The sequence below is a fragment of the Cryptosporangium sp. NPDC051539 genome, assembly GCF_044454545.1.
Classification (GTDB): domain Bacteria; phylum Actinomycetota; class Actinomycetes; order Mycobacteriales; family Cryptosporangiaceae; genus Cryptosporangium.
Genome location: NZ_JBITDV010000002.1, coordinates 880,704 through 933,852 on the forward strand (window position 1 = coordinate 880,704; position 53,149 = coordinate 933,852).

At 71.1% G+C, this 53,149-nt stretch carries 48 protein-coding genes, 2 pseudogenes and 1 riboswitch (1 of these 51 running past the window's edge); of the genes and pseudogenes, 45 read left to right on the forward strand and 5 right to left on the reverse strand.

Annotation, left to right across the window (positions count from 1 at the left end; translation table 11 throughout):
- From ACIBZJ_RS10080 to ACIBZJ_RS10175, 20 genes and pseudogenes are all read left to right on the forward strand, one after another.
- Positions 1-167: pseudogene (locus tag ACIBZJ_RS10080) on the forward strand (quinone-dependent dihydroorotate dehydrogenase); its annotated part reaches 880 nt to the left of the window's first position; the annotation flags it as partial.
- A 166-nt stretch (positions 168-333) separates the two neighbouring features.
- Positions 334-1,197 carry an orotidine-5'-phosphate decarboxylase gene (pyrF, locus tag ACIBZJ_RS10085; protein WP_395927628.1) on the forward strand — a complete coding sequence of 288 codons (864 nt, stop codon included), beginning with the start codon at positions 334-336 and terminating at the stop codon, positions 1,195-1,197.
- Between the two features lie 309 nt (positions 1,198-1,506).
- Positions 1,507-1,836, forward strand: coding sequence for an integration host factor, actinobacterial type (mihF, locus tag ACIBZJ_RS10090; protein WP_395927630.1), 330 nt, complete (start codon positions 1,507-1,509; stop codon positions 1,834-1,836).
- Positions 1,826-2,422 carry a guanylate kinase gene (gmk, locus tag ACIBZJ_RS10095; protein ID WP_395927632.1) on the forward strand — a complete coding sequence of 199 codons (597 nt, stop codon included), beginning with the start codon at positions 1,826-1,828 and terminating at the stop codon, positions 2,420-2,422. Before mihF ends, gmk begins: the two co-directional genes overlap by 11 nt.
- A gap of 79 nt (positions 2,423-2,501) precedes the next feature.
- Positions 2,502-2,792 (forward strand): DNA-directed RNA polymerase subunit omega, encoded by a 291-nt coding sequence (rpoZ, locus tag ACIBZJ_RS10100; protein WP_395927634.1) that lies wholly within the window; start codon positions 2,502-2,504, stop codon positions 2,790-2,792.
- 150 nt (positions 2,793-2,942) lie between these two features.
- Positions 2,943-4,154 carry a bifunctional phosphopantothenoylcysteine decarboxylase/phosphopantothenate--cysteine ligase CoaBC gene (coaBC, locus tag ACIBZJ_RS10105; protein WP_395927636.1) on the forward strand — a complete coding sequence of 404 codons (1,212 nt, stop codon included), beginning with the start codon at positions 2,943-2,945 and terminating at the stop codon, positions 4,152-4,154.
- Positions 4,155-4,268: 114 nt separating this feature from the next.
- A complete protein-coding gene (gene metK / locus ACIBZJ_RS10110; RefSeq protein WP_395927638.1) occupies positions 4,269-5,462 on the forward strand; it encodes a methionine adenosyltransferase in 1,194 nt (397 codons plus the stop codon).
- Between the two features lie 41 nt (positions 5,463-5,503).
- Positions 5,504-7,969 (forward strand): primosomal protein N', encoded by a 2,466-nt coding sequence (locus tag ACIBZJ_RS10115; RefSeq protein ID WP_395927640.1) that lies wholly within the window; start codon positions 5,504-5,506, stop codon positions 7,967-7,969.
- 171 nt (positions 7,970-8,140) lie between these two features.
- Positions 8,141-8,689, forward strand: a complete 549-nt coding sequence (def, locus tag ACIBZJ_RS10120) for a peptide deformylase (protein WP_395927642.1) — start codon at positions 8,141-8,143, stop codon at positions 8,687-8,689.
- The gene (fmt, locus tag ACIBZJ_RS10125) at positions 8,686-9,612 is read left to right on the forward strand and encodes a methionyl-tRNA formyltransferase (protein WP_395927644.1); all 927 of its coding nucleotides are present in this window, start codon (positions 8,686-8,688) and stop codon (positions 9,610-9,612) included. Before def ends, fmt begins: the two co-directional genes overlap by 4 nt.
- 161 nt (positions 9,613-9,773) lie before the next feature.
- A complete protein-coding gene (locus tag ACIBZJ_RS10130; RefSeq protein WP_395927646.1) occupies positions 9,774-10,940 on the forward strand; it encodes a hypothetical protein in 1,167 nt (388 codons plus the stop codon).
- Positions 10,877-13,042: a transcription antitermination factor NusB gene (locus tag ACIBZJ_RS10135; protein ID WP_395927648.1), complete on the forward strand. Its 2,166-nt coding sequence runs from the start codon at positions 10,877-10,879 to the stop codon at positions 13,040-13,042. Before ACIBZJ_RS10130 ends, ACIBZJ_RS10135 begins: the two co-directional genes overlap by 64 nt.
- 11 nt (positions 13,043-13,053) lie before the next feature.
- Positions 13,054-13,728, forward strand: a complete 675-nt coding sequence (gene rpe / locus ACIBZJ_RS10140; protein ID WP_395927650.1) for a ribulose-phosphate 3-epimerase — start codon at positions 13,054-13,056, stop codon at positions 13,726-13,728.
- On the forward strand, positions 13,725-14,762 hold the full coding sequence (locus tag ACIBZJ_RS10145) for a response regulator (RefSeq protein WP_395927652.1): 1,038 nt from the start codon (positions 13,725-13,727) through the stop codon (positions 14,760-14,762). The genes rpe and ACIBZJ_RS10145 overlap by 4 nt, the downstream gene beginning before the upstream one ends.
- 100 nt (positions 14,763-14,862) lie before the next feature.
- A riboswitch (FMN riboswitch) is annotated at positions 14,863-14,994 on the forward strand.
- 132 nt (positions 14,995-15,126) lie between these two features.
- Entirely contained in the window at positions 15,127-15,714 is a 588-nt protein-coding gene (locus tag ACIBZJ_RS10150) for a riboflavin synthase (protein WP_395927789.1), read from the forward strand.
- Positions 15,711-16,934, forward strand: coding sequence for a bifunctional 3,4-dihydroxy-2-butanone-4-phosphate synthase/GTP cyclohydrolase II (locus tag ACIBZJ_RS10155; RefSeq protein ID WP_395927654.1), 1,224 nt, complete (start codon positions 15,711-15,713; stop codon positions 16,932-16,934). The genes ACIBZJ_RS10150 and ACIBZJ_RS10155 overlap by 4 nt, the downstream gene beginning before the upstream one ends.
- On the forward strand, positions 16,931-17,437 hold the full coding sequence (ribH, locus tag ACIBZJ_RS10160; protein WP_395927656.1) for a 6,7-dimethyl-8-ribityllumazine synthase: 507 nt from the start codon (positions 16,931-16,933) through the stop codon (positions 17,435-17,437). Before ACIBZJ_RS10155 ends, ribH begins: the two co-directional genes overlap by 4 nt.
- A 47-nt stretch (positions 17,438-17,484) precedes the next feature.
- Positions 17,485-17,748, forward strand: a complete 264-nt coding sequence (locus ACIBZJ_RS10165) for a phosphoribosyl-ATP diphosphatase (protein WP_395927658.1) — start codon at positions 17,485-17,487, stop codon at positions 17,746-17,748.
- Between the two features lie 15 nt (positions 17,749-17,763).
- On the forward strand, positions 17,764-18,618 hold the full coding sequence (hisG, locus tag ACIBZJ_RS10170) for an ATP phosphoribosyltransferase (protein WP_395927660.1): 855 nt from the start codon (positions 17,764-17,766) through the stop codon (positions 18,616-18,618).
- Positions 18,606-19,097 carry a PH domain-containing protein gene (locus ACIBZJ_RS10175; protein ID WP_395927662.1) on the forward strand — a complete coding sequence of 164 codons (492 nt, stop codon included), beginning with the start codon at positions 18,606-18,608 and terminating at the stop codon, positions 19,095-19,097. Before hisG ends, ACIBZJ_RS10175 begins: the two co-directional genes overlap by 13 nt.
- An 82-nt stretch (positions 19,098-19,179) precedes the next feature.
- Here the strand turns inward: ACIBZJ_RS10175 and ACIBZJ_RS10180 are convergent, their stop codons facing one another.
- Together ACIBZJ_RS10180 and ACIBZJ_RS10185 are read right to left on the reverse strand one after the other, a co-directional pair.
- Positions 19,180-19,332, reverse strand: coding sequence for a hypothetical protein (locus ACIBZJ_RS10180; RefSeq protein WP_395927664.1), 153 nt, complete (start codon positions 19,330-19,332; stop codon positions 19,180-19,182).
- A 172-nt stretch (positions 19,333-19,504) separates the two neighbouring features.
- Entirely contained in the window at positions 19,505-20,698 is a 1,194-nt protein-coding gene (locus tag ACIBZJ_RS10185; protein WP_395927666.1) for a hypothetical protein, read from the reverse strand.
- Between the two features lie 494 nt (positions 20,699-21,192).
- Between ACIBZJ_RS10185 and ACIBZJ_RS10190 the strand changes: the two genes are divergently transcribed.
- Both ACIBZJ_RS10190 and ACIBZJ_RS10195 read left to right on the forward strand, forming a co-directional pair.
- Entirely contained in the window at positions 21,193-21,489 is a 297-nt protein-coding gene (locus ACIBZJ_RS10190) for a hypothetical protein (protein ID WP_142707973.1), read from the forward strand.
- A gap of 5 nt (positions 21,490-21,494) precedes the next feature.
- Positions 21,495-21,848, forward strand: coding sequence for a hypothetical protein (locus tag ACIBZJ_RS10195; RefSeq protein WP_395927668.1), 354 nt, complete (start codon positions 21,495-21,497; stop codon positions 21,846-21,848).
- A gap of 1,003 nt (positions 21,849-22,851) precedes the next feature.
- Here ACIBZJ_RS10195 and ACIBZJ_RS10200 read toward each other — a convergent pair.
- Complete coding sequence (locus tag ACIBZJ_RS10200) at positions 22,852-23,001, reverse strand: hypothetical protein (protein WP_395927670.1); 150 nt, start codon at positions 22,999-23,001, stop codon at positions 22,852-22,854.
- A 1,462-nt stretch (positions 23,002-24,463) separates the two neighbouring features.
- Between ACIBZJ_RS10200 and ACIBZJ_RS10205 the strand changes: the two genes are divergently transcribed.
- The 8 genes and pseudogenes from ACIBZJ_RS10205 to ACIBZJ_RS10240 all read left to right on the forward strand — a co-directional run bounded on the left by ACIBZJ_RS10205 (position 24,464) and on the right by ACIBZJ_RS10240 (position 35,014).
- On the forward strand, positions 24,464-27,499 hold the full coding sequence (locus ACIBZJ_RS10205) for an ATP-binding protein (protein ID WP_395927672.1): 3,036 nt from the start codon (positions 24,464-24,466) through the stop codon (positions 27,497-27,499).
- Positions 27,496-29,670, forward strand: coding sequence for an MFS transporter (locus tag ACIBZJ_RS10210; protein ID WP_395927674.1), 2,175 nt, complete (start codon positions 27,496-27,498; stop codon positions 29,668-29,670). The genes ACIBZJ_RS10205 and ACIBZJ_RS10210 overlap by 4 nt, the downstream gene beginning before the upstream one ends.
- Positions 29,671-29,693: 23 nt before the next feature.
- Complete coding sequence (locus tag ACIBZJ_RS10215; protein ID WP_395927676.1) at positions 29,694-30,224, forward strand: hypothetical protein; 531 nt, start codon at positions 29,694-29,696, stop codon at positions 30,222-30,224.
- 10 nt (positions 30,225-30,234) lie between these two features.
- Positions 30,235-31,395, forward strand: a complete 1,161-nt coding sequence (locus ACIBZJ_RS10220; RefSeq protein WP_395927678.1) for a M23 family metallopeptidase — start codon at positions 30,235-30,237, stop codon at positions 31,393-31,395.
- 617 nt (positions 31,396-32,012) lie between these two features.
- Positions 32,013-32,363, forward strand: a pseudogene (locus ACIBZJ_RS10225) (tyrosine-type recombinase/integrase); the annotation flags it as partial.
- Between the two features lie 100 nt (positions 32,364-32,463).
- A complete protein-coding gene (locus tag ACIBZJ_RS10230; RefSeq protein ID WP_395927680.1) occupies positions 32,464-32,874 on the forward strand; it encodes a DUF6262 family protein in 411 nt (136 codons plus the stop codon).
- Positions 32,875-32,944: 70 nt separating this feature from the next.
- Complete coding sequence (locus tag ACIBZJ_RS10235; RefSeq protein ID WP_395927682.1) at positions 32,945-33,805, forward strand: hypothetical protein; 861 nt, start codon at positions 32,945-32,947, stop codon at positions 33,803-33,805.
- Between the two features lie 708 nt (positions 33,806-34,513).
- Positions 34,514-35,014, forward strand: a complete 501-nt coding sequence (locus ACIBZJ_RS10240; protein WP_395927684.1) for a GNAT family N-acetyltransferase — start codon at positions 34,514-34,516, stop codon at positions 35,012-35,014.
- Between the two features lie 53 nt (positions 35,015-35,067).
- On the opposite strand, the gene ACIBZJ_RS10245 is transcribed toward ACIBZJ_RS10240, so the two are convergent.
- Positions 35,068-35,433 (reverse strand): DUF1844 domain-containing protein, encoded by a 366-nt coding sequence (locus ACIBZJ_RS10245; RefSeq protein WP_395927686.1) that lies wholly within the window; start codon positions 35,431-35,433, stop codon positions 35,068-35,070.
- 228 nt (positions 35,434-35,661) lie between these two features.
- Between ACIBZJ_RS10245 and infC the strand changes: the two genes are divergently transcribed.
- From infC to pheT, 6 genes are all read left to right on the forward strand, one after another.
- On the forward strand, positions 35,662-36,237 hold the full coding sequence (gene infC, locus ACIBZJ_RS10250; protein ID WP_395927792.1) for a translation initiation factor IF-3: 576 nt from the start codon (positions 35,662-35,664) through the stop codon (positions 36,235-36,237).
- An 80-nt stretch (positions 36,238-36,317) separates the two neighbouring features.
- Positions 36,318-36,512: a 50S ribosomal protein L35 gene (gene rpmI, locus ACIBZJ_RS10255; RefSeq protein WP_035850665.1), complete on the forward strand. Its 195-nt coding sequence runs from the start codon at positions 36,318-36,320 to the stop codon at positions 36,510-36,512.
- An 80-nt stretch (positions 36,513-36,592) separates the two neighbouring features.
- Positions 36,593-36,982, forward strand: a complete 390-nt coding sequence (rplT, locus tag ACIBZJ_RS10260) for a 50S ribosomal protein L20 (RefSeq protein ID WP_395927689.1) — start codon at positions 36,593-36,595, stop codon at positions 36,980-36,982.
- Entirely contained in the window at positions 36,979-37,824 is an 846-nt protein-coding gene (locus ACIBZJ_RS10265) for a TrmH family RNA methyltransferase (protein ID WP_395927794.1), read from the forward strand. The genes rplT and ACIBZJ_RS10265 overlap by 4 nt, the downstream gene beginning before the upstream one ends.
- A gap of 294 nt (positions 37,825-38,118) precedes the next feature.
- The gene (gene pheS / locus ACIBZJ_RS10270; protein WP_395927690.1) at positions 38,119-39,186 is read left to right on the forward strand and encodes a phenylalanine--tRNA ligase subunit alpha; all 1,068 of its coding nucleotides are present in this window, start codon (positions 38,119-38,121) and stop codon (positions 39,184-39,186) included.
- Positions 39,186-41,675, forward strand: a complete 2,490-nt coding sequence (gene pheT, locus ACIBZJ_RS10275; protein WP_395927692.1) for a phenylalanine--tRNA ligase subunit beta — start codon at positions 39,186-39,188, stop codon at positions 41,673-41,675. The genes pheS and pheT overlap by 1 nt, the downstream gene beginning before the upstream one ends.
- A gap of 67 nt (positions 41,676-41,742) precedes the next feature.
- Here pheT and ACIBZJ_RS10280 read toward each other — a convergent pair whose 3' ends face one another.
- The gene (locus ACIBZJ_RS10280; RefSeq protein WP_395927694.1) at positions 41,743-42,162 is read right to left on the reverse strand and encodes a hypothetical protein; all 420 of its coding nucleotides are present in this window, start codon (positions 42,160-42,162) and stop codon (positions 41,743-41,745) included.
- Between the two features lie 190 nt (positions 42,163-42,352).
- On the opposite strand from ACIBZJ_RS10280, the gene argC reads away from it, so the two are divergent.
- From argC to tyrS, 9 genes are read left to right on the forward strand one after another with little or no spacing between them, the layout of a single operon-like run.
- Entirely contained in the window at positions 42,353-43,381 is a 1,029-nt protein-coding gene (gene argC, locus ACIBZJ_RS10285) for an N-acetyl-gamma-glutamyl-phosphate reductase (protein ID WP_395927796.1), read from the forward strand.
- On the forward strand, positions 43,378-44,529 hold the full coding sequence (argJ, locus tag ACIBZJ_RS10290; RefSeq protein ID WP_395927696.1) for a bifunctional glutamate N-acetyltransferase/amino-acid acetyltransferase ArgJ: 1,152 nt from the start codon (positions 43,378-43,380) through the stop codon (positions 44,527-44,529). The genes argC and argJ overlap by 4 nt, the downstream gene beginning before the upstream one ends.
- An 11-nt stretch (positions 44,530-44,540) precedes the next feature.
- Entirely contained in the window at positions 44,541-45,443 is a 903-nt protein-coding gene (gene argB / locus ACIBZJ_RS10295; RefSeq protein WP_395927798.1) for an acetylglutamate kinase, read from the forward strand.
- Complete coding sequence (locus ACIBZJ_RS10300) at positions 45,440-46,591, forward strand: acetylornithine transaminase (RefSeq protein ID WP_395927698.1); 1,152 nt, start codon at positions 45,440-45,442, stop codon at positions 46,589-46,591. The genes argB and ACIBZJ_RS10300 overlap by 4 nt, the downstream gene beginning before the upstream one ends.
- Positions 46,588-47,508 carry an ornithine carbamoyltransferase gene (argF, locus tag ACIBZJ_RS10305; protein WP_395927700.1) on the forward strand — a complete coding sequence of 307 codons (921 nt, stop codon included), beginning with the start codon at positions 46,588-46,590 and terminating at the stop codon, positions 47,506-47,508. The genes ACIBZJ_RS10300 and argF overlap by 4 nt, the downstream gene beginning before the upstream one ends.
- Positions 47,501-48,007 (forward strand): arginine repressor, encoded by a 507-nt coding sequence (locus ACIBZJ_RS10310; RefSeq protein ID WP_395927702.1) that lies wholly within the window; start codon positions 47,501-47,503, stop codon positions 48,005-48,007. Before argF ends, ACIBZJ_RS10310 begins: the two co-directional genes overlap by 8 nt.
- Positions 48,004-49,428, forward strand: a complete 1,425-nt coding sequence (argH, locus tag ACIBZJ_RS10315) for an argininosuccinate lyase (protein ID WP_395927704.1) — start codon at positions 48,004-48,006, stop codon at positions 49,426-49,428. Before ACIBZJ_RS10310 ends, argH begins: the two co-directional genes overlap by 4 nt.
- Complete coding sequence (locus ACIBZJ_RS10320) at positions 49,415-50,026, forward strand: DNA-3-methyladenine glycosylase (RefSeq protein ID WP_395927706.1); 612 nt, start codon at positions 49,415-49,417, stop codon at positions 50,024-50,026. Before argH ends, ACIBZJ_RS10320 begins: the two co-directional genes overlap by 14 nt.
- The gene (tyrS, locus tag ACIBZJ_RS10325) at positions 50,010-51,287 is read left to right on the forward strand and encodes a tyrosine--tRNA ligase (protein WP_395927800.1); all 1,278 of its coding nucleotides are present in this window, start codon (positions 50,010-50,012) and stop codon (positions 51,285-51,287) included. The genes ACIBZJ_RS10320 and tyrS overlap by 17 nt, the downstream gene beginning before the upstream one ends.
- Positions 51,288-53,149: the final 1,862 nt, after the last annotated feature.

A 53,149-nucleotide genomic window follows, 5' to 3' on the forward strand; every position in this document is an offset into this window, starting at 1 on the left:
GGGATCTCGTCGGATTCGTCGTCCACGAAACGTCGGGACGCCTGCCGGTGATCGGCGTCGGCGGGATCCTGACGCCCGCCGACGCGACCGCGATGTTCGACCGCGGCGCCGCGGTGATCCAGCTCTACACCGGGCTCGTCTACCGGGGTCCGGGACTGGTCAGGTCGATCAACAAATCCGTCACTCAGCGTGGCGTCGGACGCTCGGCCCCCGGCGAGGCCGTTTCCGGCCCTCTGAGAGGCCCGCAGAGCGCCTCGGAGGGGTCGGCGGAGGGTCTCGGCACCAAAGCCGGGTCTGCGGGGCTCAGCGGCGGCGTTGCGGGGAAGGCGTCAAGTGAGCGTTAACACATCCCAGGTCGAGACCGGCGGCGACCACTTCGGGGCCCGGCTGGCGAAGGCCGTCGCCGAGCGCGGTCCACTCTGCGTAGGCATCGACCCGCACCCCGGACTGCTCGACGCCTGGGGCCTGACCAGGGACGCCGCCGGGGTGGAACGGTTCGCCCGCACGGTCGTCGACGCGCTCGCCGACCGGGTCGCGGTGCTCAAGCCGCAATCGGCCTTCTTCGAGCGGTACGGGGCTCGTGGTGTCGCGGTGCTCGAGCGGGTGATTGCCGACGCCCGCTCGGCCGGTGCCTTGGTGCTCAACGACGTCAAGCGGGGCGACATCGGCAGCACGATGGACGCCTACGCCGCCGCGTACCTGGACCCGTCGTCGCCGTTGTGCGGCGACGCGATGACCGCGAGCCCGTACCTGGGCTTCGGCTCGCTGGCGCCGCTGCTGGCCACCGCGGCCGCGCACGGCAACGGCGTCTTCGTGCTCGGCCTGACGTCCAACCCCGAAGGACCCCAGGTGCAGCACGCGGTCGCCGCCGACGGACGGACCGTCGCGCAGACCGTACTGGACGCGGTCGCGGACGCGAACGCGGGTTACGCCCCCTACGGACCGGTCGGGGTCGTGGTAGGCGCGACCGTGGGGGAGACCGGGCACGACCTGAGCCGGGTCGGCGGACCGTTCCTCGCGCCGGGCCTGGGGGCCCAGGGAGCGACCGCGGACGACCTCCGCGCGGTCTTCGGGGACGCCCGCCGGGCGGTGCTTCCGTCGGTCTCCCGGGAGGTGCTGCGGGCGGGCCCGGACGAGGCGTCGTTGCGCTCGGTGGCGGCCCGGGCGGCGGACGATTTCCGGGCTGTGCTTGCCTAGAAGAGGGCCGGGTTCGGTGCCCAAAACTGGCGCAGGTGTTGCCTACGCCACGATGGGTACTCTCCGACCTGCATGAACCCCTCGCGGCGAACCCTCGTTGCTGTCAGTGTGGAGTGTGTCATCGATCACTGTGACGTTCCGGTGCGGCCCGGCAAATTCGGGCATAGGTCTGCAAATCGCAGCTTTCTGCGGTTTCATGCCACGATTGGGCGGGAGCCAACACCGGGCCGCATTGCTTCCTGTCGCACTTCCTCGCTAGGTTCACGCGCTGGAATCGTCCGCTTCCCCAACGAACACCCGAGGTGACCTGTGGCTCTTCCGTCGTTGAGCCCCGAGCAGCGTGCCGCTGCTCTGCAGAAGGCTGCCGAGGCGCGCAAGCAGCGTGCCGCGGTCAAGGACAAGCTCAAGCACGGTGGCCTGTCCCTGTCCGAGGTCCTCGACTCGGCCGTAGAGGACGACGTCATCGGCAAGATGAAGGTCTCGGCTGTGCTCGAGGCGCTCCCCGGCATCGGCAAGGTCCGTGCCGTCCAGATCATGGAGAAGTTCAAGATCGCCGAGAGTCGGCGGGTGCGTGGCCTGGGTGACAACCAGAAGCGCGCGCTGCTCCAGGAGTTCGGCTCCACCTCCGGTGGACGCTGAATTTCCCGGCCTCCCGTCCCGCGCCGCTGATGCGGCGCGGCTGACGGTGCTCTCCGGTCCCTCCGGAGTAGGCAAGGGCAGCGTCGTGGCCGAGATCCGGCGTCACCACCCCTCGGTGTGGCTGTCGGTGTCGGTGACGACGCGCCCACCCCGGCCCGGCGAAGAGCACGGCAAGCAGTACTACTTCGTCAGCCGGGACGAGTACGACCAGATGGTGGCCGCCGGCGATCTCCTGGAACATGCGGAGTTCGCCGGCAACGGCTACGGCACCCCTCGGCGCGCCGTCGAGGAGCGCCTGGCCTCGGGGCTCCCCGCGCTGCTCGAGATCGAACTGCAGGGCGCCCGGCAGGTGCGGGAGGCGATGCCTTCCGCGCAATTCGTCTTCTTGGCGCCTCCGTCCTGGGACGAGCTGGTGCGCCGGCTCGTCGGGCGGGGCACCGAAGACGAGACCACGATCCGGCGCCGTCTGGATGCCGCCGTGGTCGAGCTCGCCGCGGAAAAAGAGTTCGACGTCACGATCGTCAACGTCAATGTCAGCCAGGCTGCCATCGAGTTGGTAGAGTTGCTGACCGTGCCTGTCCGCTGAGGGACGGTCGGGTGCTGAGGTGGGATTCTTCCCACGAGAAATCACAAATCTCCCGAATCCTTTTTGAGGCTGATCCGTTTTGTCCGGAACCGTCGCTGCTCCTGAGGGCATCACCAACCCGCCGATCGACGAGCTGCTCGAGAAGACCTCTTCCAAGTACGCGCTCGTGATCTACGCGGCCAAGCGCGCCCGCCAGATCAACGCGTACTACTCCCAGCTCGGCGAAGGCCTGCTGGAGTACGTGGGCCCGCTGGTGGAGACCAGCCCCCAGGAGAAGCCGCTGTCGATCGCGCTCCGCGAAATCAACACCGACATGCTCAGCCACGAGCAGACGATCGAAACCGATCCCATGGCAAAACATCACGGCTGATCCGCAGGCGGGCTCCGAGCCGGAGCGCGCGCCTGGCGGCGCTTCAACTGTTCGAGCATTTCGCGGACGATCGGCGGCTGCTGATCGTCCGCTTTGCTGTCGTGGGGGCATCAGGGTGGTCGACCGACCGCGCGTGGTTAAGTTCCTGGCGTGACCGAAGTCGTGCTGGGCGTGGCGGGCGGAATCGCCGCCTACAAGGCGTGCGAATTGCTCCGGCGGCTCAAGGAGTCGGGCCTGAACGTCACCGTGGTACCCACCGAGAGCGCGCTCGAGTTCGTCGGGGCACCCACCTGGGCGGCGCTCTCCGGGCGGCCGGTCGCCACCGACGTGTGGTCGAACGTGCACGAGGTGCCGCACGTCGCGCTGGGCCGCCGCGCCGACCTCGTCGTCGTGGCTCCGGCCACCGCCGACCTGCTGGCCCGCGCCGCCCACGGGCTCGCCGACGACCTGCTGACGAACACGCTGCTCACCGCCCGGTGCCCGATCCTGTTCGCGCCCGCGATGCACACCGAGATGTGGGACCACCCGGCCACGCGGGCGAACGTCGCGACGCTCCGGTCGCGCGGAATCGTCGTCCTCGAGCCGGCCGTGGGGCGGCTCACCGGCGCCGACACCGGCAAGGGCCGCCTGCCCGAGCCGGCCGAGATCGCCGACGTGGCCTTCTCGCTGATGAGGCGGGGGAGCGCAGCCCCCGACCTCACGGGCGTCCGGGTGGTCGTCTCGGCCGGTGGTACCCGGGAGTTCCTCGACCCGGTCCGTTACCTCGGCAACCGCTCGTCCGGACGGCAGGGCTACGCGCTGGCCAGAACCGCCGCCGCTCGCGGTGCCGAGGTCACGCTCGTCGCCGCGAACACCGCGTTGCCCGATCCCGCCGGCGTGGACGTCGTCCGCGTCGTCAGTACCGAGGATCTGAGGGAAGCGGTCTTCGCGGCGGCCACCGGCGCGGACGTGGTGGTGATGGCCGCCGCACCGGCGGACTTCCGGCCGGCCGACTACGTCGGCACCAAGATCAAGAAGACCGACGACACCAGCGCACCGACCGTCACCCTGGTGCAGAACCCCGACGTCCTGGCCGGACTCGTCCGGCGCCGGACCGGCCCCGGGCCGGTGATCGTGGGTTTCGCGGCCGAGACCGGCGACGCCACCGGATCGGTGCTCGACCACGGCCGGGCCAAGCTGGCCCGCAAGGGTTGCGATCTACTGGTCGTGAACGACGTCTCGGACGGGAAGGCGTTCGAGTCGGCGGAGAACGCGGCCGTGATCCTCGCCGCGGACGGAACCGACACCGAGTTCCCTCACGGTCCGAAGGAGGCGCTGGCGGACACCATCTGGGATCTCGTGGTGCCGCGGCTCACGCGCTGAGCAGCAGTGTTTCGATACCTCGACAACATGGCGTGAAGTCCACCGTACTTTCCGGGGCGTCCCCAGCGGATCGGTAGACTCGCGCCGATATACACCCTCAACCCTGGGAGCACCGTGGCCCGCCGTTTGTTCACCTCCGAAAGCGTGACCGAGGGTCACCCCGACAAGATCGCGGACGCGATCAGCGACGGCATCCTCGACGCGCTGCTGGCCCAGGACCCGCGTAGCCGGGTCGCGGTGGAGACGCTGATCACCACCGGCCAGGTCCACGTCGCCGGTGAGGTGACCACCGACGCGTACGCCGACATCCCCAGCATCGTCCGCGAGACGATCCTCGGCATCGGCTACGACTCGTCCAAGAAGGGTTTCGACGGGGCGTCCTGCGGGGTCAGCGTCTCGATCGGGTCGCAGTCCCCCGACATCGCCCAGGGCGTCGACGAGGCCTACGAGGCCCGGGTCGAGTCCGAGGAGGACGCGCTCGACCGCCAGGGTGCCGGTGACCAGGGCCTGATGTTCGGGTACGCGAACAACGACACCCCCGAGCTGCTGCCGCTGCCGATCGCGCTCGCGCACCGGCTGGCCCGGCGCCTCGCGCAGGTCCGCAAGGACGGGCTGATCCCGTACCTGCGCCCCGACGGCAAGACCCAGGTCACGATCGAGTACGACGGCCCGAAGGCGGTCCGCCTCGACACCGTCGTCGTCTCGTCGCAGCACGCCTCCGACATCTCGCTCGAGACGCTGCTCTCGCCCGACATCGCCGAGTACGTCGTCGCCCCGGAGCTGGCCGAACTGGGCCTGGAGACCGAGGGCTACCGCCTGCTCGTCAACCCGACCGGCCGCTTCGAGATCGGTGGCCCGATGGGCGACGCCGGCCTCACCGGCCGCAAGATCATCGTCGACACCTACGGCGGTTTCGCCCGCCACGGTGGTGGAGCGTTCTCCGGTAAGGACCCGTCCAAGGTCGACCGGTCCGCCGCCTACGCGATGCGCTGGGTCGCGAAGAACATCGTCGCGGCCGGGCTCGCCGACCGGGCCGAGGTGCAGGTCGCGTACGCGATCGGCAAGGCGCACCCGGTGGGCCTGTTCCTCGAGACGTTCGGCACCGAGACCGTCGACCCCGACCGGATCACGAAGGCCGTCAACGAGGTCTTCGACCTCCGTCCGGCCGCGATCATCCGCGACCTCGACCTGCTGCGCCCGATCTACCGCCAGACCTCGGCCTACGGCCACTTCGGTCGCGAGCTGCCCGACTTCACCTGGGAGAAGACCGATCGCGCGGCCGCATTGAAGGACGCTGCCGGCGCCTGAGGGTTCGGCGCCCTGTCAGGGGGTGCTGATAGACCAGAGGGATGACGTTGCCGGACAGGGAGCCCGCCGAGCCACCCGGCTCCGCGGGCTTCCCGCGTCCCGCGCCGGCCGCGCTCCCGCTCGACCTCGGCCCGGGTGGTGCTGCGGGGCCCTCGGCCGGGAAACCGTCCTCGCGCGCGTCGTCCCGCGCCAAGCCACCCCGCCTCCCGGAGGCGGCGCTCCCGCTCGACCTCGGCCCGCCCAGCCCCGGCCCCGGCCCCGGCGTCCGCACACCGTCCCGTGCGCAGGCGGCGCCGTCGGCGTCCGCGCCGACCGCTCCGGCGGAGGCGATCGCTTCCGCGCCGCTGCCGGACGCCGACCCGTCGGCGGGGCCGGCCGTTGCTTCGGCGGACGCCAATGCTTCGGCGGACGCCAATGCTTCGGCGGACGCCAATGCTTCGGCGGACGCCAAGCCCGCCGCGAAAAAGAAGCGCGCGGCGAAGCCGAAGGGGGCCCGGGAGCCCGCGGCCGAGTTGCCGGTCGCCCGGGTGTGCGTCGACCTGCCGCTCCCTCACCTCGACCGGCCGTTCGACTATCTGGTGCCGTCCGATCTCGCCGACACCGCGGTCGTCGGCGGCCGGGTCCGGGTGCGGTTCGCCGGCCAGCTGGTCGACGGCTTCGTGCTCGACCGGGTCGAGACCAGCGACCACACCGGCCGCCTGGCATACCTGGAACGCGCGCTCTCGGCCGAGCCGGTCCTCAGCCCGGAGATCGCGCGGCTCGCCCGCGCGGTGGCCGACCGCTCCGCCGGAACGCTCGCCGACGTGCTGCGTCTGGCGATCCCGCCGCGGCACGCGCGGGCCGAATCCGGTGCCCGCCGCGGTGGTGGCGTCCTTCCGGTCGACGCCGAGGGCCGCTCCCGTCCGCAGACCGACGGTTTCGGCCGGTACCGCGCCGGCCCGGGGTACCTGCGGGCGCTCGCCGACGGCGGGTCACCCCGGGCGGTGCTCGCGGCGCTGCCGGGCGAAGACTGGCCCCGTCGCCTCGCCGAAGCCGTGGCCGCGACGCTGGCCTCCGGGCGCGGTGCGGTCACCGTCGTGCCCGACGCACGCGATCTCGAACGGCTCGACACCGCGCTGGCCGACGTCCTCGGCCCCGGCCGGCACACGACGCTGGCCGCGTCGCTCGGGCCGGAGGAGCGCTACCGGCGCTGGCTGGCCGTGCGCCGGGGCGAGGTCCTGGCGGTGGCCGGCACCCGGGCGACGGCGTTCGCGCCGGTGCACGACCTGGGCCTCGCGGTGATCTGGGACGACGGCGACGACCTGCACGCCGAGCCGCGCGCTCCGTACTGCCACGCGCGTGAAGTCCTGCTGGTGCGGTCGCAACTCGCGGGCGCCGGTCTCCTGGTCGGCGGGTTCGCCCGCACCGCCGAGGCCCAGCTCCTGCTCGAAACCGGCTGGGCCAAGCCCCTCGAAGCCGACCGGGAGGTCGTCCGCGCGGCCGCGCCCCGGGTGGTGCCGGTGGGCGACGACCGCGATCTGGCCGCTGATCCCTCGGCGTCGGCGGCCCGGCTGCCGACGGTGGCCTGGCGGGCCGCCCGCGAGGCGCTGGCCGCCGAGTCCCCGGTGCTGGTCCAGGTGCCGCGGCGCGGATACGTCCCGTCGGTGGCCTGTGGCCGCTGCCGGCAGCCGGCCCGGTGCACGGTGTGCGCGGGCCCGCTGGAGCTGCGCGGCCGCCACGACGGCCCGGGTGCCGGCCGCGGCGACGGGGAAGTGCCGGCGTGCCGCTGGTGCGGGCACCTCGCGGGTGGCTGGACGTGCCCGGAGTGCGGGAACCGGGGGCTGCGCGCCTCGGTACTCGGGGCCAGGCGCACGGCCGAGGAACTGGGCCGGGCGTTCCCCGGCATCACCGTCCGCACGTCCGGGCGCGACGGTGTGCTCACGACGGTCGGGCCGGGGCCCGCGCTGGTGATCGCGACGCCCGGCGCCGAGCCGGTAGCCGAGGGTGGCTACGGCGCGCTGCTGCTGCTCGACACCTGGGCGATGCTCACCCGGGCCGACCTACGCGCCTCGGAGGAGGCGCTGCGCCGCTGGTCGAACGCGGTGGCGCTGGTGCGGCCCGCGCGGGCGGGCGGGCGGGTGGTGATCACCGCCGACGGCGCGATCCCCACCGTCCAGGCGCTGCTGCGGTGGGATCCGGGCTGGCACGCCGGCCGTGAGCTCGCCGACCGGGCCGAGCTGGGGTTCCCGCCGGTGACCCGCATCGCGAGCGTCACCGGGACGCCCGACGCGGTGGCCGACCTGCTGCGGCTGGCCGACCTGCCCGACGAGGCGGAGATCCTCGGCCCGGTGCCGGTCGAGTCCCGCACCGGCGCGGGCGACGAGGAACTCGAGCGGGCGCTGGTGCGGTGCCCCCGCTCGCTGGGCGGCGCGCTGGCCGCGGCCCTGCGCGCCGCCGCGTCGGTCCGCAGCGCCCACAAGGCCCCGAACCCCGTCCGGATCGAAGTGGACCCACTCGAGCTCCTCTGACGAACCGGCGCCCGACGCGGCCGAGCCCGAGAACCGCGGGCCCCTCGAGGACGACGAGCTCATCCGACGGCTGGCGGACCGGGCGTGCCGGCGGCAGCCGTAGACTTGAGTGCCGGCGCACGTTTGTGCGCCGAGTCCGTCGTGCCCGCGTCGTATCAAGGGGTAGTGAGCTTGTCTGTCCGTCCCATCCGGCTCTTCGGTGATCCGGTCCTGCGCACCCCCGCCGACGAGGTCGTCGACTTCGACCGGCAGCTGCGTCGGCTGGTGAAAGACCTCACCGACTCGATGCTGGAAGAGCGCGGCGCCGGCCTGGCCGCTCCGCAACTCGGCGTCTCGCAGCGGGTCTTCACGTTCAACATCGACGACGTGCTGGGGCACCTGGTGAACCCGGTGCTGGAGTTCCCCGACGAGGAGGAGCAGGAGGGTCCGGAAGGCTGCTTGTCCGTCCCCGGTCTGTACTTCGACACCAAGCGCCGGCTCAACACCGTCGCCAAAGGTTTCGATCAGCACGGAGAGCCGATCCAGATCGTCGGCACCAGCCTGATGGCCCGCTGCCTGCAGCACGAGACCGACCACCTCGACGGCGTCCTGTTCGTCGACCGGCTCGACCCGGCGACGAAGAAAGCGGCGATGAAAGCGATCCGGCAGGCCGAGTGGGCGAACCAGCCCGCGCCGGCCGTGAAGGTCAGCCCGCACCCGCTGTTCGGGAAGGCACGATGAAGCTCGTTTTCGCCGGAACACCGGCCGTGGCCGTGCCGCCGCTGGAACGGCTGCTGCGCTCGGAGCACGAGGTCGTCGCGGTCGTGACCCGTCCGGACGCCCCGGCCGGTCGCGGGCGGACGCTGCAGCGCTCGCCGGTCGGCGAGGTCGCGGACGCGCACGGCATCGAGGTCTTGACGCCGGTCAAGGCCGGTGACCCGGAGTTCCTGGGACGCCTGTCGCTGCTGTCGCCCGACCTCGTGCCGGTCGTCGCGTACGGCAACCTGGTGCCGCCGTCGGCGCTGCTCGTGCCCACGTTCGGATGGATCAACCTGCACTTCTCGCTGCTGCCGGCCTGGCGCGGCGCGGCGCCGGTCCAGCACGCGATCCTGCACGGTGACGAGCTCACCGGAGCCGCGGTGTTCCAGCTGGAGAAGGGGCTGGATACCGGACCCGTATTCGGGCAGCTGACCGAGGTGATCCGGCCCGACGACACGGCCGGCGCACTGCTGGAGCGCCTGTCGGCGGCCGGGGCCGAGCTCCTGGCGCAGGTCGTGGACGGCATCGCCGCCGGCGCGCTGGCGCCGGTCGAGCAGCCCGACCACGGCGTCTCGTTGGCGCCGAAGCTCACGACGGAGGATGCTCACCTCGACTGGGCGGTTCCGGCGTTCGCGGTCGACCGGCGGGTGCGGGCGTGCACACCGGCGCCGGGGGCCTGGACGACGTTCCGCGGCACGCGGATCAAGATCGGTCCGGTCCGGTCCGCGCCGGACGAGTCCCGGCTGGAGCCGGGAGCGCTCGTGGTGGAGCGGAAGCGCGTGCTGGTCGGCACCGCGACCGATCCGGTGGTGCTGGGCGAGGTGGTGGCGCCGGGCAAGAAGCCGATGCCCGCCACCGACTGGGCGCGCGGCGCGCGGCCCGAGGCGGGCGACCGGTTCGAGTGACGATTTTCTTCAACGCAAAGGTGCACCAGTGACCGAGCCGAATGGCCGCCCCGACGACCGCCCCACCGGGCGCGACTCCGCCGACGGCCGCGGCCGCCCCACGGGCCACAGCAACTCCGCCGGGGACGACCGCCCCGACCGCGGTGACCGTCCCTCGTCCGGTGACCGAGGCCGCGGCCCGCGTCCCGACCGCGGTTCCCGGCCCTCCGGCGGCGGCCGCTTCGACCGCGGTGGTGATCGTCCCGACCGGGGTGGTGACCGGGGCGACCGGGGTGGTGACCGGGGCGACCGGGGTGGTGACCGGGGCTCTCGTTCGGATCGGGGCGACCGGCCGTTCAACGGGGGGCGGCCGGATCGCGGCGGTAGTGGCAGTGATCGTGGCGGCAGTGATCGCGGTGGCAGTGATCGCGGTGGCAGTGATCGTGGCGGTGCGCGATCGGACCGGCCCTTGGGGGGTGGCCGTTCCGGCGGCGATCGTGGCTCCCGTCCGGATGGTGGCGACCGTCCGTTCGGTGGTGGCGACCGCTCGTTCGGGGGTGGCCGTCCTGATCGGGGCGGTGACCGCCCCGATCGTGGTTCCCGTCCGGATCGTGGCGACCGTCCGCGCGGGCCGCGGGCTGACCGTGGCGATCGGCCCTTCGCAGGCGGCCGAAACTCGGGCAGCGACCGCTCGAGCGACGCCCGCCCCGGCCGCGGGGGCGGCTCGTTCGGGACCGGCCGCTCCGACCGCGGCGGCGACCGCCCGAGCGGCGACCGCCCCTACGGCCGTGACCGGTCCGGGCCGGGAGACCGTGGAGCCGGCCCTCGTCCGGACCGCGGCGACCGTTCCTTCGGCAGCGGCCGTTCCGATCGTGGCGACCGTCCTGATCGCGGCGACCGTTCGTTCGGTGGTGGCCGTCCGGATCGTGGCGACCGTCCGGATCGTGGTGACCGTTCGTTCGGTGGTAGCCGTCCGGATCGTGGCGACCGTCCGTTCGGTGGTGGCCGTCCCGACCGCGGTGGCGGCGACCGGCCCGACCGCGGTCCACGCCCCGACCGGGGCGGCAGCGACCGTCCGGACCGTGGTGACCGTTCGTTCGGCGGCGGACGCCCGGACCGCGGTGCCGGCGGCCGTCCTGACCGCGGCGACCGTTCCCGCGGCCCGCGCGAGGACCGTGGTGACCGGGGACGTCCGGGCGACGACCGGACCAAGCGCGCCTGGGGCTCGTACCAGAAGGCCGACCCCGACCCGGCACGACGGGCCGCGTTCGACGCGCTCGTCGCGGTGGCCTCGCGCGACGCGTACGCGAACCTCACGCTCCCTCCGCTGCTCGTCGAGCGGGGTCTGACCGGTCGCGACGCGGCTTTCGTCACCGAACTGACCTACGGCACCCTGCGCCACCGGGGCACCCTCGACGCGATCCTGGCCGGGGGCAGCAGCCGCCCGATGGAGGAGGTCGATCTGCGGGTGCTCCAGGCGCTCCGGCTCGGCGCGTACCAGCTCCTGTTCACGCGGGTGCCGGATCACGCCGCTGTCGCCGGCACGGTCGAGGTCGCCCGGGTGGCACTCACCGACGGACCGGCGCGGTTCGTCAACGCGGTGCTCCGCCGGGTCTCCGAGCGAACGCTCGACGAGTGGCTCACCGAGGTCACGCCCGACCTCGCGACCGATCCGGTCGCGCATCTCGCGGTGCGGTACAGCCACCCGGAGTGGGTGGTCCGCGCCTTCGCCGACGCGCTCGGCGAGAGCGTCGAGCAGCTCGCGCTGGGCGACAGCGAGACCGCGAGAGCGCTGGCCGCCGACAACGAGCGCCCGACGGTCGACCTGGCCGCCCGCCCCGGGCGGATCAGCCCTGACGACCTGGCCGCCGAAGTCCGGTCCGACCTGGGCCGAACCCCCCGCCGCGCCCGGCCCGACACCGCCCCCGCCGCCCTCCCCGCCGCTCCCGGCCCGGTCCCGGCCGACGGCTCCGCCTCGCCGGCCGATGCCTCCGTCCCGGCGCCCGTGGCGGACGGTTCCGCTGCAGATCCTGCGAGCGGCTCCGCCGAAGCGCCCGCCGACAGCTCCGCTGCGCCCCTGGCGAGCGACTCCGCGGTCGCTTCCGCGGACGGCACTCCGGGCGGCTATGCGGTAGCTACCGCGGGCGGGCCGGTGAACGCTTCCGCGAGCGACCCCGCTGAGGGGCCTGCCGTGTCCTCTGCCGGGGAGCCCGCTGCGGATCCTGCCGAGCACCCGGCCGAGGCCGCTGCCGCTGCCGACGAGCCCGCCGCACGCGACGCGACGCTCGAACAAGGCGCCCCGCCTTCCGCGACGCCCCCCGCATCCGACCCCGTGCCCGCTGCATCTGATGCCGTGCCCGCTGCTGCGCCGGCAGCATCTGATGCTGTGCCCGCTGCCGCGCCGGCCGTGCCCGCCGCATCCGCTGCCGCGCCGGCGGCCTCCGACGGCGTTGCCGCGCCGGCAGCCTCCGACGCCGCTGCCGCGTCCGACGCGTCCGCTCCGTCCGACGAGCCGTCCGGCGCGTCCGTTCCGGCCCCCGCCGGCGGGCCCCCGGCCGCGACGCACGGCGGTGCGGCCCCCGCCGTCAGCGGTGCGGCCCCCGCCGTCAGCGGTGCGTTCCCCGCCGCCGGCGGGGCGGCCCCGACCGCCGACGACGGGGAGAACGACCTGCTGGGCCGCTGGTCGCCGGTGGCCGTCAAGCTCCCCGAAGGCGCCCCCGGCGACGTCAAAGCCATCGCCGACGGCCGCGCCCACGTCCAGGACGAAGGCAGCCAGCTCTGCGCCTGGACCCTCGCCACCGCCCCGCTCACCGGCACCGACGAGCGCTGGCTCGACCTCTGCGCCGGACCCGGCGGCAAGGCCGGCCTCCTCGGGAGCATCGCCGCGCAGCGCGGCGCCCACCTCACCGCGGTCGAGATCACCGAACACCGGGCCAAGCTGGTCCTCGACGCGACCGCCGGGCTCCCGGTGACGGTGCTGCACACGGACGGGCGCGATGTCGGCAAGCACCCGGAGCTCCCGGAGAACGGCTTCGACCGGGTCCTCGTCGACGCGCCCTGCACCGGCCTCGGCGCGCTCCGGCGGCGGCCCGAAGCCCGCTGGCGCCGCCAGCCCGGCGACGTCCCGGCACTGGCCAAGCTCCAGCGCGAGCTCCTGCTGGCCGCGCTCGAGGCCGTCCGCCCCGGCGGCCTGGTCGCGTACGTGACCTGCTCGCCGCACCTGGCCGAGACGCGTGTTCTGGTCGCCGACGTCTGCAGGCGCACGAACGCCGAGCCCCTCGACGTCCGGACGGTGCCGGAAGCCCGGAAGGCCAAGGACGCGAACCCGGCGACGGCGGGAAGCACGGCGAGCCGGGTGAGCCTGACGTCTCTCCAGCTCTGGCCGCACCGTCACGGAACCGATGCGATGTTCCTCTGCCTGCTCCGCAAGCCGGAGGAGCCCGCCCCGTAAAATCCCACAGCGTGGAGCTATTCGTCGCACCGAGCATCCTGTCCGCTGACTTCGCCCGGCTGGCGGAGGCCGCGCAAGCGGTCAAAGGTTCACCGGGCACGCCCGGCGCCGATTGGCTCCACGTCGACGTCATGGACTATCACTTCGTCCCGAACCTCACGCTCGGCCTGCCGGTCGTGAAGAGCATCAAGGCGTCGACCGACATCCCGCTCGACTGCCACCTGATGATCGAAGACCCGGGGCGCTGGGCGCCGACCTACGCCGAGGCGGGCGCGCACAACGTCACGTTCCACGCCGAGGCCACCGACGACCCCGCCGCGGTGGGCCGTGACCTGCGCAAAGCCGGTGCCAAGGCCGGGCTGGCGCTCAAGCCCGGCACCCCGCTCGAGCCGTACCTGGAGATCTTGCGGGACTTCGACACGCTGCTGGTCATGACCGTCGAGCCCGGCTTCGGCGGGCAGGAGTTCCTGGCCGAGGTGCTCCCGAAGGTCACCGAGGCCCGCAAGCGGGTCGAGACCGGGCATCTCGACCTCCGGATCGAGGTCGACGGCGGCATCAACGCCGACACGATCCACGCGGCCGCCGAGGCCGGTGCCGACACGTTCGTGGCCGGCTCCGCCGTCTACAACGCGGCGGATCCGGCCGCCGCGGTCGCCGCGCTCCGCACCGCGGCGGCGATCCGGTGACCGGAGCGGCGGGTGATGCCGTCGGTGCGTCCCCGCACGGCGAGGGGCTGGTGCTCGTCGTCGACGACGACACCGCGATCACCGCGCTCGTCGCGATGAACCTCCGGTTCGAGGGCTTCGAGGTCCTGGTCGCGAACGACGCCCGCGGTGGGCTCGCCGCCATCGAACGCCACCGTCCGGACCTCGTTCTTCTGGACGTCATGATGCCGCGCGTCGACGGCTACGAGCTCTGCCGTCAGCTCCGGGCCTCTCCGCTCACCGCCGCACTGCCGATCATCATGCTGACGGCCAAGGATCTCTCGGCCGACCGCATCCAGGGCCTCACCGCCGGTGCCGACGACTACATCACGAAGCCGTTCGACCTCACCGAACTGATCGCCCGGGTACGCAACACGCTGCGCCGCAACCGTGAGATGCGCGACGTCTCCCCGCTGACCGGCCTCCCCGGCAACACGCGGATCCTGGACGCGATCGCCGAGCGCATCGCCGCGCGCCAGGATCACGGCTGGGAGTACGCGGTCTGCTACATCGACCTCGACAACTTCAAGACGGTCAACGATGTCTACGGCTTCTACCGCGGCGACCAGATGCTCACCGCGGCCGCGGCGGCCCTGCACACGTCGACGATCGGCGTGGCCGGCACCCAGCCGTTCCTGGGCCACATCGGCGGCGACGACTTCCTGGTCGTCTGCACGCCCGAGCAGATCACGCCGATCACCGACCGGGCGATCACGCTGTTCGACCAGGCCAGCCGGGTGCTCTACGACCCCGACGACCTGGCCCGCGGCTACTTCGAGGTGCTCGACCGGCAAGGCCGGTTACGCCGTCACGGGCTGCTGACGCTGTCGATCGGCGTCGCACTCTCCACCCAGCGCCGCTTCGCCGACCACCGCGAGGTCGTGGCCGCCGCCAGCGAGATGAAGTCGGTCGCGAAGCGGACTCCTGGGTCGATGGTGGCTGTCGATCGTCGAAAAGATCCTGAACCGGGTCGAGGCTCGGACGCGCGGAGCCTGGAAGGCACCGCGGAACCGTGATCCATGTCGCACACGCCGGGCCGTGCGCGAGGGGTCGTGGAAGGATGCCAAGTAACGGTGGGATTTCCACCGGAATCAGTGACAAGGATCAGAAAGCAGTACGCGCGCTCCGGGGTCGGTGAAAGTCCGAACCGGCGGTGACAGTCCGCGACCCGCAATCCCTCACAGGTGAGCGGTTGACCCGGTGGAACTCCGGGACCGACGGTGAAAGTCCGGATGGGAGGATGCGCGCGGGTGTCGAGGCGTGCCCCCGTTCGGTGATCCGAGTTCGGTGATCCGACGCGGCCGGGCCCGCCGGTGCCCGTGCTTGCCTTCCGCGATGCGTCTCCGGAGCCCGTTCGAGGCGAAGGAGGCACGGCTGATCATGTTCACCGGAATCGTGGAAGAACTCGGCACGCTCGCCGACGTCGACCGGCTGGAGCGGGCGGCCAGACTCACGCTGAAAGGGCCGCTCGTCGCGGCCGACGCCCACGACGGTGACTCGATCGCGGTCAACGGCGTCTGCCTGACCGTCGTCGGGAGCACCGCCGACTCGTTCACCGTCGACGTGATGGCCGAGACGCTCGACCGGTCCGGGCTCGGGCGGCTGGCCCCCGGCGACCCGGTCAACCTGGAACGAGCCGCGACGCTCGCCACCCGGCTCGGCGGCCATCTCGTGCAGGGACACGTCGACGGGGTCGGCACGGTGCTGGAACGGCGGCCGGACGCGCACTGGGAACTCGTCCGGATCGGCCTGCCCGCCGACCTCGGCCGCTACGTCGTCGAGAAGGGCTCGATCGCCGTCGACGGCGTCTCGCTGACGGTCACCGCGGTCACCGCGGAGTGGTTCGAGGTCAGCCTCATCCCCACCACGCTCGCGGTGACCACGCTCGGGACCAGCCCGGTCGGCGCGGTGGTGAACCTCGAAGTGGACGTCATCGCGAAGTACGTCGAGAAGCTGGTGAGGTCATGACTGGATTCGGCACCATCGAGCAGGCGATCGCCGACGTCGCCGCCGGTAAGGCGGTCGTCGTCGTCGACGACGAAGACCGGGAGAACGAGGGCGATCTGGTGTTCGCCGCGTCCGCGGCGACCGAGGAACTGCTCGCGTTCACGATCCGCTACAGCTCCGGGGTGGTGTGCGCGCCGGTGACGGCGGCGGACGCCGACCGCCTCGACCTCCCGCCGATGCACCACACCAACCAGGACAGCAAAGGCACTGCCTACACCGTTTCGGTGGACGCCAGGAACAAGGTCACGACCGGGATCTCGGCGGCCGAGCGGGCCCACACGATCCGGCTGCTGGGCGATCCCACGGTCACGGCCGAGGCGTTCACCCGCCCTGGCCACGTCTTCCCGCTGCGCGCGGCCGAGGGCGGCGTGCTGGCCCGGGCCGGCCACACCGAGGCCGCGATCGACCTGGCCCGGATCGCCGGGCTGCACCCCGCCGGCGTCGTCAGCGAGGTCGTCAACGACGACGGCACGATGGCGCGCGTGCCGGAACTGCTGACGTTCTCCGCGGAGCACGGCCTGACGCTGATCACGATCGCCGACCTGATCACCTATCGCCGGAAGACCGAGTCGCAGGTCGAGCGGACGGTCCAGACGCGGCTGCCGACCCGGCACGGGGAATTCCGGGCGATCGGGTACCGGAGCACGGTCGACGGCACCGAACACGTCGTGTTCGTGGCCGGGGACGTCGCCGGCCCGCAGGTGCTGGCCCGGGTCCATTCGGAGTGCCTCACCGGCGACATCTTCGGCAGCCTGCGCTGCGACTGCGGCCCGCAGCTCGACTCGGCTCTGGCCGCGATCGCCGCCGAGGGCCGGGGAGTGGTGGTCTACCTGCGCGGACACGAGGGCCGCGGCATCGGTCTGCTGTCCAAGCTCCGTGCGTACGCGCTGCAGGATTCCGGCGCCGACACGGTCGACGCCAACCTCGAGCTCGGGCTTCCGGTGGACGCCAGGGACTACGCGATCGGGGCGCAGATCCTGCTGGACCTGGGCGTGCGGTCGGTGCGGCTGCTGACCAACAACCCGGCGAAGCAGGCCAGCCTGGAGTCGTACGGTGTGACCGTGGCGGACCGCGTGGTCCTGCCCGCGCACGCGCAACCGGAGAACGTGCGGTACCTGCGGACGAAACGGGACCGGATGGGGCACGACATCATCGGACTACCGGACGGAGCACTGGCATGAGCGGGGGCGGAGCGGTCGACCTGGGTGCGGTGGACGCCGCGGGACTGCGGCTGGGCATCGTCGCGGCCCGCTGGCACTCCCGGATCGCCGACCGCCTGCTCGACCGGGCGCTGGCCGCCGCGGCGGTCAGCGGCGTCACCGACGTGGTCAGCGTCCGGGTCGCCGGAGCGGTCGAGCTGCCGGTCGTCGCCCAGGAGCTGGCCCGGCGGTGTGACGCGGTGGTGGCGCTGGGGGTCGTGGTCCGGGGCGGCACACCGCACTTCGAGTACGTCTGCGACGCGGTCACCGCCGGGCTGACCCGGGTAGCGCTGGACGCGGGCACTCCGGTCGGGAACGGCGTCCTGACCTGCGATACGTCGGAGCAGGCGCACGACCGGGCCGGTTTCCCGGACAGCGCCGAAGACAAGGGCCGGGAGGCCACCCTGGCCGCGCTGGACGCGGCGGTCGCACTCCGCGACCTCCGCCAGGCCCCGGTGCCGCAGGTGGGCTTCGGTGTCGGCTAGCTAACCAGGCGCCCGGGGTGCGCGCCGGCGCATGAAACACTACGGACGTGAAAACGTTCGATGCGCTGTTCGCCGAGCTGTCGGCCAAGGTGGCCGCGGGCACCCCGGGCTCCGGCACGGTGGAGGCGGTACGGGCAGGCGTCCATACCGTGGGGAAGAAAGTCGTCGAGGAAGCGGCCGAGGTCTGGATGGCCGCCGAGCACGAGTCCGCCGATCGGACCGCGGAAGAGATCTCGCAGCTGCTCTACCACCTGCAGGTCCTGATGCTGGCCCGCGGGCTGAGCCTCGACGACGTCTACGCCCACCTGTAGAAGGAGCCTGCGGGCATGCTGCGCATTGCCGTCCCCAACAAGGGCTCGCTCTCCGAGCGAGCCACCACGATCCTGTCCGAGGCGGGTTACCGTCAGCGTCGCGACCCCAAAGAACTCGTGCTGGTGGACGCCGAGAACGAGGTCGAATTCTTCTACCTGCGCCCCCGCGACATCGCGGTGTACGTCGGCTCCGGCGACCTCGATCTCGGGGTGACCGGGCGTGACCTGCTGCTCGACTCGGGTGCCGACGCGGTCGAGGTGCTGCCGCTCGGGTTCGGCGCGTCGACGTTCCGGTTCGCGGCCCGGCCGGGCACCGTTTCCTCGGTTCTTGATTTGGATGGCCGCAGGATCGCCACCTCGTACGCGGGGCTGGTGCGCTCGCACCTGGCCGACCACGGCGTCACGGCCGAGGTGATCCGGCTGGACGGCGCGGTGGAGACCGCGATCCGGCTGGGGGTCGCCGACGTGATCGCGGACGTCGTCGAGACCGGCGCGACCCTGCGTCAGCAGGGCCTGGAGATCGTCGCCGAGCCGATCCTGCGCTCGGAGGCGGTGGTCATCCGGGGCAAGGGCCGCTCGGAGTCCGGCGACGACCACCGGGTCGACCAGCTGACCCGCCGGATCAACGGCGTCCTGGTGGCCCGCCGGTACGTGATGCTGGCCTACGACGTCGAGCTGGCCCGCCTGGACGACGCGGTGGCGATGACACCGGGCATCGAGGGCCCGACGATCTCGCCGCTGCACAAGGACGGCTGGGTGGCCGTGCAGGCGATGGTGCCGCGCGAAGACACCAACCGGATCATGGACTCGCTGTACGACCTGGGTGCCCGCGCCATCATCGTCACGTCGATCCACGCATGCCGGCTGTGACCCGGCCGGAGATCGTCCGGTCCCGTCCGCACCGGCTGACGATCGTCTGCTGGATCGTGGCGGTCTCGATCGTGGTGCTGTTCGTCGTCGTCGCGGTGCTGCTCGGGCGTCCGGTGCACGACGCCGAAGCCGAGGCGGACGCCGGGGGACCGTTCGGTATCGGCGACCAGATCGGCATGGTGTTCCTCGGGATCCTGCTGGCCGGTGGCGCGCTGGCGTTCACTCGCCCCCGCGTCGTCGCGAACGCCACCGAGGTGCGGGTCCGGAACGTGATCGGCGGCATCACCGTGCCGTGGACGCTGGTGCGGGCCGTCCGCTTCGACCGGCACTCACCGTGGGCCGCGCTGGAGCTCCTCGACGACGAGCTGGTGTCGGTGCTGGCGGTGCAGGCCGCCGACAAACAGCTCGCGGTGGAGGCCGTGACGGGCCTGAGGCGGCTGCACGCAGCCGCCTGGGACGGATCTCCGCCGGAAGACTGACCGGGCGCACGGGGACGCGACAGCGCCGCTCGGCGGCGAGCCGCTTCTGGACTCGCAGCCGGGCGGCGCGGTGACGTACGTACTAAGCCAGGTTGGTGACGAACGAACTGAACCCGCTGGCGATGTTCACCAAGCCATCACCGAGGGACCGAACCACGCCGGCCGCGTCACCCGGTTGGGTCACGACGAAGAACACCAGCAGGGCAATCGCTCCCCATTTGAGGAACTTCTTCATTTCACGCCTCCTCGCAGCGGGGGTTGGCGCCCACCAGCACTGCTGCCGCAGAGTCACAGCTCGTCTACCAACAGTTAGAATCTAACACGTTGATATGACTTGGTGACTCGTTGGCTGATTGTGTCCGATGACTGATCGCTCGGGGTGGGCACTCGGCCATTCATTCACGTGTTCAACCGGCTTCTCCCGCGCCGGGCTCAGCCGATTTGTTGACGGCGTTATCTTCAGTGATCGCCGTCTCCTCTTCGTCGGGCAGGACCGTCAACTCGGCGGCACCCGCGCGCGTCAGGGTACCGACCGGAGCGCCCGGTTCGGAGTACCCGACCAGCGCGAAGGACGGCAGTCCTAACAGGGCCGAGCCGCCGGCCGGGGTGCCGACCGCGAGAAACCACCCGTCGGCCTCGTCGTGGTACATCCAGCCCGCGTCGAGGCCCGGATACCCGGAGGGCTCCACAGTGGCAGCAGCGACGTCCGTGGCGGGGTTGGCGGTGGGTGTGGGGGCCGGGGTGGCTCGGGGGTTCGGTGGGGCTTCGGGATTCGCGGGGGCTTCGGGGGCCGGGGCGGCTTCGGACTCGGGTGGGGCTTCGGATCCCGGTGGGGCTTGCGATTCCGGTGGGGCTTGGGATTCCGGTGGGGCTTGGGGGTCGGGGGCGGCCGGGGAGTCCGCCGGGGTGGGCGGGTAGCCGACGGCCGGGGCTTGGGCCTGGGGTGGGCGCGCGGCGGGGCGGGGGCGCGGGGGGACCGGGACCAGACGGGTCGAGGCCCCGTAGGGCGAATCGTCGGCCGGTGGCCGGGGAGCGGGTGGCCGGGGAGCGGGCGGCCGGCGGGCGGGCACGTCGGCGGCGCCGGCCCCGGGCGGTTGCTCCCGGTCGGACCGCGAGGGCCCGTTACGAGCCCCGCCGCCCTCGGGCCCGGCGTTATTCCGGCGACCGTCGCGCGGGGTGGCCGGCAGCGCCGACGGACGACGGGCGCCCGCGGTGAGCGCGGCCCGCTTCGGGGGTGCCGAGATCGGACGATGCGTCTCGTGCGGCACCTGCCGCAACCGCCGTTCCTCGACCCGGTCGGCCAACCGCGCGAACCCGCCACCCACGACCGCGAACAGGATCACCCCGGCGACGATCGCGGCCAGCAGCGCGGTCGCACCGTGCCCGGGCGCCAGCCGCCAGCACAGCACCGCCCCGGAGACGCTGGTCAGCAGGAATCCCAGCAGGGCGGAGAGCGCGGCCGGGAACTGGGTGTTCGATCTCTTGCGGGGGCCGTCCGTCCGGACCGCGGCCCGCGCGTGCGCCAGGATCACCGATCCGCCGAAGGCCAGAAGTAGGCCCAAGCCGAGCGCGATGGCCGCGACCAGCGTCGTCCTGTTCACCGGTCCCTCCGGACACTCGGTGCAAGCACGTGAGGTGCGACGTCGCCGGGAACCGCCGGGCCGCGGGAAACAGGGTATCGGGTCCCACACCGGACGATGATGCCCAGTGGGGGCAATGAGGCCGCTGCGGCTGAGCGTCCCCATAGTGCAGTTCGTCGGTAGACGGGGGCCGGAGGGCGGCCCCGGTGAGATCCCGCACCCTCCGTAGCCGGACCCGTGAACGTACCGGTTCACCTGATGAAGGCGGTTGACCCCGCACCACCTGCGGGTTGATCCTCCGTATCGGTGAGTGTGGGCCGTCCGAGCGGGGACGATCGGCGGTCCCAATCGGTGAACGGTGTTATTACCAACTCCCCGGCCGTAGCGGTAGCGTGTCTTAGCGTCACCAGAGAGGTGGTGGTACGTCGGCATGCCGATCGGCGGATGCGGGAACCCAGTAGTGTCCGTGGCCGTGTAAGGGCCGAGGAGTCGGCGTACCAATGCGGGAGGTACAGATGCTGACCCACGTGATCCAGGCGACCGCAGGGATTCCTGACGGGATTCTCGCCGCGGCTGACCCGGGCGGCACCACGTTGAACACTGACGGCATCGTCGGGTTCATCGTGTCCAAGATCGTGCCGATCCTGCTCGCGGTGGTCGGTGTGATCATCTTGAGCAGGTCCGGCAAGGGACAGTGGTCGCAAGCGTTGACCACTGGGGGCATCGCCATCCTCGGAATCGTGTTCATCGCCGGCGCGGGGCTGCTCTTCGCGTTCGGGGAGGGCATCGCCAAGCTCGCGCTCGGAGGCTGAATCGGATGCGGCTGCGCCCCGACGACGACATCTACCGCGCGAAGCTGCTCTTCCTGGGTCCGAAGGGCTTCACGCTTCCGGTGCACCTGCCCTATGTGGCATATCCGTTGTTCGCCGTCGTCCTCGCCGTGCTGATGTTCCTCCGGTGGGTCATCACCAGGGACGTCGAGCTGTTCCCCGCGATCGAGATCGCCCTGTCGATCGTCCTGACCTCAGTGATCCTGCGGCAGGTGAGTCCTGACCGCCCGGTCCGGGCGGTGCTGCGCACCGCGGCCACGGACTGGCGGCGCGATCGTGCCGCCGAGATGCGCGGCGGCCGGGCCCGGTCCAGGATCGTCGTTCGGGAGACCATTCGATGAGCGGACGCCACTCCCGGGGGGACGCCGAGCCGGCGAACACCCGGGACGCACAGACCAGCGCTGAGGAGAGCTCGGCGGATCGTTCGCTGCCGGAGTCCGGGAGCGAACGCGAGAGCGTGTCGGCCGGTGCGAGGAACGGTTATCCGGTGTTCCGGCCGGCGGGTGCTCCGTCGCGGCCGGCCAACGCAGGAGTGACCCGGATTCCGCCGAACGGCCCGCCGCCGGCGGGGGGTCCGTCGCAGGGTGGGTCCGTGCCGTCCGAGGGTGTGTCGCGGGCGGGGGACGGGAACCAGGAGTCCGGACAGGATCCGGAGACCGGAGCGCCGTCCTCAGGGGGGTCAGGGGAGCGCCAGGCCTCGGGGGTGCCGCGGGGCGGGGTGCCGGGCTCGGCGGCCGATTCGGTGGGCGATTCGGTGGGTGACGAGGAGCCGCGGTCCGAGCCGGGCCCGGGCCGGGCGGGTGGGGTAGGGCAGGAGACGGCCGCGAACGATCAGGACGGGCCGCGGAGTGGTGGTGCCGCGCCGGGCGGACTGGCCAGTGGGCCGCCGCAGGCCGGCGCTTGGCAGGGTGTGCCGCAGTCGGGTGTGCCGCAGGCCGGGGCTTCGCAGTCGGGTGTGCCGCGGGCCGGGACTTTTTCGGGGGTGCCGCAATCGGGGCCGCCGCAGGCGGGGGCTTCGCAGGCGGGGCCCTCGCAGGGCGGGGCGCCGCAGTCGGGTGCGCCGCAGTCGGGGCCGCCTCGGCCGGGGCCGTTCCCGCCGCGGATCATGCCTCCGGGAGCGCGGCCGAACTACGGCCAGCCGCCGAATCCGGCGGTCAATCAGCCGTCCGGTCCGCATCGCGTGATCAATCAGCCGTCCGGCGCCTACCCGGTTCTGCCCCCCAATCCCGGCGGACCACCGCCGCCCCACCCTGGCGTCCACCAGCCGTCCGGCACGCACCAGGTGCTGCCGCCGGGCGTGAACCAGCCGTCCGGGACGCACCAGGTGCTGCCGCCGGGCGTGCATCAGCCGTCGGGCACGCACCAGGTGCTGCCGCCGGGCGTGAACCAGCCGTCCGGCACGCACCAGGTGCTGCCGCCGGGCGTGAACCAGCCGTCCGGCACGCACCAGGTCTTGCCGCCGGGCGTGAACCAGCCGTCGGGGGCGCAGCGCATCGTGCCCCCGGGCAATGTTCCCCCGGGCAATGTGCCGCCCGGCGTGAATCAGCCCTCGGGCACGCATCAGGTGCTGCCGCCCCACACCGGATCCGGGCAGCGTCCCGGCCCCCACCCGGGCGGAGTCCCGGCCCAGGGCTACCCGAACCGTCGCCCCGGAGGCCCAGGACCACAGTCCGGCCCCGGGCCGCAGGGCCGCCCCCCACAAGGCCGCCCGCCGCAGGGCCCCCAATCCCAGGGCCCCCAATCCCCGGGGGGACCTCAGCCCGGTCAGGGCAACACCGGTCCGGGCCACTGGGGCCCACCCGGCGGACGCCCCGGCCCCGGCACCGTGCCACCTGGAGTGGCCCAGCCGTCCGGCACGCACCCCGTCCTCCCGCAGAACGCCGCCCACCCCCACTCGGCGCCCCCTCACTCCGCACTTCAACGTCCCAACCCCCGCCCGGTCTCCGGCCCCGTCGTCGGCCCGACCGCCCCCAACGGTCCGGGCGGCCCCTCCGGCCCCCCGGGCGCACCCGCCCCCGGCGAAACCGGTGGCCCGAACAGCGGCCCCACAGTCCCCGGCCCAGACAGCGGCGGCGGCCCCGCGGGCCCCGGTCCCGATGGCGGCGCAATTGGCGGCGGTCCCGCAGGCAGGGGTCGCGGCGCTAACGGCGGCGGCCCCGCAGGTCCCGGCCCCGAGGGCGGTGGCTTCGGAGGTCCCGGCCCCAACGGCGGCGGCGGTCGCCCGACCGGCTCCGGCGGTCCCATGGGTGCGCCCGGCTCCGGCGGAGCGGGCGGCCTGAACGGCGGCTCCGTAGGCCCCGGCCCCAACGGCGGCGGTCTCAGCGGCGGCGGGGGCCTACCGACCGGCCCCGGTGGTCCGGCCGGCCTCAACGGTCCAGGTCGCAGCGGTGGCGGGCAGACCGGCCCCGGCGGGCCGACGCGCCCGAACGCCGGCGGCTCAGCAGGCGCTGGCGGTCCCCACGGTGGCGGCGGTCCCGGAGGCCCTGGCGGTCCTGGTAGCTCGACCGACCCTGGTAGCTCGACCGGCCCTGGTGGCCAGGCCGGGCCCGGTGGTCGTGACGCTTCGGGCGGCCGTGGCGGTCCGGGTAACGGCCCCGGTGGTCCGGGTAACGGCCCCGGTGGTCCGGGTAACGGCCCCGGTGGTCCGGGTAACGGCCCCGGTGGTCCCGCGGGGCGCGGCGGGCCAGGCGCAAGCCCCGGCTCGGCCGGTCCCGACGGGGCAACCGGGTACGGCGGCGGCCCCTCACGTCCGATCTCGGGCCCGATCGTCGGCCCTGGCGGCCCTGGCGGCCCTGGCGGCCCTGGCGGCCCTGGCCGCCCGTCCGGCCCCGACGGTCCGGCCGGTTACGTCGGCGGGTCGTCCCGGCCGATCTCCGGTCCGATCGTGGGTCCCGGCGACCCAGCCGGCCCGTCCAACTACGGCGGCGGCCCGTCGCACCCGATTTCCGGTCCTATCGTGGAGCCGGGTGGTCCCGCCGGGTACGGCGGTGCACCGTCCCGGCCGATCTCCGGCCCGATCGTGGGACCCGGCGGTCCGCAGGGGCCGCAGCGGCCGGGCTCGCGCCCGGTGTCCGGGCCGGTGGGTCGCCCGGTGTCCGGCACGGTCGGCGCGGACGGGCTCGAGCGCGGCCCCGGCCCGGCGCCGTGGCCGGTGCAGCACCCGATGAACGCCGCACCGCGCAACGCCGCACCCCCGTCGACCCTGCCGACGCACCCGGCGTCCGTCGCGGTCGCACCGCCGTCGCGGGTACCGAGCCGCCCGGTCACCGGCATCCCGGCCTCGGCGCCGCCGCAATCCGGGCCGCCGGCCATGTACGTGCCCGCGCCCGAGCGTTACCCCGCGCTGGATCCCGCCGATCCGGTCGAGCCGGAACGCGAGCGGGACGAGCGTCCGAACAAGAAACAGAAGCCACGACGGGTGAAGAGCCGTCCGCCGAAGGACCGGAAGGACCGGCAGGCGGTCCACGAGCTCGAGCTGCGCGAGATCGCCGGGCATCTCACCTTCACCCGCAACGACGTCACCGCGTGGTACCACCTGCCCGACATCCAGTGGGCGTTCCGGGCCGACAAGGAGCGCACGTCGATCCTGCTCGGCATCGCGGCGCAGTACGCGGCGCTCGGCGGCTACCGGCTGCACATGCGACGGACCAACCGTCCGTACCCGGCCGTCGGCTGGGCGCGACGGATGGCCGCGCTGACGCCGCACCCGGTGCCGGACGTCCGCGGTGCACCCAGCTGGTCCGACCACCTCGAGGCCGGCCAGCGGCGGCTGCACGCGACGAGCCTCGCCGAGGGCGAGGTCTACCTCGGCGTCGTCTTCCAGCGGCGCACGATGCGCGAGCAGATGATCGAGACGCTCAACGCGCTGCGCAAGCGCGGGTCCGGGAACGCGGAGCGCAACCGTCTGGAACAGCTCGTCGGACGCTTCGACGAGGTACTCGGCGCGTTCGGTATGCAGGCGCGCCCGGCGACGGCGAAGCAGGTGGAGTGGCTGATCCACCGGTCGGTGGCGCTGTGCATGCCGCCGCCTCCGGCGCTGTCGCCGGCCGAGTCGGGTGGCTGGGAGACCGGCGACCTGCTGGCGTTCACCGAACACACGATGCGGTACCGGAGCCCGTACGGCAGCACGGTCAAGCTGCAGTCGCGCATCGGTGACGAGTACGTCGAGCGTCACGTCGCGGTGCTGACGTTCGGGCGGATGGAAGAGCTCTCGATCCCGGAGCGGCACGAGCCGTGGCTGCACTTCCACGAGCAACTGCCCTGGCCGATGGAGATCTCCAGCCGGGTCGACGTGCTCGGCCAGGGCGATGCGTTGCGGTCGCTCGAACACAAGCTGCTGACGATCCGGTCGCAGCAGCGCGACTACCACGAGCACGAGATGGACGCTCCGCCCGAACTGGAGCGGCTGGCCCAGCGTGCGCTGGATATTTCCGACGAGATGTCGACCGGGCTCGATCTGGACGCGGCCCGGGTCCACGGGTGGCACCGGATCGCGGTGTCCGGACGCACCGAAGAGGAGTGCCTCAAGCGGGCCCGTGCGCTGACCGACCACTACCGGTCGATCCGGATGACGCTGAACCATCCGCGCGACCAGCTGCGTCTGCTCGACGAGTTCATCCCGGGGCAGCCGGTCGCGAACACCGGCTACCTGCGGCGGATGCCGGCGAAGTACTTCGCGGCGGCTATCCCGCAGGCCGCGGCCGCGATCGGTGACCGGCGCGGTCCGATCATCGGGGAGACGTGCGGTACGTCGCACCGGCCGGTCATGTGGGATCCGCACTACGCGACCGAGGTGCGGGAGCGGTCCGGCCTCGCGGTGTTCGTCGCCGAGCCCGGTGGTGGTAAGTCGACGCTGATGGGCGGTATCGCGTACCTCGCTGCCCGGCGCGGGGTGCAGTGCACGATCCTCGACCCGTCCGGTCCGCTGGCGCGGCTGGCGACGATGCCCGAGCTGGCGCCGTTCTCGAAGGTCTACAACCTGACCCGGGGCGAGCCGGGGACGCTGGCGCCGTACGGGCTGATCCCGACGCCGCGGCGAGAGCACTTCCCGGCCGGCGCGCTGGGTGACGCCGAGTGGACGTCGGCGGTGGCAGCGGCGCGCGCGGAACGGAAGGCGCTCGCCACCGACATCTGCATGATGTTGCTGCCGCCGCAGATCCAGCGGGAGCGGTCGTCACCGATCCTGTTGCAGCGGGCCGCGCGTCAGGTGGAGCCGGAGGAGTGGGCGACGCTCGACGATCTGATCGCGACCGTCGCGACCTTCGGCGACGAGGGCTCGGAGCTGGCCGAGACGCTCGGGGACGTCCGGGACATGCCGTTGTCGCGGTTGTTCTTCGGCCGGTCGACGGCGTCCTACGGACAGGACGAATCCGTGCTGACCGTCATCACGATGGCCGGGCTGGCGCTGCCGGACCTGACCATCGACCGGGAGTTCTGGCAGCTCGAAGAGCGCATGGCGCTGCCGATGCTGCACCTGGCCACCGCGTTCACCACCCGCCGGGCGTACGGGCGGGCGATGCACGAGCGCAAGCTCGTGGCGCTGGACGAGACGCACTTCCTGGCCGGGTGGGGGTCGGGGCGGGCGCTGTTCACCAGGCTCGCCCGGGACTCGCGGAAATGGAACATCGCCGCGCTGGCGGCGTCGCAGAACCCGGTGGACATCTTGGGGCTGGATGTTCAGAACCTTGTGTCCACGGTTTTCGTGGGTCGTATTGCGGAGGATCCGGAGATCGCCGCCCAGGCGCTCCGTATGCTCGGTGTACAGCGTGGGATCGGATACGAGAACACGCTGGCGCAGTTGTCCGTTGCAGATAGTCAGAACGATCAGCGGCTCGGCTACCGGGAATTCGTCATGCGTGACGTTGACGGCCGGGTCCAGAAATTCCGGGCAGACCTGGCCTACGTGGCGGGGCTGCTCGAACACCTTGACACCACCGCCGATCCACTCGGCGATGTTGGCCGGATCGCCGGCCAGGAGGGTGATGCCCGGTGACCCTGCGTGTCGTGCCTGCCGCTGAGGCCGAGCAGGCGGACGTGATCGATGGCCGTCGCCGGGGGTTGCCGGCGGGGCGGGTCGTGGCTTGGGTACTGACGGTACTGGTGGTCGCGGTAGCGACGCTGTTCGCGTCGCCGGGCGTACGGCCGGCACAAGCCGCCTGCGGCCCAAGCGACCCGGCGGCGTGTTTGCCGAGCAGTAGCGTGGTCGATTGCCTAGACCCCCCCACCCCAGCCATGCCCGACACGGGCGCGGGCAGCTTCTTCCTCAAGGAGCCCTCTAAATCTGCAAGTAGTCGGCAGGCGGTTGAATCGTCTCTTTATGACGACTATGGCTACGCTGGCCTCCAATATCACACCTACGACCTCGGATGCGGTCCAGACGGCGCCGTGGCTCCTGATGCGCTCGTTAACACCAGCGTTGCCAATATGGTGATGGGCGTCTCCGTCTTTATTGTCGGTGTTACGAATACCATTCGTGAACACGCATACGACCCTGCGTCAATGTGGGGTTGGACGGATGAGTTGGTCGGCTCGGCAAGTTCGGCCTTGTATCACAAAATCTTCACCGTGGTAGGCTTTCTTACAGTAGTCTTGGTCGGCGCTTGGCTAATGTGGAGCGCAAAGCGTGGCGATCTCTCGGACGCGGCGAGCCTCGCAGGCTGGGCCGTGCTCGTCATGGTCGTTACAACTGCCGTTGCTGCTTGGCCTATGCGCGCCGCTCATGTCGCAGACAATACGCTTACTGGATCTTTGAATACAGTTAATAGCGCGCTCCATCCTGGCGAGGATCGTCAGTGCGGTGCGGTTCGTTGTCAGGATGATGAGCTCCCCGAACGAAAAGCGAGCGGCGTACTTACCAATGTTGTCCTCTTTAATCAGTGGTTGAGTGGTGAGCTCGGCTCGGCGGACAGTAAAACGGCCAAGAAGTACGGCGAACAGTTGTATTCGGCCTCCGTGTTTAGTTGGGAAGAGGCGGCAATAATACGCTCTGACCCTAGTCGCAGAGACGAGCTCGTTAAGCAAAAGCAGGAGGATTGGAAGAAGACTGCTGCTGATATTAAAAAAGATGACCCTGACGCGTATGAATACTTGACCGGAAAGCAAGGCACTGCACGTATCGGATCCTCGATGACCGCCCTAGTTGCGGCGTTGGTTGCCGCGCCGTTTGACCTGATGGCCTCTGTCCTTATTATCATCGCGTTCTTGATCATCAGGCTTGCGGTCGCATTCTTGCCCGCCATAGCTGTGGTCGGAATTTTGCGCCCGGCATCCGGTCCCCTCCGGGGTTTGTTCCGAACCGTCGTCGCGGCCATCCTCAACTGCGTCATCTTCGGAGTGGGCGCCAGCGTCTACCTCCTCGCCCTGGAACTCATCACCAGCACGGCATCCCTCGCCGGGTGGCAGCAGATCCTGCTCATTTTCCTCACCGGCCTGGTGATGTGGTTACTGCTCCGGCCCTTCCGCCGCCTGACGTCGCTTGCCGGGGGCAACCCGTTCCAGGACCTCGTCGGCGGTCTCGGCGCCGTCCGGCGCCGTGCTTTCGGCGACGCCCGCCAAGCCGGCCTCGTCGCCGCCGGTGCCCTCATCGGCAACCGCGCGGCCGAGGACGCCCACGACCGGCAGTCCGAAGCCCGCCCGGAGTCCTGGAGCCGCGACCACAGCTTCCTCCGCGCCGGCGAGTCCCCGACCGACGCCACGCTGGCCGGCGACCGGACCGCCACCGAGAGTGGCCCCGCCCGGCGTGCCCGCCTGCGCGACGACTCCCCGGTCACTTCCGCGTCGGGGATGAACCCTTCCGGCACGAACCGTTCCGGAACGAGCGCCACCACCATCGACGGCACCGTCATCCGCCCCGAAGGCGCGAGTACCCACGACTACCCCGGCACCCGGCCACCGGACCGCGTCGCCGCGAACAGCGGCTACTCCGAGCCGGACATACCCGGAAGCTACGGAAGCCGCCCGGAGAGCGCCCGGCCCGAGGGCGGCCGCGGCGTCGACTATCGCGACCCGGCCACGACTCGCGGCGAGTCGATCCCGGTCGAGTCCGAGGAGCGGTTCGTGATCTACCGACCGGACAGCGGCTTCCGGACTGTCGAACCAGACATACGGCCGGAGTCCCGCCGCGTCCCCCGCGAAGACGCAACCGCCGGCAGCCGACCCGAGTAGACGCACGATGAAGGAGCACGAGAATGCCACGGCTACCGGCGGGCGTGCACCTGCGCCGGCCGGGTTACCGGGTGCTCTCCGCGCTCGTACTGGCCGTCGTCGTCGGCGGGATCATCCTGATCGCGCGCGTCTTCGGCCAGGTCGCGGCCGACCGGGAACCGACCGCCCCGCGACCCCGGCCGACCACGGTCACGTCGACCGGTCCCGACGACAGCGTGTACACCGGCAGCTCACCCACGACCGAAGCGCCGGACGGCGCGACCCGGGCCGGTGAATCGTTCGTGCGCGCTTGGCTCCAACCGACCGACGGCCGTTCCCAGAAGCAGTGGTTCGCCGGCCTGGAACGCTATGCGTCACCCGACCTCGCCGCCCAACTGAAGGACGTCGACCCGACGACGAATCCGGCGACGACGGTCACCGGTGAGCCGACGGCCACCCCGCTCAGCGACACCGCGGCCCGGGTCGCGGTCCCCACCAACGCCGGTCCGGCCACCGTCCTGTGCGTGCGCACCGACGCCGGCTGGCGGGTCGCCACGATCGACCTGGGGGAGTGAGACACCCCCCATGGCCATCGACCTGCGCCCCGACGCGGCCGCGCCCCCCGATCCGGAGAGCCCGAACCGGCTCCGCAAGCTCGTCATCATCGGCATCTGCGTGTTCGCGGCCGGCTCCCTGCTCTGCCTCGGCTTCACCCCGATGGTCTTCAGCGGCATCGTCCAGAGCATGCGCGACTCGGCCGAGAACGCCCAGGAGGGCTGCGGCTCGCTGGGCTTCACCGTCGACGACGACGTCAAGATCGACGGTCTGGCCGCCGACCAGCTGCAGAACGCCGCGACGATCGTCGGCGTCGGTCAGAAGATGCAGGTGCCGCCGCGCGGCTGGGTGATCGCGCTGGCCACCGCATTGCAGGAGAGCCTCCTGCACAACTACACGGTCGCCACCGATCACGACTCGGTCGGTCTGTTCCAGCAGCGTCCCAGCAGCGGTTGGGGCAATGCCCCGGCCACCGCCACCGACACCCGGACGCCTACCCAGCGGCTGGCCGACCCGAGCTACGCGTCGGCCAAGTTCTACGAGAAGCTGCTCCGCCAACCCGGCTGGAATCAGAGGCGGCTCGCCGACGTCGCACAAGCCGTGCAGATCTCCGCGTTCCCCGAGCGCTACGCGCGCTGGGAGTCGTTCGCGACGCTCCTGGTGAACCGGCTCACCAAGGGAGCCGCCAACGGCGTCGTCGCCACCCAGGGAGACCCGATCCGGTGCGCGGCGCCGGGGCAGATCACCGGCGCCGGCTGGACCGTCCCGGCGCTCGGTCAGGTCGGCAGCGGGTTCCGGCCGCCGGACCGGCCCAGCCACCAGGGCGTGGACATCATCGTCCCGAGGTTCACGGTGATCCACGCGGCCAGCGCCGGCATCGTGATCACCGCCAAATGCAACGCCTCCACCGGCAACTGCGACGTCGACGGCGGCATCAGCGTTAAGGGCTGCGGCTGGTACGTCGAGATCGCCCACACCAGCGGGCTGACCACGCGCTACTGCCACATGGTCCAGCGGCCGTTCGTCACCGTCGGCCAGACCGTGGTGGCCGGGCAGCCGCTCGGCCGGGTCGGTTCGTCCGGGAACTCGTCCGGACCGCACCTGCACTTCGAGACGCGGGTCAACGGCGAGGCCGTGAACCCGATCCCGTTCATGGCCGCCCGGGGAGCTCCGCTGGGCAGAAGTGGCTGAATTGCATCTGATGCATCATTCGGCACTTTGATGTCACGAATGTGCTACTCGGAACCCTAGCGGCAGGGGTGCTTCTGAGCAGCCCCGTCGCGTCGCTGAGCAGGCAATCTGCGGGCAGGGCCGTAACCGGTTCATCGATGTTGCGTTAGATGCATCGTGAAGGAGCGGAGTCGGCTGGGGGTCAGCGCTGTCTGTGCTGCCGCCGGGGGCCTGCTCATCTGGACCCGGCCGAGGCGGTGTTCGGGGTGGAGTTCTCCAACGAGTACCCGTGGTCGTTGGGCCGGCCGATGTGGAGGCGTTCCTCGACCATCTGAGGTCAGGCGCTCGGCCGATCGCCCCATCGACCGCGCGGAGCTATGTCGGGTCGATCCGGCAGTTCCTCGACTACGCCACTGACCCGCGATATGGCTGGCCGAAGGTGTGGTTGGAGCGCTTCGGGCGGGCACCGGAGCAAGTCCACGTCAGCGACTACGAGGGCGACCCGCGGCGGCGTCCGCTGACCTACGACGAGATCCAGGCGCTCTTCGACGCCGCCGACGGGATGGTCGAGCAGGCCCGGGCGCGGCGCCGCAAGGGCGCGCTGGCCGCGCACCGCGACGCGGTGCCAACTGCGGGACTGGCTGCAACGATGCGACGTCCGCGACGAGCACGCACGCCCAGTGCATCTGACCCCGCACCAATGGCAGCACACCTTCGGCACCCGGCTGATCAACCGCGACATCCCCCAAGAGGTCGTCCGGGTCCTGCTCGATCACTCTTCTGGCGACATGACGGCGCACTACGCCCGACTACACGACGCCACCGTGCGCCGGCACTGGGAGAAGGCCCGCAAGGTCAACGCCAAGGGCGAGACCGTCACCATCGACCCCGGCGGGCCGCCGGCCGAGGCCAACTGGGCCAAGTAACGCCTCGGCCGCGTCACTCAGGCCCTGCCCAACGGCTTCTGCGGGCTCCCGGCAGCGGCCAGCTCTGTGTGGCAGAGATGAACGAGCAAGTCCTGGGCAACCTCGACAACATCGTTTACCGCGCTGGAGGCCAACCCTGGCCCCGATGGGCGGGAGGCTGCGGATGCGAGCTGACGACTCCCGGCGCATCATCGCCGCCGCCCAGCAACGCCACGAGCTCACCCGGGCAAAGGCGATCCAAGCCCTGCGGACCCTCGACGCCGAGGGCAGCCCCGTCAGTCTCGAGGCCGTCGCCCAAGCCGCGGCGGTCTCCCGGTCCTGGCTCTACGCCCATCCCGACATCCGGGCCGGGATCGAACGCCTCCGCGACCTCCACCGGCGAGCCCCTTCGACACCCATCCCCGCCCGGCAGCGGTCCTCGAACGCCTCCCTTTTGCGCAGGCTCGAAGCTGCCAACCAACGGATCCGGCCGCTGACCGAGGAGAACCGCAAGGTCCGAGAACAACTCGCGCAGGCACTCGGCGAACGCCGCGTGGCCACCTCTCGGCATACGGGTTCCGGTACAGAGCCTTGACAGCCGTCCCACCTCGGCCTTACCCAGGTATGAGGTGGTGAGTGCAGGATGCGCCTGGCATCGTCGCTGGATGGCTAACCGACACTTCGGCAAGGCAAGCGACGTGTGGAAGCACCTCATGTTGTGCGAGGCGCTTGGAGCTCTCGAACCGACGCACTACGCCGAGAGCCATGCGGGCAGCGGCGCCTACGACCTGGTGCACGACGAGGAGCGGAACTACGGCGTGGGTCACTTTCTCGAGGTGTCTTCGGTAGTCGAAACGCTGGGCTCATCCGCATACGCTCACGCGCTGCGCAGGTTCAGCTCGACCGGACGAGCGCGTTACCCAGGATCAGCGCTCCAGGCGATGACATTGCTCGGTGACACCTCCGAGTATCTGTTCTGTGAGGTGGACCCGGTCAGCGCGGACGACTTACGACGCTGGGGGCGGGACCTCGAGCTGTCTCGATGTCAGGTCGTCGAGCGCGACGGCATGACCGCGGTAGCCGAGTGGCTCGACACTTGCGCCGGTAGCCATTGTGTCGTCCACATCGACCCGTTCGACCCGTTCGCTGCTCAACCAGGCGGCCTTTCGGCAGTTCAACTCGCAGGGCAGGTGTCCGAATCCGGGTCGGCGCTCGTGTATTGGTACGGGTTCGACAGCCCCGTGGAGCAAGCGTGGGCACTCGCGGAGATCGCTCAGCGCACCTCCAAGCCACTAACCTGCTTGGAAGTGCTTGTCGCGGACGAGACAGGCCAGGGCAGGAACGGCGATCTCGGTGTCGGGACGACACCCGGGACCGGCTTCGGCGTGGTTCTGGCGAACGTGGGAGAGCAGGTGATCGCCAATTGCGATCGCCTGGGCCGAGATTTCATCCGCACCTACGACGGCAAGCGGTTGCCTAATGGGCAGCAGGGCCGACTGAGGTTCACGCATCGCCCGCAGGTCTGAGGATTTTCGGTGCGTCGCAACGTCCTCAATTCGGATCCGGACGCCACGGGACCGATCGATATGGCTGGGTTTAGCCGACCGTTCGCAAGTCGGCTCGACCGCAAGCCTGCCGCTGAATTCACAGACGTCGCTAGCTGCTGTGTAGTCGATGGCGCACGCTGTTCTGCACTCGAAGCCGTACGCCGGCACCACGACCCATGACACGGCGCAGGCCACCCGCTGGCGTCCCAAACCGGTAACGATTGGTCTCTACTGAAAGTCCATGCCATGCACCTACGTGACATGTCAAAGACAACGTCCACAATGAAACGTTGCAGGTCACAGGCCCGGATGGCTCGGCCGCTCAAGACAATGCAGGAACAGGTCGGACACGTCTACGCCTCGACGACCGCGACCTACACCGGCGCGTCGGACGAGTACCGCAACCGCCTGTTGCAGCAATCGTTGACCGCTCGGCACGCCGGAGCGATGCAACCAGCGGATACGGGGCCGGCGTCGTGGGCCGCCGGGCTGCGTTCCTCGAGGATCTGCCCACGCCGGCCGTCGCGGACCTCCTCGGCGTCAAGATCGACACCGCCAACCGCTGGGTCGCAGCGATCGCGAAAGACCGGATGCCCTGCCTCGAAGCGCGAAGCCCCCGACGCACACGACCCTGAGCAGCCGTAATACGACTGACTCCACACCGATGGGCCTGCCACAGTCGCGGGCATGCCCCAATTCGCCGTCCGCGCCGCAACCACCGCTGACCTGCCGCGCGTCCTCATTCTGGTCACCGGGATGTTCCACGACCTCGGCACAAACGTGGCCTCACCCGGGTGGGAAGCCGCGGCCCGCGATCGGCTCGCCGCCGGCAACAACATCGCGGCCTTCGTGACCGTCGACGCTACCGACCGGCCCATCGCCACTGCGGTCGGCGTCATCGACCACCGGATACCCAGCCCGCGGCGGCCCACCGGGCGCATCGGCTACCTGGAATGGCTAGCCACCGATCCACCGCACCGACGCCAAGGCGCTGCCCGCCTCGCCCTCACCGCGCTGCTCACCTGGTTCGACGACCAAGGCGTCCCCACCATCGACGTCCACGCCTCATCGCCGGCCCGACCCCTCTACGAATCACTCGGCTTCCGCACACCGACCGCCATCCCGCTGCGCCGCGCCACCACCACAACCAGCGCCCGCCCCGAATCCGAGGCCGAAACCGCCCTCTGATCACGGAACGTCACGAATCGGTCGGGCTCGAATAGCGCCGCTGCCATTACCCGTCAGTAGACCGGGCCGGTCAGCTTCTCACCCGGGCCCTGCCCCGGCGGGTCCGGGATGACCGACGATTCGCGGAACGCCTTCTGCAGACTCGAGAGCCCGTCACGCAACGGTGCCGCGTGCGCGCCCAGGTACTCCACCGACGACGTGACCAGTCCCGCCAGCGCGGTGATCAGCCGTCGCGCCTCGTCCAGATCGCGGTGGGGGGAGGCGTCGGGATCGTCGGAAGCGAGCCCGAGACGCTCGGCGGCAGCACTCATCAGCATGACCGCGGCGCGGCTGATGACCTCGACGGAGGGGATGTCCGCGAGGTCGCGGACGTCGGGGTCGAGGGAATGCACATCGCTCGTTGGGTGTTCAGAACTCATGCCTGGTACCCTGGCAGAACGACCAGCCGTCCGCTCCCAGCGGGTGGCAGCCAAGTGGAGCCCCGCTCCCACCTTCGCCGCCGTCAGGTAGCAGGGTCCGGTCATGGTTTGACGTGTTGATCACGTCAATAGACCGGTCGAGTGGGCCTCAGCATGCGCTGGGGCCTTTTCGTTCGTGGGGTACCACCGGGCAGGTCAGCAGACTAGAAGCACGTCCGAGGAGGTCCCATCAGCGTAGAGCTGCGTGTGAACGACCAGATCCGCGCCCGAGAGGTGCGTCTCGTCGGTCCTGAAGGAGAGCAGGTCGGCATCGTTCCGGTTGCCGAGGCCCTGCGCCTCGCCCAGGACACCGACTTGGATCTGGTTGAGGTCGCGCCGACCGCGCGGCCGCCCGTCTGCAAGCTCATGGACTACGGAAAGTTCAAGTACGAGAGCGCGCAGAAAGCACGGGAGGCCCGGCGCAACCAGAGCCTCACCGTGATCAAGGAAATGAAGCTTCGGCCCAAGATCGACCCGCACGACTACGAGACCAAGAAGGGTCACGTGGTGCGGTTCCTCAAGGCCGGCGACAAGGTCAAGATCACGATCATGTTCCGCGGTCGCGAGCAGAGCCGTCCGGAGCTGGGTTTCCGGCTCCTGAAGCGGCTCGCCGACGAGGTGACCGAACTCGGCTTCGTCGAGTCGTCGCCGCGTCAAGACGGCCGAAACATGATCATGGTGATGGCCCCGCACCGCGCACTGAAGACCGCGGGCCAGCGTGGCTCGGGTGAAGAGGTAGAGACGGACGCCCCGGCGGACGTCTGACGCGTAACGGGAGGCGCGGCACCCGGCGAACGGGCGCCGCGCCCCGGTACGCCTGAACACCGAAACGACTAGGGAAACTGATGCCGAAGAACAAGACCCACAAGGGCACCGCGAAGCGCGTGAAGCTGACCGGTACCGGCAAGCTGCGTCGCCAGAAGGCGAACCGCCGCCACCTGCTGGAGCACAAGTCCAGCACCCGTACCCGGCGGCTGGACGGCACGACCGACTTCGCGCCCACCGAGACCAAGCGCATCAAGCGCCTGCTCGGTATTTAGTTTCTACTTCCCTTGACCACTGATCGTCGCCGCCCGATTACGGGTACCGGACGACGACCACAAGAAGGACAGGTGTACCCGTGGCACGCGTGAAGCGGGCGGTCAATGCCCAGAAGAAGCGCCGGACCACCCTCGAGGCCGCGAAGGGTTACCGCGGCCAGCGTTCGCGGCTCTACCGCAAGGCCAAGGAGCAGCTGCTCCACTCCGCGACGTACTCCTACCGCGACCGCAAGGCGCGCAAGGGTGACTTCCGCCAGCTCTGGATCACTCGCATCAACGCCGCGGCCCGGGCCAACGGCCTGACGTACAACCGCTTCATCCAGGGCCTGCGTCTCGCCGAGATCGAGGTCGACCGCAAGGTCCTCGCCGACCTCGCCGTCAACGACGCCGCCGCGTTCGCGGCGATCATCGCTGTGGCGAAGGCCGCACTGCCCGAAGACACGTCGGCGCCGCGTGAGGACGCGGCCTGACCAGGCCTTCCGCTCAGCCTCTGCGACCCGAGGATCCACCGCTCGCGAGCGGTCGGACTCCTCGGGTCGCTGCTGCTCGGCGGTTGACCCGCCGTTCGCGGCGCGACGACGTCCGCCAGTTCCTGGCAGAAGGACCGCAAGCGGTCCGCGAGGCCTTGGCTCTCCCGGCGAGTACCCCCGGTGCGCCCTCCGTCATTTTTTCTACGCCTGCCGCGCTGGCAAGATACGCGGGATTCCTGTCGGCGGCGCCGGTTCCGGTGATCACCGTGGACGACGCCGGTATGTCCGGACTGTCGGAGACCGTGTCGCCCCAGGGACTGGTCGCGGTGTGCTCGTTCCTGGACGTCCCGATGTCCGCGGTGTCCGGGCCGTTGGTCGCGGTACTGACCGAGATCCAGGACCCCGGGAACGCCGGGACCGTGTTGCGCACCGCGGACGCGGCCGGCGCGAGTGGCGTCGTCTTCACCGAGGGAAGCGTGGACCCCTACAACGGAAAATGTGTCCGGTCCTCGGCCGGCAGCCTGTTCCATCCGCCGGTGGTGCGGGGAGTGCCGGCGATCGAGGCCGTGGCCTCGCTGCGGTCTTCGGGGCTGCAGGTGCTCGCGGCCGACGGGTACGGCGAGTCCGACCTCGACGAACTGGCCGACGACGGGGAGCTGGCGCGGCCGACGGCGTGGGTGTTCGGCAACGAGGCCCGGGGCCTGCCGGGCGAGGTGGCCGCGCTGGCCGACCGCCGGGTACGCATCCCGATTCACGGCCGGGCCGAGAGCCTGAACCTGGCCGCCGCCGCCGCGGTGTGCCTCTACGCGTCGGCGCGAGCTCAGCGGCGTCCACCTAAGTAGTTCGTTCTACCGCGGCTTACACCGACCGGACACGCTTTGGGGAGCGTGCGTAGCGCGCTGACTACCGGTCGGAACGATCCGCTAAAGTTTCAAGCAATCACGACCACCCGGGTCGCGCGGCACGAGGAGGGGCGAGCGGTGCGCCACCGGCACGAGTTTCCCCGGCCCGCCGGTCGGGCCTGACGCTCCGAACGCCGGCGGGCTGCGGCGCAGCCGCCCGAACTTGGTCATCCCGCGCGCTGCAGTGGCGTTCGCCCTCGCGCGCGATCAGTCGGAGGACGGAACCCCACTCGCATGTCTGGACCCAACGACACCTACGACCCCAAGCAGGTCGCTCTCCTGAGTTCCGAGGCGCTCGGCGACACCGTGCTGAACGCCGAGAAGGCCTTCGCCGACGTTGCTGATCTCGACTCGCTGCGTGCGGCGAAGAGCGCGCACCTCGGCGACCGCGCACCGGTCTCGCTGGCCCGCCGCGAACTCGGTGCCCTGCCGCCGCAGGCCCGCGCCGACGCCGGCCGCCGCGTCAACGAGTCCCGCAAGGCCGTGCAGGCCGCGTACGACGCCCGCGAGGCGGTGCTGATCGCCGAGCGCGACGAGCGGGTGCTCCGCGAGGAGACCGTCGACGTGACGCTGCCGTTCGACCGGCGTCCGCGCGGTGCCCGCCACCCCGTCGCGGCGTTGTTCGACCGGGTCAGCGACCTGTTCATCGGCATGGGTTACGAGATCGCCGAAGGCCCCGAGATCGAGGCCGAGTGGCTGAACTTCGATGCGCTGAACATCGCCCCCGACCATCCGGCCCGCACCATGATGGACACGTTCTTCGTCGAGCCGCCCGAAGACGGCCTGGTGCTGCGGACGCACACGTCACCGGTGCAGGCGCGGACGATGCTCTCGCGGAAGCCGCCCATCTACATCGTCGCTCCCGGCCGGGTGTTCCGCACCGATGAGCTCGACGCGACCCACACCCCGGTCTTCAGCCAGATCGAGGGCCTGGTGGTCGACGAGGGCATCACGATGGCGCACCTGCGCGGCACGCTCGACCATTTCTCGAAGTCGATGTTCGGGCCGGAGGCGGTGACCCGCTGGCGTCCGTCCTACTTCCCGTTCACCGAGCCGTCGGCGGAGTTCGACGTCTGGTTCCCGCAGGCCAAGGGCGGTCCGCGGTGGATCGAGTGGGGCGGTTGCGGCATGGTCAACCCGCGGGTGCTGATCGCGTGCGGTATCGACCCCTCCGTGTACACGGGCTTCGCGTTCGGCATGGGCCTCGAGCGCGCGCTGCAGTTCCGGCACGAGGCCACTGACATGCGAGACATGATCGAGGGCGACGTGCGGTTCTCGAAGGCTTTCGGGATGGAGATCTGATGCGCGTCGCGGTGTCCTGGCTCAGCGACTACCTCGACCTCGCGGGGCGCTCCGTCGAGGAGATCGACGCGGCCTTCGTCCGGGCCGGGCTCGAGGTGGAGGCGGTTCATCAGCCGGGGGCCGAGATCGTCGGCCCGCTGGTCATCGGCCGGGTCCTGTCGGCGGAGGAGCTGACCGGCTTCAAGAAGCCGATCTGGTACTGCCGGGTGGACGTCGGTCCCTCCCTCAACGGTCCGGACGGAAGCCGGGGCATCGTCTGCGGGGCTCCGAACGTGGCTTCGGCGGAGTACGTCGTCGTCTCGTTGCCGGGTGCGGTGCTGCCGGGCGGCTTCGCGATCGCCGCGCGCAAGACGTACGGGCACGTCTCCGACGGGATGATCTGCTCGGGCCGTGAACTCGGCATCAGCGACGACCACAGCGGGATCCTGGCGTTCTCGTCGCTGCCTTCCGGCCTCGAACCGGGCTCGGACGCGCGATCCCTGCTCGGCCTCGACGACGTGATCTTCGAGCTGGCGATCACCCCCGACCGCGGGTACTGCTTCTCGGTGCGCGGGCTGGCGCGGGAGTTGGCGTCGTCGCTGGGGGTGCCGTTCCGGGATCCGGCGTCGACGTATTCCGTGCCGTTGGCGTCGTCGGAGGTGCCGTACCCGGTCGTCGTCGAAGACACCGACGGCTGCGATCGGTTCTACGCGCGGGCCGTGACCGGGCTGAACCCGTCGGCGCCGTCGCCGGAGTGGATGAAGCGGCGGCTGCAGGCCGCCGGGGTGCGGTCGATCTCGCTCGCCGTCGACGTCACGAACTACCTGATGCTCGAACTCGGCCAGCCGATGCACGCGTTCGACCGGTCCGCTCTGACCGGGCCGATCGTGGTGCGGCGCGGGCGTGTGGGGGAGCGGGTCACCACCCTGGACGGTGCCGACCGCGCGGTCTCGCCGGAAGACCTGCTGATCACCGACGACACCGGGCCGATCGGTCTGGCGGCGGTGATGGGCGGCGCGACGACGGAGATTTCCGCCGAGACCACTGAGGTGCTTATCGAGGCCGCGCACTGGGATCCGGTGTCGGTCGCCCGCACCGCGCGGCGGCACAAGCTGCCGAGCGAGGCGTCGAAGCGGTTCGAGCGCGGCGTCGACCCGGAGATGACCGCGGTGGCGGCCGAGGCGGCCGTGCGGTTGCTGGTGGAGTACGGCGGTGCCGTGGCGGATCCGGGGGTGCTGGATCTGGACGCCCGGCGCCCGGTTCCGCCGATCCGGTTGCCCGTCTCCCTGCCGTCCCGCGTGATCGGGGTGGAGTACTCGCGGTCGGTGGTGGAGCGTCGGCTGCGTGACGTGGGCTGCACGGTGACCACCGCGGGCGAGGACGAGCTCTGGGTGCTGCCGGCGTCCTGGCGTCCCGACCTGACCGATCCGGTCGACCTGGTCGAGGAAGTGGCGCGGCTGGAGGGGTACGACAACATCCCGTCGCTGCTGCCGCCGACGCCGGCCAGCTCGGGCCTGACCGGCGACCAGCGGCGTCGCCGGTCCGTCGCGCGGGCGCTGGCCGAGGCCGGGTTCGTCGAGGTGCTGAGCTACCCGTTCGTGTCCCCGGCCGTCCACGACGCGTTCGGCCTCGAGCCCGACGACCCGCGGCGGTCGGCGGTCCGGCTGGCGAACCCGCTGTCGGACGCCGAGCCGGAGATGCGGACCAGCTTGCTGCCGGGTCTGTTGAAGGCCGTCACGCGCAACCTGGGCCGTGGGCAGCGCGATGTGTCGCTGTTCGAGATAGGGCTGGTGTTCCGGCCGGACGAGTCGGCCGGTGCGGCACCGCGCCTGGGCGTCGACCGGCGGCCGACCGAGGCCGAGCTGGCGGCGCTGTTCGCGGCCGTGCCGGAGCAGCCGCGACACGTCGCCGTCGTGCTGACCGGTGACCGGGACCCCGCCGGCTGGTGGGGCCCCGGCCGCGCGGCCTCCTGGGCCGACGCCGTCGAGGCCGCCAGGGTGGTCGGCGCAGCCGCCGGAGTGGCGATCGAGGTGCAGCGCGCAGAATTGGCGCCGTGGCACCCGGGTCGCTGCGCCGCTCTGGTGGTCGACGGCCGAGTGATCGGTCACGCCGGTGAGCTGCACCCGCGCGTGGTGGCGGCCCTGGAGTTGCCGCCGAGGACGGCCGCGATGGAACTCGACCTCGATGCGCTCCCGCTAGGAGCCGTGCCGACCGCGCCCGTGATCTCGCCGTTCCCGCCGGCGTTGCTGGACGTGGCGCTCGTAGTGGACGAGCACGTGCCGGCGGGAGAAGTCGAGGAGGCCTTGGCCGAGGGGGCCGGCGAGCTACTCGAGTCGGTGCGGTTGTTCGACGTCTATGCGGGTGCGCAGGTGCCGGAGGGCCGAAAGTCGCTGGCTTTCGCTCTGACCCTCCGCGCCCCCGACCGAACCCTAACCGCCGAAGAAGCCACCCAAACCCGAGACGACGCCGTAACCACCGCTGCCACAGCTTGGGATGCCCGGTTGCGTTAGAAGGCCTTAGCGGGGCTCTTTCTTTGCTGCGCGGTGTGCAGCAAAGAAAGGGTCCGGCGTAGATGAGTCATATTTTGAGTCCAGTTACATCACAAACGCGCCAGCCACGTTCTTCGACTAGCTGCAATTTTGCGTTTCGCTGTATTTTGTACCGCTTCGTGTCCTTGGATACAGCGAGGGTGTAATCGATTGATTGTTTCCCGGTGTTGTTGTCGCCTGAGCGCTGCCAGGTGATGGTTTGTAGTTCGAATCCTCCCATCTCAAGCCCTGAACGAAAGTTTTGGATTATATCGGCAGACTCGGACCTGTCGGATGCGCATAGGCTATTCGAAAGCCTGTCGATATCGTCGTATTTCAATGCCTGAAATAGCTCACTGATAGCCTCGTTGGGTGAGTCGGCACCTGTTTTCCAAGCTTTCCAGGCGAGTAAACCCAACCCGCCGCAGCATGGAATGAGAAGAACCGCCAACAGAATGGCTACCAACACGATCCACCTCTGAGTGCGGTGAGGCCGAGATGGTGGCGGTGGAGCGTATGCGGTCACGGCGCCTCGAATCGCTTACCCTTCGGCGGATTACGGCAAGCTTACCGACTGGCGCCCCACGAACAGCCTCACTCTTGCATGAGAATCCATTGAAGTGCATACTCATGCGGTGGACCTTGGGCTGGAGGGCGGCATGCGCGTGCGGGTAGCCATAGCAGGAGCGAGCGGATACGCCGGCGGCGAACTCCTCAGACTCCTCCTCACCCACCCCCACGTCGAGCTCGGCACCCTCACCGCCGCCTCCAACGCCGGCACCCCCCTCGCCGACCACCACCCCCACCTCACTCCCCTGGCCGACCGCATCTTGGCCCCCACCACCGTGGACCAGCTCCGAGGCCACGACGCGGTCTTTCTGGCCCTGCCGCACGGCCACTCCGGAGAAATCGCCAACGCGCTCCCGCCCGAGACACTCGTCATCGACTGCGGCGCCGACTTCCGCCTCACCGACCCGGTGGCCTGGAAGCGCTGGTACCAGACCGAGCACGCCGGCACCTGGCCCTACGGCCTCCCCGAACTCCCCGGCGCTCGGGACAAGCTGCGGAACGCGACCAAGATCGCCGTCCCCGGGTGCTACCCGACGGCCGCGAGCCTGGCCCTGGTCCCGGCCTTCCACGCCGGCCTGGCCGAGCCCGACGCGGTCATCGTCGCCGCCTCCGGCACGTCCGGGGCGGGCAAGTCGCTCAAGCCGAACCTGCTCGGCTCCGAGGTCATGGGCTCGCTCTCGGCCTACGGCGTCGGCGGCGCCCACCGCCACACGCCCGAGATCATCCAGAACCTCAGCGCCGCGGCCGGCACCGACGTGAAGGTGTCCTTCACCCCTGTCCTGGCCCCGCTACCCCGCGGCATCCTCGCGACCTGCACTGCCCCCGCGAAGCCGGGCGTCACCGAAGAAGCCATCCGACGCGCCTACGAGACCGCCTACGGCACCGAGCCCTTCGTGCACCTCCTCGCCGAGAACCGCTGGCCCACCACGGCCGCCACCCTCGGTGCCAACACGGCCCAGATCCAGGTGACCCTCGACGAGGACGCGCACCGCATCGTCGTCGTCGCCGCGATCGACAACCTGACCAAGGGCACCGCGGGTGCCGCGGTGCAGTGCCTCAACCTGGCCCTCGGCCTGCCCGAGACCACCGGCCTTCCGATGACGGGAGTAGCACCGTGAGCGTCACCAGTGCGAAGGGGTTCCAGGCCGCCGGAGTCGCGGCCGGTCTGAAGCCCAGCGGCGACCCCGATGTGGCTCTGGTCCGCAACACCGGCCCGCTCGACGCCGCCGCCGGCGTCTTCACCGGCAACCGAATCAAGGCCGCGCCGGTGCTCTGGACCCAGCAGGTTCTCAAGGCCGGACGACTCACCGCGGTCGTCCTCAACTCGGGCGGCGCCAACGCCTGCACCGGCCCGCAGGGTTTCCAGGACACCCACGCCACCGCCGAGCGGGTCGCCGAGCGTCTCGGCATCGGTGCCGGCGACGTCGCGGTCTGCTCCACCGGTGTCATCGGTGAGCGTCTCCCGATGCACGCCCTCCTCAACGGCGTCGACGCGGCGGCCCGGGAACTCGGCGACGACGAGCTGAACAACGCCGCGAAAGCCATCTGCACCACCGACACCCACGCGAAGACGACCGTGGTCAGCGGCGAGGGCTTCACGCTCGGCGGCATGGTCAAAGGCGCCGGCATGCTCGCTCCCGCGCTCGCCACGATGCTCTGCGTCCTCACCACCGACGCCGTGGCCGACGCGGACACGCTCGACACGGCGCTGCGCGCGGCCACCAAGGCGACGTTCGACCGCATCGACTCCGACGGCTGCATGTCCACAAACGACACGGTCCTGCTGCTGGCGAGCGGCGCCTCCGGCACGCGCCCCACGGTCGACGAACTGACCCACGCGGTCCAGGCGGCCTGCGCCGACCTCGCCCGCCAGCTCATCGGCGACGCCGAAGGCGCCTCCAAGGAGATCGCGATCACGATCACCGGAGCCCACACCGAGGACGAGGCCGTGACGGTCGCCCGCTCGATCGCCCGCAACAACCTGCTCATGTGCGCGCTCTTCGGCAACGATCCCTACTGGGGCCGGGTGCTGGCCGCGATCGGCACCACCGACGCCACCTTCGACCCCGACCGCATCGACGTCTCGTTCAACGGCGTCCCGGTCTGCGTCAACAGTGCCGCGAATCCCGGGGAGACCGCCGTCGACATCTCGGCCCGGAACCTGGCCCTGGACGTCGACCTGCACGCCGGGGAACACACCGCCACGGTCCACACCAACGACCTGACATTGGCCTACGTCCACGAGAACTCGGCCTACACCTCGTGAGCGTCGATCACATGCTCTCGGCCCGGGACATCCAGAACGCCCAGCACAAGGCCAGCGTCCTCATCGAGGCACTGCCCTGGCTCAAGCGGTTCAACGGCGCGGTCGTCGTCGTCAAGTACGGCGGTCACGCGATGGCCGACGAGTCCCTGAAGCGCGCGTTCGCCGAAGACATGGTCTTCCTGCGTTACGCCGGCGCACGGCCCGTCGTCGTCCACGGTGGCGGCCCGCAGATCTCGACGATGCTCGGCCGCCTGGGTATCGACAGCGAGTTCCGGGGCGGCCTGCGCGTCACCACACCCGAGACGATGGACGTCGTCCGGATGGTGCTCGTCGGCCAGGTCGGACGGGAACTCGTCGGACTGATCAACGAGCACGGACCGTTCGCCGTCGGAATGTCGGGGGAGGACGCGCATCTCCTCACCGCCACCCGGCGCTCGGCCACCGTCGACGGCGAGCAGGTCGACGTCGGCCTGGTCGGAGACGTGGCGACGGTGAACCCGGCGGCGGTGTGGGACCTGATCGAGTCCGGACGGATACCGGTCATCTCGACGGTCGCGCCGGACGCCGACGGACAGGTGCACAACCTGAACGCCGACACGGCGGCCTCGGCCCTCGCGGTCGCGCTCGGCGCGCAGAAGCTCGTGGTGCTCACCGACGTGGAGGGTCTCTACACCCGGTGGCCCGACCACGACTCGCTGGTCAGCCAGATCGGGGCCGCGGAACTCGACGACCTGCTGCCGTCGCTGTCCGCGGGCATGATCCCGAAGATGGAGGCGTGCCTGCGCGCGGTGCGCGGCGGCGTGCCGCAGGCGACCGTCATCGACGGCCGCGTCGCCCACTCGCTGCTCCTGGAGATCTTCACCGAGGAAGGATTCGGCACGATGGTGGTCCCGACCCCGGAGGAAACGTCATGACCGGCCTGCAGGCCCGGTGGCGCGAAGCCCTCATGGACAACTACGGCACCCCCTCGACCGCCCTGGTCAAGGGCGAGGGCGCCGTGGTGTGGGACGACCAGGGCAACCGGTACGTCGACATGTACGCGGGCATCGCGGTGAACGTCCTCGGCCACGCCCACCCGGCGATCGTCGAGGCCGTGTCCACCCAGGTCGCCACGCTCGGCCACGTCTCGAACCTGTTCGCCAGCGTGCCGGCCGTCACGCTGGCCGAGCGCCTCCTGGAAAAAGCCGGCCGCGACGGTCGCGTCTACTTCTGCAACTCCGGCGCCGAGGCCAACGAGGCCGCGTTCAAGCTCTCCCGCCGCACCGGCAAGACGCACGTCGTCGCCGCCCAAAACGGGTTCCACGGCCGCACGATGGGCGCTCTCGCGCTCACCGGCCAGCCGGGCAAGGCCGACCCGTTCCGGCCGCTGCCCGGCCACGTCACCCACGTCCCCTACGGCGACGTCGACGCCCTCCGGAACGCGGTCACCGACCAGACCGCGATGGTCATCCTCGAGCCGACGCTCGGCGAAGCCGGCGTCGTCCCGGCGCCGGCCGGCTATCTGCAGGCCGCCCGTGAGATCACCGCGGACACCCTCCTCGTCCTCGATGAGGTGCAGACCGGCATGGGCCGCACCGGCCACTGGTTCCAGCACCAGTCCGAAGGCATCCAGCCCGACGTTGTCACGCTCGCCAAGGGACTCGGCGGCGGCCTCCCACTCGGCGCGTGCCTGGCGTTCGGCGCGGCCGCGGACCTCCTCGGCCCGGGCAGCCACGGCTCGACGTTCGGCGGCAACCCGGTCAGCTGCGCCGCCGCGCTCGCCGTGATCGACACGATCGTGACCGAGGACCTGCTGTCCCGCGCCAAGCACCTCGGCGAGCGGCTGCGCGCCGGCATCAGCCACTCGAGCGTCCGGGAAGTCCGCGGCACCGGCGCGCTCCTCGGCATCGTCCTCACCGACGACATCGCCAAATCCGCCGAAGCGGCCCTCAAGGAGGCCGGCTTCCTCGTCAACGCGGTGGCTCCGGGCGTGCTCCGGCTGGCCCCGCCGTTGATCCTCACCGACGATCAGGCGGACGCGTTCCTCGCGGCCCTCCCCGCCGCACTGGAGAACGCCCGATGACCCGCCACTTCCTCGCCGACGACGACCTCACCGCCGACGAGCAGAGCCAGATCCTGGACCTCGCCGCGCAAATGAAGCAGGACCGCCACCGGTTCACCCCGCTCGCCGGCCCCCGGAGCGTCGCCCTGCTGTTCGACAAGCCCAGCACCCGCACCCGGGTGAGCTTCGCGGTCGGCGTGTCCGAGCTCGGCGGCTACCCGCTCGTGCTCGACTCCGGAACCAGCCAGCTCGGCCGGGGCGAGACGATCGAAGACACCACCCGGGTCCTCGACCGGCAGTGCGCGGCGATCGTCTGGCGGACGTTCGGCCAGGACCGCCTCGAGGCGATGGCGAGCGTCAGCGCGGTGCCGGTCGTCAACGCGCTGACCGACCTGTTCCACCCGTGCCAGATCCTGGCCGACCTGCTGACGATCCGCGAGAGGTTCGGCACCACCCGGGGCAGGACCCTCACCTACCTGGGCGACGCCGCGAACAACATGGCGAACTCCTACCTCGTCGGGGGCGCACTCGCGGGCCTGAACGTCCGCGTCGCGGGTCCGAAGAACGCCCTGCCCGACGACCGCGTCGTCGAGCGGGCCAGGCGTCTGGCCACGGACAACGAGATCACGATCACCGACGATCCCGAGGCCGCCGCCGGTGCCGACATCCTCGCCACCGACACCTGGGTCTCGATGGGCCAGGAAACCGCGAGCAGCGCCGAGCGGCTCGCCACCCTGGCTCCGTACCGCATCGACGCCGCCGCCGTGCAACGGGCCCGAGACACCGCGATCGTGCTGCACTGCCTCCCGGCCTACCGGGGCAACGAGATCAGCGCCGACGTGCTCGACGGTCCCCGCTCGGCCGTCTGGGACCAGGCCGAGAACCGCCTGCACGCCCAGAAAGCACTGCTGACCTGGCTCGTGGAGCAGCATGAGTAATCCGGTCACGAAGGCGGCGCGGCACGCGCGTATCAGCGACCTGGTCCGGTCGACCCCGATCCCGTCGCAGACCGTGCTCGCGCGCCTGCTCGCCGACGAGGGCATGGCCGTCACCCAGGCCACGCTCTCCCGCGATCTGGAGGAGCTCGGCGCCGTGAAACTCCGCGGCGCCGACGGCTCCCCGGCCGCCTACGTCCTGCCGGAGGAGGGCGCCGCGCCGATGCGCCCGTCGGTGAGCCCGCCCGACCAACTGGTCCGGCGGCTGCAGGAACTCCTGACCGGCGCCGAGGCCAGCGGCAACCTGGTCGTGCTGCGGACTCCGCCCGGCGCGGCCCAGTTCCTCGCGTCGGCACTCGACCGTTCGGGGCTACCCGACCTCATCGGGACGATCGCCGGAGATGACACGATCCTCGTCATCACCCGCGACACCCACGGCGGCGAAGCCTTCGCCGCCAAGGTCCTCGACTGGGCCCACAATGTTCACCAAGGAAACCCGTGACTGAATCCACTACTCGCCTCTGGGGCGGACGCTTCTCCGGCGGCCCCGCCGAGGCCCTGGCCCGCCTGTCCGTGAGCGTCCACTTCGACTGGCGGCTCGCCCCGTACGACCTGGCCGGATCGCGTGCACACGCCCGCGTCCTCAACCGGGCCGGCCTGCTGACCGCGGACGAGCTGCACCTGATGATCAAGGCGCTCGACGAGCTCGAGAAGGACTGCGCCGAAGGCGCGTTCACGCCGACGATCGACGACGAGGACGTGCACACCGCGCTCGAGCGCGGCCTCCTCGAACGGCTCGGCGCACTCGGCGGGAAGCTCCGCGCGGGGCGGAGCCGCAACGACCAGGTCGCCACCGACCTGCGCCTCTACCTCCGTGATCACGTCCGGGGGGTGGCCGCGAACCTCACGAACCTGGCCCAGGCGCTCACCGATCAGGCCGAAGCGCACCGGACGGTGCCCGCGCCGGGCATGACCCACCTCCAGCACGCCCAGCCGATCCTGTTCAGCCACCAGCTGCTGGCCCACGTCCAGGCGCTGCTGCGCGACCTCGACCGGCTCACCGACTGGGACAAGCGCGCCGCGGTCAGCCCGCTCGGCGCCGGGGCGCTGGCCGGTAGCTCCCTCCCGCTGGATCCGGAAGCGGTCGCGGCCGAGCTGGGGTTCACCGCCGCCGCCCCGAACTCGATCGACGCGGTCAGTGACCGCGACTTCGCGGCCGAGTTCCTGTTCGTCGCCGCGCTGATCGGCGTCCACCTCTCCCGGATCGGCGAGGAGTTCGTCCTCTGGACCTCGCAGGAGTTCGGCTGGGTCACGCTCGACGACGCGTTCGCGACCGGCAGCTCGATCATGCCGCAGAAGAAGAACCCGGACATCGCCGAGCTTTCCCGAGGCAAGTCCGGCCGGCTGATCGGACACCTCACCGGACTGCTCGCCACGCTGAAGGCACTGCCGCTCGCCTACGACCGTGACCTGCAGGAAGACAAAGAGCCGGTGTTCGACGCGATCGAGACTCTCGATCTGCTGCTGCCCGCGCTCACCGGAATGGTCGCCACGATGACCGTCCACACCGACGTACTGGAGAAGGCCACGCCGACCGGCTTCGCGCTCGCGACCGACGTCGCCGAATGGCTCGTCCGCAAGGGCGTCGCGTTCCGCGACGCGCACGAGATCGTCGGTGCTCTGGTGGCGAAGGCCGCGCAGCGCAGCGAGGAACTCGACGACCTGACCGACGACGACCTGACCGAGGTCAGCCCGCACCTGGACCCGTCGGTGCGCGCGGTGCTCAACGTCGAGGGCGCCCTCCGGGCTCGCACCACACCCGGCTCCACCGGCCCCGAGGCCGTCGCCGCGCAGCTGGCCCAGGTCAAGGCCACCATCGAGCATTTCAGCACCTGGGCGCAGGAGCAGGTTGTCCCTCGCTGAGATCCTGGCCGGTCCGCCCGAGGACGCCGCACCGGCGCTCCTCGGGCGGTACGTCGCCGCGCACGGCGTCACGCTGCGGATCACCGAAACCGAGGCCTACGCCGGTACCGCCGGCGACCCGGCGTCGCACGCGTACCGGCAGCGGACCGTGCGCAACGCGAGCATGTTCGAAGGCCCCGGCACGCTGTACGTCTACTTCAGCTACGGCATGCACTGGTGCGTCAACATCACCTGCGGCCCGGTCGGCGTCGCCGCGGCCGTCCTCCTGCGCGCCGGGCGGGTGACCGACGGCCTCGAGACGGCCCGGAGGGGCCGCACGCTCTCCGACCGGGACCTCGCCCGCGGACCGGCGCGCCTGACCACCGCGCTCGCGATCGACCGGAGCGCGGACGGAACCAATCTGCTCGACGGGCGCGGCCCGCTCGTCCTGCTCGATCGGTCGGACCCGGTGGAGCACATCAGCGCCGGTCCGCGCACCGGCGTCTCGAAGGGCGCCGACACCCCCTGGCGCTTCTGGATCACCGGCGACCCGACCGTCAGCCCGTATAGACGTTCGCCCCGGGCTGCGGCGGTAGGGAATGATGCTCTCCGTGAGTGACTTCCTCGACGAACTGCGCTGGCGCGGTCTGATCGCCCAGACCACCGACGAACAGGCCCTGAGCACTGCACTCGACAATGCTCCGCTCACGGTCTACGCCGGATTCGACCCGACCGCCGCGAGCCTGCACGCCGGGCACCTGGTCCCGTTGCTCACGCTGCGGCGTTTCCAGCAGGCCGGCCACCGCCCGATCGTCCTGGCCGGCGGCGCCACCGGACTGATCGGCGACCCCAGCGGCCGCTCGTCCGAGCGGGTCCTGAACACACCCGAGCGGGTGCGCGAGCTGGTCGACGCCCTCCGGCCGCAGCTGGCCAAGTTCGTCGACTTCGAGCAGGGCGCGATCCTCGCCAACAACCTCGACTGGACCGCGTCGGTGTCCGCTCTCGACTTCCTGCGTGACGTCGGCAAACACTTCCCGATCACCCAGATGCTGTCCCGCGAGTCGGTCGCGGCCCGCCTCAACTCCGGCGGCCTCAGCTACACCGAGTTCAGCTACCAGCTCCTGCAGGCCAACGACTACCTGCAGCTCTACCGCGACCACGGCTGCCGCCTGCAGATCGGCGGCAACGACCAGTGGGGCAACATCACCGCGGGCCTCGACTACATCCGCCGCGTCACCGCGAACGACGGCGGCCCCGCGCACGCCCTCACCGTGCCGCTGCTCACCAACGCCACCGGCGAGAAGTTCGGCAAGAGCACCGGCGGCGGTTCGGTCTGGCTCGATCCGTCGTTGACCAGTCCTTACTCCTGGTACCAATTCTGGTTCAACACCGACGACCGCGACGTCGTCAGCCGCCTCAAGACGTTCACGTTCCTCGACCGCAAGGAGATCGAGGAGCTCGAGGTCGCGGCCACCGAACGCCCGGCCGCGCGCCTCGCGCAGCGTCGCCTGGCCGCGGAGATGACCACGCTGGTCCACGGCTCCTCCGAGACCGAGGCGGTCGTTGCCGCGAGCGGCGCACTCTTCGGCCGCGGCGAGCTGCAGACGCTGCCCGCCGCGACCCTGCGTGCGGCCCTGTCGGAGGCCGGCCTGCACCAGGTCTCGGGAGAGCTGCCGTCCGCCGCCGCGCTGCTGCACGCGTCCGGCCTCGCGTCGAGCCTGTCCGACGCACGTCGCACGGTCCGCGAGGGCGGGGCGTACGTCAACAACACGAAGGTGACCGACTCCGAGGCGTCGCCGGCCCGCGAGGACCTCTTGCACGGCCGGTGGCTGGTCCTGCGCAAGGGCAAGCGCACCGTCGCGGGGGTTGAGGTCGTTTAGTTTTTACGCCTGCCCGGCGGGCGCCGGGCGCTCCCGCGTCCGGCGCGCAGGGGAGGCTCCGCGTATCGCGCGGCCCCGCCGTAGTGCCCGGGGCCGCGTCCTCACTCCGGCCAGTCCGCCGCGGCCGGGCCGCCGCCCAGTGCGGTGAGCCCGAGCCGTCCGGGGTAGCGGGGGCGGGCCGGTGTGGTGGGCCCGGGCCGTCCGGGGCAGTGCGGTCAAGCCGTCCGGTGCGGTGAGCTCGAGCCGTCCGGGGCAGTGGGGGCGTGCGGGGCCGTGAGCTCCGGCCGTCCGGGGCCGTCCGGGGCCGTCCGGGGCAGTGCGGTCAAGCCGTGCGGTGAGGTCGGGCCGTCCGGGGCAGTGGGGCCGGTGCGGTGAGGTGAGCCCGAGCCATCCGGGCAGCAGGGTCCGGCCGGCCGGGGCGGGTCAAGCCGTCCGGTGCGGTGAGCTTGCGCCGTCCGGGGCGGTGGGTTCAATCCGACCGGGGTGGTGACACCACGCCCGGGCGGTCGGGGCGAGCTCGGGCTGTCCGGGGTGGTGAAGCCCGGGCTGTCCGGAGCGGTGGGTTCGGGCCCGTGGCGGATGGTGGGTCCGGCCCGTGCGGGGTGGTGAAGCCCGGGTCGCCCGGGGCGGTGGGTTCAGACCGGCCTGGGGCGGGGAATTCGATCCGTCCGGCCCGGTAAAGCCTGGGCGGACCGAGGCGGTGAGCTCGGGCCGCCCAGCGCGAGGAGGTCGATCCGGGCCCGCCCGCCGCTTGCGATGGGTGTGGTGGGTTGTGCGGGGGTGGGCAAGGTCGTCGCCGCTCGCGGCGAAGGTGTCGGGGATGGGCGGGTCGCCGCTGCTCGCGGTGAGCGTGGTCGCTGTGCGGGGTCAGGATCGGGCCGCTTGTCCACAGCCTCCGGGGCAGTTCGGGTCAGGCCGCGTCCGCCAGTGCAAGGCCGAGTGTGGAAGCCGGCCGTCCGGCCACTGGCCGCCGGGCTGTCGAGCCGCCGGGCCGTCGGATCGTCGGCAGCAGACGCGGCGTTGTCGGTCAGCCAGTCCACAGCCCTCAGGCAATCCGACGCCTGGTCGCCTGCGACGCAAAGCGAGGTGCGGAAGCTGCCGACAGCCGGCGTGCCGGCTGTCCGGCAGCAGCTCGGCGCACGGCAGCAGCTTTGACACCGCCAAGCGACCTCGCGCCGGCCCTGGACGCCTGCGGCGACATCGCCAAACGGCCGGACGTAGCCGCAGAAGGCCGCCCGCACCCCGCCCCAGCGGTAGCCGGTCGACGGACGGGGCCGGACGGGCCGCACCCCACAGAAGATCCCGGACGGGCCGCGCGCCCCGCCGACGACCGTTGACGGGCGACCGACGAGCCAAGTGTGGCGCGGACCACTCTTCCCGGGTTTGCGGATCCCCGACGAGCCGCGTAGATTTCGTCAGGCCCGCAGGGGAGACGGACACGATCTGGTGCGCAAGCGCCGGGGTGGACGGCCCGCGGGAAACCAGCTGATCGAGCCGGTAAAGCCGGAACGTAACGCTGTGTGCTGGGCGAGGCGGCGGATTTGGCGCCGCGAACTCGACCGGATACGCTTGAAAAGCCCGATCGAACAATCGGCGCGAATTTGGCGCCGAAGCTCCGGTCGAGCTAAGCTGGAAATGCGAAAGCAATTTCGGCGGCCCGATAAAGAAACAGAGCGAATTTGGTGCTGCGGAATGTGTCGGGTACGGTTGGAAAGCGCTAGACGGTAGGGAAGCAAGCCCCGACGGAGCCTTGGCGGGCCGAGATGGTGCGCGTGTGTTGTTTGAGAACTCAACAGTGTGTTTGAAAGTTAGTGCCAGATGTTTTACCTCGTGCCCACGGTTGTGGGTTCAAGGTTCCTTTG

Coding starts and splice junctions, on each gene's coding strand:
- pheS (WP_395927690.1), top strand. CDS start 38,119: ATGTCTGGACCCAACGACACCTACGACCCCAAGCAGGTCGCTCTCCTG.
- ACIBZJ_RS10115 (WP_395927640.1), top strand. CDS start 5,504: ATGACGTTGCCGGACAGGGAGCCCGCCGAGCCACCCGGCTCCGCGGGC.
- argF (WP_395927700.1), top strand. CDS start 46,588: ATGACCCGCCACTTCCTCGCCGACGACGACCTCACCGCCGACGAGCAG.
- ribH (WP_395927656.1), top strand. CDS start 16,931: ATGAGCGGGGGCGGAGCGGTCGACCTGGGTGCGGTGGACGCCGCGGGA.
- ACIBZJ_RS10235 (WP_395927682.1), top strand. CDS start 32,945: ATGGCTAACCGACACTTCGGCAAGGCAAGCGACGTGTGGAAGCACCTC.
- ACIBZJ_RS10240 (WP_395927684.1), top strand. CDS start 34,514: ATGCCCCAATTCGCCGTCCGCGCCGCAACCACCGCTGACCTGCCGCGC.
- ACIBZJ_RS10215 (WP_395927676.1), top strand. CDS start 29,694: ATGCCACGGCTACCGGCGGGCGTGCACCTGCGCCGGCCGGGTTACCGG.
- ACIBZJ_RS10300 (WP_395927698.1), top strand. CDS start 45,440: ATGACCGGCCTGCAGGCCCGGTGGCGCGAAGCCCTCATGGACAACTAC.
- rpmI (WP_035850665.1), top strand. CDS start 36,318: ATGCCGAAGAACAAGACCCACAAGGGCACCGCGAAGCGCGTGAAGCTG.
- ACIBZJ_RS10175 (WP_395927662.1), top strand. CDS start 18,606: ATGCCGGCTGTGACCCGGCCGGAGATCGTCCGGTCCCGTCCGCACCGG.
- argB (WP_395927798.1), top strand. CDS start 44,541: ATGCTCTCGGCCCGGGACATCCAGAACGCCCAGCACAAGGCCAGCGTC.
- ACIBZJ_RS10220 (WP_395927678.1), top strand. CDS start 30,235: ATGGCCATCGACCTGCGCCCCGACGCGGCCGCGCCCCCCGATCCGGAG.
- ACIBZJ_RS10150 (WP_395927789.1), top strand. CDS start 15,127: ATGTTCACCGGAATCGTGGAAGAACTCGGCACGCTCGCCGACGTCGAC.
- ACIBZJ_RS10200 (WP_395927670.1), bottom strand. CDS start 23,001: ATGCGCTGCGCCCCCGACGGCTGGTTCACGCCCGGCGGCAAGACCTGG.
- ACIBZJ_RS10195 (WP_395927668.1), top strand. CDS start 21,495: ATGCGGCTGCGCCCCGACGACGACATCTACCGCGCGAAGCTGCTCTTC.
- ACIBZJ_RS10310 (WP_395927702.1), top strand. CDS start 47,501: ATGAGTAATCCGGTCACGAAGGCGGCGCGGCACGCGCGTATCAGCGAC.
- ACIBZJ_RS10245 (WP_395927686.1), bottom strand. CDS start 35,433: ATGAGTTCTGAACACCCAACGAGCGATGTGCATTCCCTCGACCCCGAC.
- fmt (WP_395927644.1), top strand. CDS start 8,686: ATGAAGCTCGTTTTCGCCGGAACACCGGCCGTGGCCGTGCCGCCGCTG.
- hisG (WP_395927660.1), top strand. CDS start 17,764: ATGCTGCGCATTGCCGTCCCCAACAAGGGCTCGCTCTCCGAGCGAGCC.
- ACIBZJ_RS10155 (WP_395927654.1), top strand. CDS start 15,711: ATGACTGGATTCGGCACCATCGAGCAGGCGATCGCCGACGTCGCCGCC.
- pheT (WP_395927692.1), top strand. CDS start 39,186: ATGCGCGTCGCGGTGTCCTGGCTCAGCGACTACCTCGACCTCGCGGGG.
- ACIBZJ_RS10190 (WP_142707973.1), top strand. CDS start 21,193: ATGCTGACCCACGTGATCCAGGCGACCGCAGGGATTCCTGACGGGATT.
- argC (WP_395927796.1), top strand. CDS start 42,353: ATGCGCGTGCGGGTAGCCATAGCAGGAGCGAGCGGATACGCCGGCGGC.
- ACIBZJ_RS10180 (WP_395927664.1), bottom strand. CDS start 19,332: ATGAAGAAGTTCCTCAAATGGGGAGCGATTGCCCTGCTGGTGTTCTTC.
- tyrS (WP_395927800.1), top strand. CDS start 50,010: ATGCTCTCCGTGAGTGACTTCCTCGACGAACTGCGCTGGCGCGGTCTG.
- ACIBZJ_RS10230 (WP_395927680.1), top strand. CDS start 32,464: ATGCGAGCTGACGACTCCCGGCGCATCATCGCCGCCGCCCAGCAACGC.